This window comes from Aminobacter sp. GW821-FHT11F06 (assembly GCF_058808215.1).
Genome location: NZ_JBXARL010000003.1, coordinates 56,344 through 114,014, shown reverse-complemented (window position 1 = coordinate 114,014; position 57,671 = coordinate 56,344). Strand labels below are relative to the sequence as shown.

Annotated in this window: 48 protein-coding genes, 1 tRNA gene, 1 pseudogene and 1 riboswitch (2 of these 51 only partly in view); of the genes and pseudogenes, 29 read left to right on the top strand and 21 right to left on the bottom strand. The window is 62.2% G+C overall.

The window, feature by feature from the left end:
* The 4 genes from AC1RTB_RS08470 to AC1RTB_RS08455 form a co-directional block, all read left to right on the top strand.
* Positions 1-501: the end of an amidase gene (locus AC1RTB_RS08470; RefSeq protein ID WP_492877987.1), read on the top strand. 696 nt of this gene lie to the left of the window's left edge; the window shows 501 of its 1,197 coding nt (coding positions 697-1,197); its start codon lies off the left edge, out of view; it ends in the stop codon at positions 499-501.
* Positions 502-505: 4 nt separating this feature from the next.
* Complete coding sequence (locus tag AC1RTB_RS08465; protein ID WP_492877989.1) at positions 506-1,414, top strand: LysR family transcriptional regulator; 909 nt, start codon at positions 506-508, stop codon at positions 1,412-1,414.
* A gap of 75 nt (positions 1,415-1,489) precedes the next feature.
* Entirely contained in the window at positions 1,490-2,155 is a 666-nt protein-coding gene (locus tag AC1RTB_RS08460) for a DUF1007 family protein (protein ID WP_492877991.1), read from the top strand.
* Between the two features lie 4 nt (positions 2,156-2,159).
* Positions 2,160-3,260, top strand: coding sequence for a nickel/cobalt transporter (locus AC1RTB_RS08455; RefSeq protein WP_492877993.1), 1,101 nt, complete (start codon positions 2,160-2,162; stop codon positions 3,258-3,260).
* Positions 3,261-3,400: 140 nt separating this feature from the next.
* Here AC1RTB_RS08455 and AC1RTB_RS08450 read toward each other — a convergent pair whose 3' ends face one another.
* The gene (locus AC1RTB_RS08450; RefSeq protein ID WP_492877994.1) at positions 3,401-3,649 is read right to left on the bottom strand and encodes a hypothetical protein; all 249 of its coding nucleotides are present in this window, start codon (positions 3,647-3,649) and stop codon (positions 3,401-3,403) included.
* A 42-nt stretch (positions 3,650-3,691) separates the two neighbouring features.
* A complete protein-coding gene (locus tag AC1RTB_RS08445; protein ID WP_492877995.1) occupies positions 3,692-3,985 on the bottom strand; it encodes a hypothetical protein in 294 nt (97 codons plus the stop codon).
* A gap of 211 nt (positions 3,986-4,196) precedes the next feature.
* Here AC1RTB_RS08445 and AC1RTB_RS08440 point away from each other — a divergent pair, with 211 nt between their 5' ends.
* Together AC1RTB_RS08440 and AC1RTB_RS08435 are read left to right on the top strand one after the other, a co-directional pair.
* On the top strand, positions 4,197-4,913 hold the full coding sequence (locus AC1RTB_RS08440; RefSeq protein ID WP_492877997.1) for a response regulator: 717 nt from the start codon (positions 4,197-4,199) through the stop codon (positions 4,911-4,913).
* Entirely contained in the window at positions 4,910-6,343 is a 1,434-nt protein-coding gene (locus AC1RTB_RS08435; RefSeq protein WP_492877999.1) for an ATP-binding protein, read from the top strand. Before AC1RTB_RS08440 ends, AC1RTB_RS08435 begins: the two co-directional genes overlap by 4 nt.
* Before the next feature lie 2 nt (positions 6,344-6,345).
* On the opposite strand, the gene AC1RTB_RS08430 is transcribed toward AC1RTB_RS08435, so the two are convergent.
* A complete protein-coding gene (locus AC1RTB_RS08430) occupies positions 6,346-6,552 on the bottom strand; it encodes a hypothetical protein (protein ID WP_492878000.1) in 207 nt (68 codons plus the stop codon).
* Between the two features lie 140 nt (positions 6,553-6,692).
* Positions 6,693-7,376, bottom strand: a complete 684-nt coding sequence (locus AC1RTB_RS08425) for a GNAT family N-acetyltransferase (RefSeq protein WP_492878002.1) — start codon at positions 7,374-7,376, stop codon at positions 6,693-6,695.
* A gap of 83 nt (positions 7,377-7,459) precedes the next feature.
* Here AC1RTB_RS08425 and AC1RTB_RS08420 point away from each other — a divergent pair, with 83 nt between their 5' ends.
* A complete protein-coding gene (locus AC1RTB_RS08420) occupies positions 7,460-8,644 on the top strand; it encodes a pyridoxal phosphate-dependent aminotransferase (protein WP_492878004.1) in 1,185 nt (394 codons plus the stop codon).
* Between the two features lie 9 nt (positions 8,645-8,653).
* Here AC1RTB_RS08420 and AC1RTB_RS08415 read toward each other — a convergent pair whose 3' ends face one another.
* The 3 genes from AC1RTB_RS08415 to trhO form a co-directional block, all read right to left on the bottom strand.
* Entirely contained in the window at positions 8,654-9,409 is a 756-nt protein-coding gene (locus tag AC1RTB_RS08415) for an SDR family oxidoreductase (RefSeq protein WP_492878006.1), read from the bottom strand.
* 297 nt (positions 9,410-9,706) lie between these two features.
* A complete protein-coding gene (locus tag AC1RTB_RS08410) occupies positions 9,707-10,456 on the bottom strand; it encodes a tellurite resistance TerB family protein (RefSeq protein ID WP_492878008.1) in 750 nt (249 codons plus the stop codon).
* Positions 10,457-10,558: 102 nt separating this feature from the next.
* Positions 10,559-11,488: an oxygen-dependent tRNA uridine(34) hydroxylase TrhO gene (gene trhO, locus AC1RTB_RS08405; RefSeq protein WP_492878010.1), complete on the bottom strand. Its 930-nt coding sequence runs from the start codon at positions 11,486-11,488 to the stop codon at positions 10,559-10,561.
* A 174-nt stretch (positions 11,489-11,662) separates the two neighbouring features.
* Between trhO and AC1RTB_RS08400 the strand changes: the two genes are divergently transcribed.
* Both AC1RTB_RS08400 and AC1RTB_RS08395 read left to right on the top strand, forming a co-directional pair.
* Entirely contained in the window at positions 11,663-12,529 is an 867-nt protein-coding gene (locus AC1RTB_RS08400; protein ID WP_492878012.1) for an N-acetylmuramidase domain-containing protein, read from the top strand.
* A 113-nt stretch (positions 12,530-12,642) separates the two neighbouring features.
* Positions 12,643-13,284 carry a 2-dehydro-3-deoxy-phosphogluconate aldolase gene (locus AC1RTB_RS08395; protein ID WP_492878014.1) on the top strand — a complete coding sequence of 214 codons (642 nt, stop codon included), beginning with the start codon at positions 12,643-12,645 and terminating at the stop codon, positions 13,282-13,284.
* A gap of 84 nt (positions 13,285-13,368) precedes the next feature.
* Here the strand turns inward: AC1RTB_RS08395 and mepK are convergent, their stop codons facing one another.
* Complete coding sequence (mepK, locus tag AC1RTB_RS08390) at positions 13,369-15,114, bottom strand: peptidoglycan L,D-endopeptidase MepK (protein ID WP_492878016.1); 1,746 nt, start codon at positions 15,112-15,114, stop codon at positions 13,369-13,371.
* A 331-nt stretch (positions 15,115-15,445) separates the two neighbouring features.
* On the bottom strand, positions 15,446-16,954 hold the full coding sequence (locus AC1RTB_RS08385) for a sigma-54-dependent transcriptional regulator (RefSeq protein ID WP_492878018.1): 1,509 nt from the start codon (positions 16,952-16,954) through the stop codon (positions 15,446-15,448).
* A 142-nt stretch (positions 16,955-17,096) separates the two neighbouring features.
* Between AC1RTB_RS08385 and AC1RTB_RS08380 the strand changes: the two genes are divergently transcribed.
* From AC1RTB_RS08380 to AC1RTB_RS08325, 12 genes are all read left to right on the top strand, one after another.
* Positions 17,097-18,932, top strand: a complete 1,836-nt coding sequence (locus AC1RTB_RS08380; RefSeq protein WP_492878020.1) for a M3 family oligoendopeptidase — start codon at positions 17,097-17,099, stop codon at positions 18,930-18,932.
* Between the two features lie 30 nt (positions 18,933-18,962).
* Positions 18,963-20,117 (top strand): aminodeoxychorismate synthase component I, encoded by a 1,155-nt coding sequence (locus tag AC1RTB_RS08375; protein ID WP_492878021.1) that lies wholly within the window; start codon positions 18,963-18,965, stop codon positions 20,115-20,117.
* A complete protein-coding gene (locus AC1RTB_RS08370; protein WP_492878023.1) occupies positions 20,066-20,728 on the top strand; it encodes an aminotransferase class IV family protein in 663 nt (220 codons plus the stop codon). The genes AC1RTB_RS08375 and AC1RTB_RS08370 overlap by 52 nt, the downstream gene beginning before the upstream one ends.
* A 69-nt stretch (positions 20,729-20,797) precedes the next feature.
* The gene (locus AC1RTB_RS08365) at positions 20,798-21,088 is read left to right on the top strand and encodes a CopG family ribbon-helix-helix protein (protein ID WP_492878025.1); all 291 of its coding nucleotides are present in this window, start codon (positions 20,798-20,800) and stop codon (positions 21,086-21,088) included.
* Complete coding sequence (locus tag AC1RTB_RS08360; RefSeq protein ID WP_492878027.1) at positions 21,085-21,372, top strand: type II toxin-antitoxin system RelE/ParE family toxin; 288 nt, start codon at positions 21,085-21,087, stop codon at positions 21,370-21,372. Before AC1RTB_RS08365 ends, AC1RTB_RS08360 begins: the two co-directional genes overlap by 4 nt.
* Positions 21,369-22,286, top strand: coding sequence for a heme-dependent oxidative N-demethylase family protein (locus AC1RTB_RS08355; RefSeq protein ID WP_492878029.1), 918 nt, complete (start codon positions 21,369-21,371; stop codon positions 22,284-22,286). The genes AC1RTB_RS08360 and AC1RTB_RS08355 overlap by 4 nt, the downstream gene beginning before the upstream one ends.
* A gap of 139 nt (positions 22,287-22,425) precedes the next feature.
* Complete coding sequence (locus tag AC1RTB_RS08350) at positions 22,426-23,871, top strand: homospermidine synthase (RefSeq protein WP_492878030.1); 1,446 nt, start codon at positions 22,426-22,428, stop codon at positions 23,869-23,871.
* A 172-nt stretch (positions 23,872-24,043) separates the two neighbouring features.
* Positions 24,044-24,430, top strand: coding sequence for an outer membrane lipoprotein Omp10 (omp10, locus tag AC1RTB_RS08345; protein WP_492878032.1), 387 nt, complete (start codon positions 24,044-24,046; stop codon positions 24,428-24,430).
* Between the two features lie 310 nt (positions 24,431-24,740).
* Positions 24,741-26,681, top strand: a complete 1,941-nt coding sequence (locus tag AC1RTB_RS08340) for a 5'-nucleotidase C-terminal domain-containing protein (protein ID WP_492878034.1) — start codon at positions 24,741-24,743, stop codon at positions 26,679-26,681.
* Between the two features lie 226 nt (positions 26,682-26,907).
* Entirely contained in the window at positions 26,908-27,972 is a 1,065-nt protein-coding gene (hemH, locus tag AC1RTB_RS08335; protein ID WP_492878036.1) for a ferrochelatase, read from the top strand.
* A gap of 133 nt (positions 27,973-28,105) precedes the next feature.
* Entirely contained in the window at positions 28,106-29,056 is a 951-nt protein-coding gene (locus AC1RTB_RS08330; protein WP_492878038.1) for an SPFH domain-containing protein, read from the top strand.
* Positions 29,057-29,081: 25 nt separating this feature from the next.
* Entirely contained in the window at positions 29,082-29,546 is a 465-nt protein-coding gene (locus tag AC1RTB_RS08325) for an NfeD family protein (protein WP_492878040.1), read from the top strand.
* A 6-nt stretch (positions 29,547-29,552) separates the two neighbouring features.
* Here AC1RTB_RS08325 and AC1RTB_RS08320 read toward each other — a convergent pair whose 3' ends face one another.
* Positions 29,553-30,551, bottom strand: a complete 999-nt coding sequence (locus tag AC1RTB_RS08320; protein WP_492878041.1) for a KpsF/GutQ family sugar-phosphate isomerase — start codon at positions 30,549-30,551, stop codon at positions 29,553-29,555.
* 246 nt (positions 30,552-30,797) lie between these two features.
* Between AC1RTB_RS08320 and AC1RTB_RS08315 the strand changes: the two genes are divergently transcribed.
* Positions 30,798-32,399 carry an outer membrane beta-barrel protein gene (locus tag AC1RTB_RS08315; protein WP_492878043.1) on the top strand — a complete coding sequence of 534 codons (1,602 nt, stop codon included), beginning with the start codon at positions 30,798-30,800 and terminating at the stop codon, positions 32,397-32,399.
* Here AC1RTB_RS08315 and bluB read toward each other — a convergent pair.
* Together bluB and galU are read right to left on the bottom strand one after the other, a co-directional pair.
* Positions 32,396-33,112 carry a 5,6-dimethylbenzimidazole synthase gene (gene bluB, locus AC1RTB_RS08310; protein WP_492878045.1) on the bottom strand — a complete coding sequence of 239 codons (717 nt, stop codon included), beginning with the start codon at positions 33,110-33,112 and terminating at the stop codon, positions 32,396-32,398. The genes AC1RTB_RS08315 and bluB overlap by 4 nt on opposite strands.
* A 46-nt stretch (positions 33,113-33,158) precedes the next feature.
* A riboswitch (cobalamin riboswitch) is annotated at positions 33,159-33,343 on the bottom strand.
* A gap of 62 nt (positions 33,344-33,405) precedes the next feature.
* On the bottom strand, positions 33,406-34,293 hold the full coding sequence (gene galU, locus AC1RTB_RS08305) for a UTP--glucose-1-phosphate uridylyltransferase GalU (RefSeq protein ID WP_492878047.1): 888 nt from the start codon (positions 34,291-34,293) through the stop codon (positions 33,406-33,408).
* Between the two features lie 251 nt (positions 34,294-34,544).
* Between galU and AC1RTB_RS08300 the strand changes: the two genes are divergently transcribed.
* Both AC1RTB_RS08300 and AC1RTB_RS08295 read left to right on the top strand, forming a co-directional pair.
* Positions 34,545-35,771, top strand: coding sequence for a lytic murein transglycosylase (locus tag AC1RTB_RS08300; protein ID WP_492878049.1), 1,227 nt, complete (start codon positions 34,545-34,547; stop codon positions 35,769-35,771).
* 16 nt (positions 35,772-35,787) lie between these two features.
* On the top strand, positions 35,788-37,029 hold the full coding sequence (locus AC1RTB_RS08295) for an SGNH/GDSL hydrolase family protein (RefSeq protein ID WP_492878051.1): 1,242 nt from the start codon (positions 35,788-35,790) through the stop codon (positions 37,027-37,029).
* A 65-nt stretch (positions 37,030-37,094) separates the two neighbouring features.
* On the opposite strand, the gene AC1RTB_RS08290 is transcribed toward AC1RTB_RS08295, so the two are convergent.
* Together AC1RTB_RS08290 and gltB are read right to left on the bottom strand one after the other, a co-directional pair.
* Complete coding sequence (locus AC1RTB_RS08290) at positions 37,095-38,549, bottom strand: glutamate synthase subunit beta (protein ID WP_492878053.1); 1,455 nt, start codon at positions 38,547-38,549, stop codon at positions 37,095-37,097.
* A 116-nt stretch (positions 38,550-38,665) separates the two neighbouring features.
* Positions 38,666-43,396 carry a glutamate synthase large subunit gene (gene gltB, locus AC1RTB_RS08285; protein ID WP_492878054.1) on the bottom strand — a complete coding sequence of 1,577 codons (4,731 nt, stop codon included), beginning with the start codon at positions 43,394-43,396 and terminating at the stop codon, positions 38,666-38,668.
* A gap of 505 nt (positions 43,397-43,901) precedes the next feature.
* Between gltB and AC1RTB_RS08280 the strand changes: the two genes are divergently transcribed.
* Positions 43,902-44,954 carry a threonine aldolase family protein gene (locus AC1RTB_RS08280; RefSeq protein ID WP_492878056.1) on the top strand — a complete coding sequence of 351 codons (1,053 nt, stop codon included), beginning with the start codon at positions 43,902-43,904 and terminating at the stop codon, positions 44,952-44,954.
* A gap of 53 nt (positions 44,955-45,007) precedes the next feature.
* On the opposite strand, the gene AC1RTB_RS08275 is transcribed toward AC1RTB_RS08280, so the two are convergent.
* Positions 45,008-45,478 (bottom strand): Hsp20 family protein, encoded by a 471-nt coding sequence (locus tag AC1RTB_RS08275; RefSeq protein ID WP_492878058.1) that lies wholly within the window; start codon positions 45,476-45,478, stop codon positions 45,008-45,010.
* Positions 45,479-45,931: 453 nt separating this feature from the next.
* On the opposite strand from AC1RTB_RS08275, the gene AC1RTB_RS08270 reads away from it, so the two are divergent.
* Positions 45,932-46,891 (top strand): alpha/beta hydrolase, encoded by a 960-nt coding sequence (locus AC1RTB_RS08270; RefSeq protein WP_492878060.1) that lies wholly within the window; start codon positions 45,932-45,934, stop codon positions 46,889-46,891.
* Between the two features lies 1 nt (position 46,892).
* On the opposite strand, the gene hisN is transcribed toward AC1RTB_RS08270, so the two are convergent.
* Complete coding sequence (hisN, locus tag AC1RTB_RS08265; protein WP_492878062.1) at positions 46,893-47,663, bottom strand: histidinol-phosphatase; 771 nt, start codon at positions 47,661-47,663, stop codon at positions 46,893-46,895.
* 227 nt (positions 47,664-47,890) lie between these two features.
* Positions 47,891-48,781, bottom strand: coding sequence for an N-formylglutamate amidohydrolase (locus tag AC1RTB_RS08260; protein ID WP_492878064.1), 891 nt, complete (start codon positions 48,779-48,781; stop codon positions 47,891-47,893).
* 228 nt (positions 48,782-49,009) lie between these two features.
* Here AC1RTB_RS08260 and cpdR point away from each other — a divergent pair, with 228 nt between their 5' ends.
* Both cpdR and AC1RTB_RS08250 read left to right on the top strand, forming a co-directional pair.
* Complete coding sequence (gene cpdR, locus AC1RTB_RS08255; protein ID WP_018429348.1) at positions 49,010-49,372, top strand: cell cycle two-component system response regulator CpdR; 363 nt, start codon at positions 49,010-49,012, stop codon at positions 49,370-49,372.
* A 104-nt stretch (positions 49,373-49,476) separates the two neighbouring features.
* A tRNA-Val gene (locus AC1RTB_RS08250) sits at positions 49,477-49,551 on the top strand.
* 105 nt (positions 49,552-49,656) lie between these two features.
* Here AC1RTB_RS08250 and AC1RTB_RS08245 read toward each other — a convergent pair.
* The gene (locus AC1RTB_RS08245) at positions 49,657-51,327 is read right to left on the bottom strand and encodes a pilus assembly protein TadG-related protein (RefSeq protein WP_492878066.1); all 1,671 of its coding nucleotides are present in this window, start codon (positions 51,325-51,327) and stop codon (positions 49,657-49,659) included.
* 52 nt (positions 51,328-51,379) lie between these two features.
* Between AC1RTB_RS08245 and AC1RTB_RS08240 the strand changes: the two are divergent.
* A pseudogene (locus tag AC1RTB_RS08240) lies at positions 51,380-51,660 on the top strand (ABC transporter ATP-binding protein); the annotation flags it as partial.
* Positions 51,661-51,693: 33 nt separating this feature from the next.
* On the opposite strand, the gene AC1RTB_RS08235 reads toward AC1RTB_RS08240, so the two are convergent.
* The 3 genes from AC1RTB_RS08235 to AC1RTB_RS08225 form a co-directional block, all read right to left on the bottom strand.
* Positions 51,694-54,954: an autotransporter family protein gene (locus AC1RTB_RS08235; RefSeq protein WP_492878068.1), complete on the bottom strand. Its 3,261-nt coding sequence runs from the start codon at positions 54,952-54,954 to the stop codon at positions 51,694-51,696.
* A gap of 687 nt (positions 54,955-55,641) precedes the next feature.
* Positions 55,642-56,571, bottom strand: a complete 930-nt coding sequence (locus AC1RTB_RS08230; protein WP_492878070.1) for a SphA family protein — start codon at positions 56,569-56,571, stop codon at positions 55,642-55,644.
* Positions 56,572-56,799: 228 nt separating this feature from the next.
* Positions 56,800-57,671, bottom strand: the 3' portion of a protein-coding gene (locus tag AC1RTB_RS08225) for a DUF2950 family protein (RefSeq protein ID WP_492878072.1). It continues 73 nt past the right edge of the window; 872 of the gene's 945 nt are visible here — the last part of the coding sequence; its start codon lies off the right edge, out of view; it ends in the stop codon at positions 56,800-56,802.

The following is a 57,671-nucleotide window of genomic DNA, read 5'->3' as shown; positions in this document are numbered from 1 at the left end:
ACGATTGCCGATGCAGTGCCCCTCACCTTCTCGCCCGACGAACTCTACTGGTGCTTCCGCAAGATCCAGGCCTACGAGGCCTGGCAGCAGCATGGCGCGTGGATCTCGTCTGCAGATCGTGGCCTTACGCCCGGCGTCAGGGACCGCTTCGAATTCGGCGCGAGCATTGAGGCGACTGCCTATCAGGCAGAGATCTCAAGGCGCGACGCCTTCCGCAAGGAACTGGGTATTTTGCTGGGCGAGGACGGCTTTCTGGTCATGCCGACGGTGCCTGGACCGGCCCCGCTGGCGAGCGGTTCACATGACGAGCTTTTGGCCTATCGCGAGCGTGCGCTGATGCTGCTTTGCCTGTCGGGCCTGTCGGGTTTCCCGCAGATCACGCTGCCCATCGGCACTGTCGACGGCGCGCCCTTCGGCCTGTCGTTGCTCGGCCCCGCCGGCAGCGACCTCGCGCTGATTGCGCTCGCACGCAAGATACTCAAGACTGCATCAAAGGACTGACCGCATGGACACGCTGACCCGGATGCGCGCCTTCATCGACGTGGTCGAGGCCGAAGGCTTTTCGGCCGCCGCGCGCAAGATCGGCCGGTCGAAGGCGCTTTTGTCCAAATATGTACGCGAGCTCGAAGACGAGCTCGGCGCGCTGCTGCTCAACCGTACGACCAGGCAGTTCTCGCTGACGGAAGCCGGTCATACCTACTACCGCCGCGCCTCCGAGATCATCCGTGAGGTCGACAGCCTGGCCGATGCGGTACGTGAATCCTCTGGCGATGTGCGCGGCCGCGTCAAGCTGTCGGCACCACGCACCTTTGCCGACGCGCCGATCGGCCAGTCGCTGATCGATTTCGCCAAGGCGCACCCCGACATCGTGCTCGAAATCCATCTCGATGATCGTTTCGTTGATCTCGTCGAGGAGGGCTTCGACCTGGCGATCCGCATTTCACGACTGGAGAACTCGTCCTTGATCGCGCGCCGGCTGGCCCCGTTCGGGATCAGGGTCTGTGCCTCGCCGGAACTGATCGAAAAGCACGGCATACCAAAGCGCCCGGCGGACCTCGCCGGCTTGCCCTGCATCATCGACACCAATGGTCGCTATCTCTCGAACTGGCCGTTCGCCAGCGACACTGGCGACGCGATAACCGTCTCGGTGTCAGGGCCGATGGAAGTCAACAGCCCTATGGCCGCGCGTGCGGCGGCAGTTGCGGGGCTCGGCTTCGCCATGTTGCCCGACTTCATCGCCGCACCCGAGATCGAGGCCGGCCGACTGGTGCCGGTGCTCGACGATCGCCTGCTCAGCGGTGCCGGCATCTTCGCCGTCTACCCGCATCGCCGCTATCTGCCGGCGAAGATCCGCGTCTTCGTCGACTTCCTGGTGCAGTGGTTCAAGACGAACCCCAGCGACCATTCGACATAATCGTGGGACGCGTCCCACTTTTGCCCGGTTTCTGATAATTGTCGGCATCACCCAAAGCGCGGGACCGTCAGTGTTATGATTCTGAAAACGTCAACGACGATGCTGGCGACAGCTGCGGCGGTTTTGCTGGCCATGACCGTGCCGGCAAGCGTTCACCCGCACGTCTTTGCCGAGGCCCGGCTCGATGTCGTGCTCAATCCCGACAATACGGTGAAATCGCTCAGGCATCTGTGGCGTTTCGACGACCTGTTTTCGAGCACCGTCTTGATGGAATTCGACAAGAATTCCGACCTCAAGCTCGACGACACCGAGCTGGCCGAGGTGTCGAAGACAGTGTTCGAGTCGATTGGCGAATACAATTACTTCCAGGTCGTCACCGTCGACGGCAAGGACATAGCGATGAAGCCGCCGGCCAATCTGATTGCCAATTTCGAGGATCAGCAACTCATCATCCTGTTTGAGACCGAGCCGAAAGAGCCGCTGAAGCTCGCCGGCAAGATCGATTTCGGCGTCTACGATCCGACCTTCTACACAGCGATCGATTTCACCGACGACTCCAACCTGACCGTCGCCGACCTGCCCTCGATCTGTACGAAACAGGTCGTCCGCCCCGATCCGGATGAAGCTCTCGCGCAGAACCAGTCCAAGCTGACCGAGGCTTTCTTCAACGATCCATCGGGCACCGACATGAGCAAGATTTTTGCCACGCGCCTGGAATTGAACTGCCAAGCCAAGGGGTGATGCAGTGAAGAAGATAACGATCCGCCTGGTGTTCGCGCTTTTGGCGCTCAGCTACGTGCTCAGCCATTTTGCCCTCCAGGCCCATGCCCAGAGTTCCCTTGGCATCGGCACCAACGAGGCCGTGGTGCCTTCGACCGGTCTGTTTTCCGGTGCGCTCAACTGGATCAATGTGCATCAGCAGCAATTCTACCGCTCGCTGACCGGCTCGCTGAAGGCGATGCGCGATGGCCAGAGCGGTGGCGTCTGGCTGCTTGTCGGCCTGTCCTTCGCCTACGGCATTTTCCATGCCGCCGGGCCCGGCCACGGCAAGGCGGTGATCTCGTCCTACATGCTCGCCAACGAAGTGGCGTTGCGCCGTGGCGTCATGCTGTCTTTCGTCTCGGCTTTCCTTCAGGGCGCCACCGCCGTCGTCTTGATGACGCTGGTGTTCCTCGTTTTGCGCGGCACGTCGGTGTCGATGACCAAGGCGACCTGGTTCCTGGAGACGGTGAGCTATGCGCTGATCGCCGCCTTCGGCGCCTGGCTGCTGTGGAAGAAGCTCAGGCCGATGGCATTCGGCTTCGCTGGCGCGGCCCCGGTTCACAGCCTGTCGGCCGCCCATGCCCATTCGCATGATCACGACGACCATGACCATGACCACGCCAATTGCGGCCATGATCACTCACACGACCATCATGGCCACGCGCATCATCACGACCATGGCCACCACGCTCACGCCGCTGGCGAAGTCTGCTCGACCTGCGGCCATTCGCATGCGCCGGACCCCAAGATGCTCGAAGGCAAGCATTTCGACTGGCGCACCGCGTGGTCGGCGGTCGCAGCCGTCGGCATCCGCCCCTGCTCCGGCGCACTCATCGTGCTCAGCTTCGCTTTCCTCAACGGCTTATGGATGGGTGGCATCCTGTCGGTCTTCGCCATGGCGCTGGGAACGGCGATCACCGTCTCGACGCTGGCGGTACTTGCGGTGACGGCCAAGAACTGGGCCGTGGCGATTGCCGGCGACGGACGAGCCGGAAACCGCGTCCACAATGTCATCGAGATCGGCGGCGCGGCACTCGTCATGCTGCTTGGCCTGGCATTGCTGGCGGCAAGTCTGAGCGCTTAGGGTGCGTTCAATTACCCGGAAATGATTTGCAGGCACGCGCCTGCAACCGCACGCCTTGTCTCGGCGCAAAAGAAATCCGCCCTGGAGTTGCGGCTGCCAGGGCGGAATTCATCGAACCACGTCTTGCGTGGCGTCGAATATTACATCGTGGTCTTCTTGGGAGCAGCAGCCGTCGTGCTGTGCTTCTTGTGCTTCTTGGTGGTCTTCTTGTGGGTCGGCTTCTTATGAGCAACCTTCTTCACCGTCGGTGCTTTCGCGGTCGTCGCGCCGGCAGCAGCCGGAGCCGTGTAGCCAGCAGCACTTGCGGAGCTAACGCCGAGCACGGGAGCGGAGAAGGCCAGAGCAACGGCCAGGCCGAGAGCGGACAGGAGGGTCTTGTTGGTGTTCATAATCGGTTTCCTTTGCACAAGGGCCTGGTTTGAGTTGGCCGATCAGGGTTCGATCGGCTGCACTCCAAGCATCTTCAGTGCTGTCGCATAGGCGCGGATGCCCTGGGCCTGCTGTTTGCCGGCACAGAATTTCATCGCCTTTTTCTGAAGAGCTTTCGCTTCGGCGGCCCGTTTTGCCTCAGCGTGTTCGGTGATTTCGGACGCAAACTGCTGTTGCAGCCGGTCGCAACGTTCGGTTCTGCTGATCGTCCCCTTTGATTGCGGCTGGGTGCCGGTCGCGCCGAGCGACAAGGCTGCAAGCAGAACGATCGTCGAACTGGTTACAAGCTTTCGCATGTCGTTTCCGGAACCCGTGGTTAAGCAACACGGCTGTTATCGCGGATCGACTTGTCGGGTATTTTTCCGCTTTGCAGAGTTTTGTTTCTGGATTGTAACTGCCGAATTCGGTGCGCGGCGTTCCTCGTTCGCTGGTCAAATCAGCGCCAGGACCTTATTTTGCCAAGGTCCTGGCCGATCCCCACTCAGCGCAACAGCGGAAGCAAATGAATTGAAAGCCGACGCCCACATTCTGATCGTCGACGACGACAAGGAAATCCGCGACCTGCTTCAGGAATTTTTCCAAAAGCATGGCATGCGTGTATCGACGGCCCGCGACGACGATGAGATGCAGGCAGCACTTCGCCGCGCGCCTGTCGACCTGATCATCCTCGACGTCATGCTGCCGGGCAAAAGCGGTCTCGACATCTGCCGCGATCTGCGCACCCACTCCAAGATACCGATCATCATGCTGACGGCGGTGACCGAGACGATCGACCGCGTCGTCGGGTTGGAGATGGGCGCCGACGACTACGTGCCGAAGCCCTTCGACCCCCGCGAATTGCTTGCACGCGCCCGCGCCGTGCTGCGTCGGCCGAGCACCGCGGGTGCGGCCCATCGCCCGATGCCCCAGGTCTACAAATTCGCCGGCTGGACGCTCGATGCTTCACGGCGCAGGCTGCTCAGGCCCGACGACGTGCGGGTCGAACTGACCACCGCCGAATTCAACCTGCTCCACACATTGGTGAGAAGCGCGCAGCGTGTATTGAGTCGCGAGCAACTGGTGGAACTGTCCAACCAGAACGGCGACTATAGCTACGACCGCAGCGTCGACATCCTGGTCAGCCGCCTGCGGCGCAAGATGGAAGACGATCCGCGTTCACCCAAGCTGGTGCTGACAGTACGCGGCGGCGGCTATCAATTCGTACCCGAGGTAACAGCCGAATGAGATGGCTCCTGCCGCGGTCGCTGCCGGCCTGGGTCCTGCTGATCGTCATTGCCGGGCTGCTGGCCATCATGGTTTCGACGCTGTCCATCGTCTCGCGCGAGCGCGTCGCGTCAAACAATGTGCTTGACCTGCTCAGGCTCAACGACCGGGCGCTGTCGCTGACCAAGCTGATGTATGCCGAACAACCGGCCGATCGCACCCGCATAGCCGCCGGACTTTCGGTACCGCCGCATGTACTTAACACGTCGGATGAGCCTGCGATCACCTCGTCGATCCCGGCCGACGACGACATGGCCGAGCTCGAAGACATCATCGTTGGCCGGTTGTCGAAATACGGCGTCGAGGAAGCGCGGGTGCGGCGCGAGACGGCAAAGGCACGGCCCAGCCAGAATTCGACACAACCAGACGAGAGCATGGGCAGCGTCGAGAAGGAACTTGTCGACCTGTCCTCCGACTTCACCAACTCCGACACCTTGGTCGCATCGATCGAGTTCAAGGACGGCCAGTGGCTCAATTTCACCATGCAGGCCACACCGCTCAGTCCCATTCTCAACGCAGATAGCCTGCCACTCTACGGGTCGGTCGCAGCCCTTGTCGTTGTGCTGTCGATGTGGGCGCTGCGCCGGCTGACCGCGCCGTACCGGGCGCTCGAAAGTGCCGTCCGGCGTATCGGCGAGGATCTGAAAAGCCCGCCGCTACCAGAATGGGGCAGCAGCGAATACAAATCCGCTGCCCGCGCGGTGAACACCATGCAGTCGCGCCTGCGCGAATATGTCGAGGACCGCGAACTGCTTGCCGCAGCCCTCGCCCATGATCTGAGGACTCCGCTGACGCGCATCCGCCTGCGCCTCGAACTGCTGCGTAATTCTCCGTTGCGCACAGCGCTGATGAACAACCTGGCCGACATCGAGGCGATCTCGGCTTCGGTTCTCGACTTCGCCACTTTCGAAGCCAAGGGCGAGACATCCGAGCGGATTGATTTCTGGTCGCTTGTCGACTCGATCGCCGACGGCAATCCGCATGTCGTTTTCAACGGCGCCCGCGCCCATGCCCGAGGCCTGACCTGCTACGGCCAGGCCATCGCGCTGCGCCGATGCGTGATGAACCTCGTCGACAATGCCGTGAAATATGGCGGCAAGGCGCGCCTTGCCTTGTCGCGCGACGCGGGCCGCATCCTGCTGACCATCGACGATTCCGGACCGGGCATTCCCGAGGCCCAGATGGAGACGATCTTCCGGCCGTTTACCCGTCTTGAAGCTTCGCGCAACCGCCAGACCGGCGGTTTTGGGCTAGGTCTGACGATCGCCCGCAACATCGCCCGCCGCTTTGGCGGCGACGTGACGCTCCAGAACCGGGCCGACGGCAGCGGCTTGCGCGCGGAGTTGACGATCCCGCTGGCCGAAGCGGTACAACCGCTGCCGGCAAAATAGATTCAGTTGCCGTTCCGGCGCTGGCTGCGTCCTCGCAGCCAAAACACGCCGAAGAATCCGAGCACGAAGAGCACCCCAACGATGCCGGCGGCGACCGTCGAATAATTGCCGACTGCCAGCATGATCTTCGGCAGGAAGAACGCGGCAACGCCGAAAATGATCATGATGCAGGCAGCGGCGACGGCGGCTTGGCGGGTTTTGGTGTCCATCGGCGAGGCCTCAGATTTCTGATGTTGCGGGTTCAAGGCCCGGAGAAGCTGAACGTCATAGCGCTCGCCGGTCCATCAGCCAACGCACCGACGCCGGTTCCTTTGTCGCATGCGCGTTCCAACCGACGCCGGCAGGTATGTCAGGCACCGAATTCGGCGCGGAAATCCTCAAGCTTGCGTTTCTGCTGGCCTGCGGCGTCGAAATTCGCAGGATCGAGCCAGGCTTCGTAGGCTTGCTTCAGTGCCGGCCATTCCTTGTCGATGATCGAATACCATGCCGTGTCGCGGTTTTCGCCCTTGGCGACCATGTGCTGGCGGAAGATGCCCTCGAACTTGAAGCCGAAACGTTCAGCGGCACGCTTGGACGGCTCGTTGCCGTTGTTGCACTTCCATTCGTAGCGGCGATAGCCGAGCTCGAAGATGTAGCGCGCAAACAGGAACTGCGCCTCGGTCGCCGCCGGCTTGCGGGAGATGACATCGCTCCAGTAGATGTTGCCGATCTCGATGACGCCGTGGGCCGGATCGATGCGCATCAGCGTCTGGCGTCCGGCCATCTTGCCGCTCGCCTTGTCGATGACGACGAAAAACAGCGGATCCTCGCTCGCCGCCGACTTGTCGAGCCAGGGCTGGAACGCGGCGCGGGTCTGCGGCTTGGTGTCGAACAGCCAGCGGAAGCGGCCCTCGGCATCCTCGGCGGTCGCCATATCGAACAGCCGTTCACCGTGTTTTGCCGCATCGAGCGGTTCGAGGCAGACGTAACGTCCGTCGAGCACGATGCGCTCGGGGCGCGGGCGCGGCTTCCAGTCCTGCAGATTGTCGGTCAACGATCTCTCCAATTCGTTTGACATGGCCGCTTCGACCCTCGCAAAAATACAAAGTCACCGAAAGAACCAGACGGATTGCCGGAATGCTCCAAACGGTTGCCGCCTTCGACCGCCTCGGCGAAGAAAACGCATTTGCCGTTCTGGCCCGCGCCACGGCACTTCTCCATGAGGGGCGCGACATCGTCAATCTCGGCATCGGCCAGCCGGATTTCCGTACGCCCGAGCATATCGTCGAAGCGGCGATCAAGGCATTGCGCGACGGCCATCACGGCTACACACCCGCCAACGGCCTTTTGGCGACACGCGAGGCGGTGGTGCGGCGAACGCTGACGACGACAGGCGTCGAAGTGTCGCCCGAAAGCGTGATGATCATGCCGGGCGGCAAGCCGACGATGTTCGCCGCGATCCTGATGTTCGGCGAGCCGGGCACGGAGATCCTCTATCCCGACCCCGGCTTTCCGATCTATCGCTCGATGATCGAGTTCACTGGAGCAACCCCGGTGCCGGTGCCGATGCGCGAGACCAATGGCTTTGCCTTTTCGGCCGAGGAAACGCTTTCGCTGATCACGCCCAGGACGCGGCTTTTGATCCTCAATTCACCCGCCAACCCGACAGGTGGGGTAACGCCGCGCATGGAGATCGCCAAGCTGGTCAAGGGGCTGGAAGCCCATCCGCATGTCGCTGTTATGTCGGACGAAATCTACGACGTCATGACCTATGACGGCGAGCAACACACCTCGCTGCTGAGCTTTCCTGAAATCCGCGACAGGCTGATCGTGCTCAACGGATGGTCCAAGACCTGGGCGATGACCGGCTGGCGCATGGGCTGGTCGATCTGGCCGAATGGACCGGAAAGCGGCAATCTCTACGACAAGGTGCGCAAGCTCGCTGTCAATTGCTGGTCATGCGTCAACGCGCCGAGCCAGTTTGCCGGCATCGCCGCGATCGACGGCCCGCAAGACGACGTCGACAAGATGATGCGGGCCTTCGACAGGCGCCGCAAGATTGTCGTCGAAGGGCTGAATACGATTCCTGGCATTTCCTGCATCACGCCGAAGGGTGCCTTCTATGCCTTCCCCAACGTCGAAAAGACCGGCTGGAAAGCCAAGAAGCTCGCCTCGGCACTGCTGGAGGAAGCCGGAGTGGCCCTGATCGGCGGACCGGACTTCGGCATCCTTGGCGAAGGCTATATCAGGCTGTCTTACGCCAACTCCGAAGAAAACATCCTGCGCGCGCTGGAGCGCATCGAGGCGTTTTTGGCGAAGTGACCGGGCGCTTCACCCGCGCCCGACATACGGCATCTTGGTCGCCATCACGGTCATGAACAGCACGTTGGCGTCGAGCGGCAGGCTGGCCATGTAGACCACCGCCTCGGCGACACGGGCAACGTCCATCACCGCCTCCGCCGCGATCGAGCCGTCGGCCTGCTGCACGCCGATTGTCATGGGCACCGCCATCTCGGTCAGCGCGTTGCCGATGTCGATCTGGCCACAGGCGATGTCGAAGGGTCGGCCATCGAGCGCCAGCGTCTTGGTGAGGCCGGTGATGGCGTGTTTGGTGGCCGTATAGGGCACCGATCCGGGGCGCGGCGCATGGGCGGAGACGGAGCCGTTGTTGATGATGCGGCCACCCATCGGCTCCTGTCTGCGCATCGCGGCGAAGGCCGCACGTGAACACAGGAATGTGCCGGTGAGATTGACAGCGACGACCTCGTGCCAGGCTTCGACCGGGATCTCGTCGATGGTCGACGCCTTGTAGCCCATGCCGGCATTGTTGAAGAGCAGATCGACCCGGCCGAAGGCCTCGCTGATGGTCTCGAACATGTCGTCGACCTGCTCGGGCCTGGTGACGTCGCAAACGACGGCCAGCGCCTTGGCGTCGGTCTTGCCGGCGTCGCGGATCGCTTCATCCAGCACATGCTTGCTGCGGCCGCAAAAAACAGTGTTCCAGCCATCGTGGAGCAATGCGGTCGCCACCGCCTTGCCGATGCCCTTGCCGGCACCTGTGACCACAGCGACCCTGTTGCTTGCCATGATGAAGCCCTCCCCCGCACATGAGCAATCGCCGGCGGACGATCCTTCGTAGCGGCTTCAATTCTAGAGCGCCGCTCGAAGCAAAACCAGCTTGGTTTTGCTTGATAATGCATGAGGTGATGTCGAGAAAAGCCACACAAAAAGGGCGGTCATTGGCGACCGCCCAGTTTTAAATCGAACCGTGCTTGGGAGGAGGAGAGCCGATCCGAATGAGAAAAGGATGCGCCTGGTCGGTTAACAAATCCTTAACGCGAAAAACCGCCTTTTAGCGGCTTTCGGCACCCCGCCCCGCAACCGCTACCAGCGCGGATTGACCTGCGGATTGGCTGAGGCCTCGACCGGCACCTTGATGCTCGAAATGGTTGCCTCGACGTGGTCGACCAGCGCGTCCGGCAGCTGGAGCCGGCCGGCGAGCAGATCGAGATAACCGCGCTCGGCGCGGGTGTCGGGATCGATCGCGAGGCGCGAGGCGGTGTAGAGCTCGACCTTCTGCGCATCGGTCTGCGCGGCGGCGACGATCGCGTCGAGGTCCAGCGGCGCATCGAGTTCAGCCTGCAGAAACTGCGCAGCCTCCGAACCGATGCCCGACAGGCTGAGCCTGTCGCCGATCTTCTTGCGCTCGGCGTCGTCGATGTGGCCGTCGGCCTTGGCGGCCGCGATCATGGCGCGGATCAGCGTCAGCGCGAATTCGGTCTCGCCCTGCGGTGCCTGGGCTGGATGGAAAGAATTATCCGCCGGTGGCGGCAGCAGCTGCGGCTCGGCATTAGGGGCGGCGGCAGTGGCATCGGGCGCATTGCCGGCCTTGTAGTTCTGGTAGGCTTTATAGGCGAGGCCACCGATTGCGGCGAGACCGCCGACCTTGAGTGCGGTGCCCGCGACCTGGCGGCCGGTGCCGGTGCCAAGCAGCACGGCGACCAGTGCGCCTGCGGCGAGCGGATTGTCCTTGGCGAGTTGGGTCGCCTGCCCTGCCTTGTCGCGCACGGTGGAACCGGTGCCGGGGATCGTGGAGCCGAGGAGATCGTCGAGCAGCTTCTTGGGATCGAACATGGGTGCCTCCGGTTGGGAATGACGGGTCGCCGTGAGGTAGGCGGACGAAGGCGACATTACAATGACATCAGCCAATTTGGCGAGGCCGTCGGAGGCCGAAGGTTAACTGCCGATGTGAGGTGATGTGCCGCGTTTTTCGGCGAGCTCGACCTGCTTGTGGCGCTCGGCGTAGCGGGCGCGGTCCTCTTCGCTGCGGGCGTCATGGCAATGCGGGCACGAAACGCCCGATACAAATTTCGGCGACAACAGCTCTTCCGGCATCAGCGGATGCCGGCAGGCGCGGCACAGCTCGGCTTCGCCGACGGCCAGGCCATGGGAAACCGACACGCGCTCGTCGAAGACGAAGCACTCGCCTTGCCACAGGCTCTCTTCGGCCGGCACCTCTTCGAGATATTTGAGGATGCCGCCCTTGAGATGGAAGACATCGTCGATGCCGAGCGACTTCACATAGGCGGTGGCCTTTTCGCAGCGAATGCCGCCGGTGCAGAACATCGCCACCTTGCGACCTTCGAGCTCGCTGCGATGGTTTTCGACCCAGGCCGGGAACTCGCGGAAACTCTTGGTCTGCGGGTCAACCGCGCCGGAGAACGTGCCGATCGACACTTCATAGTCGTTGCGGGTGTCGACAACGATGGTGTCGGGATCGGAGATGAGCGCGTTCCACGCATCAGGCTCGACATAGGCGCCAACACTGGCGAGCGGGTCGATGCCCTCGACCCCCATGGTGACGATCTCGCTCTTGAGCCGCACCTTCATGCGGTGGAACGGCATTTCGTCGGCTGCGCTGTACTTGACCTCGAGCCCGGTGAACTCAGGCATGGCTTCGAGATGGGCGATCAGTTCGGCGATCGCCTCTTTTGTGCCAGCGACAGTACCGTTGATGCCTTCGCGGGCGAGCAGCAGAGTGCCCTTGATACCACGGGCGCAGCAGAAGGCGGCGATCGGCGCGCGCAAGGCTTCGAAACCCTCGAGTCGACAGAAGCGGTAGAGGGCGGCAACGCGGAAACGGGGCTCAGGCGTGGAAAGATTCATGGCGAGAGCCCCTAGCGCCTTGGCTCGCAATTTTCAATGCAATGCGGAAAGCCAAACGATTACAGATAGTTCCTGATTCGTCATGACGGCCATAACGGACCGGATGCAAATATATTTATCCACGCCTGCCAAAGTCGGGCGACAATCGCACCGACGAAAGGGAGTGCCAGGCGCATGTTCAGCAAGCAGACGGCAACGGAAATCGAAAAGGCGGCCAGGGAGTTCGGGCTCGAACCGGCGGCATTGCTTGCCATCGCCGAAATCGAGAGTGCTGGCCAGGTGTTTGCCAAGATCGATGGCCGAAACGAGCCGCTGATCCGCTTCGAGGGCCATTATTTCGACCGCAGGCTTTCCGGCGACAAGCAAGACAGGGCGCGGGCGGCTGGCCTTGCCTCGCCGACGGCAGGCGCGGTCGCCAACCCGCGCGCCCAGGCGGCACGCTGGCAGATGCTCGAACAGGCAGCTGAAATCGACCACCAGGCGGCCTTTGAGTCGACCTCGTGGGGCCTCGGCCAGGTGATGGGCGCGCATTGGCTATGGCTCGGCTTCGACAATGTCGACGGGCTGGTCAACGAGGCGCGTTCGGGCGCCGCCGGCCAGGCGCGATTGATGGCGCGTTACATCGAAAAGGCAGGCCTCACCGACGCGCTCAACGGGCATGACTGGGAGGCAGTCGGCCACGGCTACAACGGCCCCGGCTTCCGCAAGAACGCCTATCACCTCAAGCTGGCGGAGGCATACCAGCGCCAGATCGACGGCCCTGGCCCCGGCGACCGGCTGATGACGGTCGGCTCGCGCGGCGAGTTGGTGACCGAGCTTCAGGAAACGCTCGTCGCCCTGGGCTACTCGGTCGACACGGACGGCATCTTCGGTCCGGGCACGGCGGCTGCGGTCAAGAAGTTCCAGAGAGATCACGGCCTTGCCGCTGATGGCATTGCCGGCGAACTCACGCAGGCCGCCCTCAACAAGGCGATGCGACCGGCAGGCGGATTTTGGTCGAGGCTGAAAGCTTGGCTGGCGCGGCTTTTCGGCGGATCGTAGAGTGCCGCGCGGCAGGTCGGGCGGCGCCCGCAACACCATGTCGCTGCCGGTTTCGTGGACTTGAAATGCACGGTCTGTTAAATCGGTTGAAAATTGACAATGGAGCGAATGCCATGACCAGCAAAACCCAAAAACTGCTTGCTCTGCTGGATGGCCAGCCAGTCATACCGGTGCTGAAGATCGAGCGCGCCGCAGACGCCGTGCCGCTTGCACGCGCGCTGGCACGCGGCGGCCTCAAGGCAATCGAAATCACGTTGCGGACAGATGAAGCGCTGGAATCGATCCGCCGCGTCGCCGCCGAGGTCGAGGATTGCATCGTCGGTGCCGGCACCGTCCTGAACGCCCGCCAGTTCGACGAAGCTGTTGCCGCCGGCTCGAAATTCATCGTCAGCCCCGGCCTCACCCGCGAGCTGATTGCCCACGCAGCCAACAGCGAGGTGCCGCTGCTGCCGGGCACCATCACCCCGGGCGAGATCATGGCGGCGCGCGAGGCCGGCCTCGACTTCCTGAAATTCTTCCCCGCCGAACAGGCCGGCGGCGCGCCCTTCCTCAAGGCTTTGGCCTCGCCGATCGCCGACGTGAAGTTCTGCCCGACCGGCGGCATCTCGGCGAAGAACGCCAAGGACTATCTCAGCCTGCCCAACGTCGTGTGCGTTGGCGGCTCGTGGGTCGCGCCCGACGACATGGTCAAGGCGGGCGACTGGGCCGGCATCGAGGCACTCGCCGCCGAGGCGAACAAGCTGCGCAAGAATTGAGGCGCAGCCCTCACCAACGCCATCTAAAAACGAAAAAGCCGCGCGGGTTGCCCAGCGCGGCTTTTTTGTTGTTCGGTTTGTCGATCAGTTCGTCGCGAAACGAGCGACCGAGAGGAACTTGACGGCACTTCCCGAGAAGCGGTGAGCTTCGGTCGCCTGGCTGCCCTGCTGGAAGCCGGCTGTGTAGACCTCCTTCGGCGCGGTGCGCACCATATTGTAGGCAAAGCCCGGCGCCTTGGTGTTGGTCGTGACCGTGACGACCTGCGCGCCGCTGCGCAGCGCCCAGCGTGCGGCATCAGGGGCCGCGGCAACGACAACGGCCTTGGGTTCGGGCTTGGCTTCCTGAGCGAGAGGCCGTGCCGACTTGCGCGTGGTCTTGACGTTGCCGCCGATGGCCGCCGCAGGATCGGTACCGGCCGAGGCCGTGGCGATCGCGCTCTTGGGCGTGGCAACAGCCACAGCTTCCGGCTGATCAAAGACTGAACGTTGCTCCAGCCGAGGCGCCAAGGCGGCAACTTCGAGTTCGGCCTGCACGCCCTCGTCTTCTGTCGGAATGTCGTTGGCAGCAGCCAAGGCAGCTTCGACCGTCATGTCCTGCGGACGCGCCGAGGGCAGCGGAGCGTTGGAAACGCTGACGACGGCTGGCGCGTCATCGGTCGAGGCAAGCGCCATCAGCACGCTCTGGTCCTCAGGCTTGAGTTCGGCCGGCGGCGTGTGGTTCGGACGCCAGGTCGGCAGCGGCACATTGGCAGCGATCTGTTGCTCGACCGCAGTGGGCTGCGCGGCTTCGGCAAGCGGAGCGGATGCCGCACCGAACGGCACATTCTCTGCGGTCGCCGAGACGACCTCGGCTTGCGGCCGGGGAGCGACACCTGGCAGCGGCACGCTGCGTGCCGGAAGGGCCGCGATGATGGTCTCGGGCGCCTGCTCGGCAGGTGCCTGGTCGGCCACCTGCGGCAGCTCGGCGCGCTGGGCATTCTCAGGCGAAACGATCTGGATGCCTGGCTGCGACTTGGCGGCTGGTGCGGATGCTACGACCTGGGTCGGCGCCCTTTTGGGGGCAACCGCCGCAATCGTGCTCTCGCCGGTATCTTCTTCCTCGTCGGCACCGCCGCCGCCAAACAGTGCGGCAAACAGGCCGCCGCGCTTGGCAGGCGAAGCGCTGGCCATGACCAGATCGCCGCTGCTCTTGCGTGCCTGATAAGAAGCAAGCGCCTGCTCGAAGCCAGGCAGCGGCTTGCCGTCGCTCGGCACATGCAGCGTCTTGCCGGAAGGGAACACGGCGACAAGTTCCTGGCGGCTCATGCGCGGCCAATGGCGCACATTGCCGACATCCATATGGACGAAGGGCGAACCGGAACGCGGATAATAGCCGACGCCGCCGGCCTGGACGCGCAGGCCCGCATCACGCAGCTTCTTGAGCGGGACACCGGGAATGTAGAAGTCCATCGCCTTGCCGAGCATGTGCTGGCTTTTTTCGGCAACGCCGTTCGAACGGCTGCGCAGCAGCGAATTGGTCGCAGGCGAACGATAGGCGGAAACGACGCTGATATAGCCGCTAGCCCCGACTGAGCGGTAGGATTCCCAGACGACGTCGAACAGACGCGGGTCCATCTTGGTCGGCTCGTTGCGACGCCAATCGCGCAGGAACTGGTTGAGCTTCTTCAGCCCTGCAGCATCGTATCTGCCGTTGCGCTTGAACGTAATCTCAGCCTTCTCGCCCGTGTGGGTGTAGAAAAGCTTGAGGGTCCGCGTCTCGGCGGAGGCGGTGACCTGGGAAGCTGTCAGGAAACCAAAAGCCAGCACCGTGGCTGTAAGCCACTTTTGCAAAACGTTCGATTTCGAGTGACGCCCTTCGGTGTTCTCGATCCTGTTCAAATCAAAAGGCCCTGTTAGGCTGCCATCTGTCCCCGGATTTGAAGCCCGGACACGCTTACGGATTCGCGTCCGAATATCGATCCTAATGGTTAATCACTGATTATTGAAGGCGAAATGCGGTGACACCATGGCGATATCCAAGCAAAAAGGAAACGTGCATTTTCATGGTAAACCGCTGGTTTAAACCACGAAAACCGCACTGAACAGATGTGCCCGCGACTGTAGAATCCTGCGGCCCGCAAGCGACACACAAGCTTTAATTCGAAATTCGATGAAGAAAATATCAGGAAGCGAGTCGCTCGGCTCGCCCGGTCTCGGGATCAATTCCGTATTCCTTAAGCTTGCGGTACAGCGTCGAGCGGCCGATTCCCAGGCGCCGCGCGACTTCGCTCATCTGGCCATTATAATGCTCGATGGCGAGCCGGATCATCTCGAACTCGACATCGGCGAGCGCGCGGACATTGCCACGTTCGTCGAGCGCCCGCAGCATGCCCGGCCGGGTTCGTTCCGGGGCCGATGACAAGGCCGGAGCCGCAGGGGAAGACCTTTCGGCAGCCATGTCCGCAGCGGCAGGCGCCGCATCGCCGCCAAGGTCGACAACGCCTTCGACCTGGGCGCGGATCTGCGGGAACTCGTCTTCGGTGAGCACGTCGCCTTCAGACAGCACGCAAGCACGGAAGATGGCGTTTTCAAGCTGGCGGATATTGCCCGGCCAGTCATAGGCCTGAAGCAATGCCAGGGCATTTTCCGAGATCATCGGAATCCTGCCATGCGGGCTTGCCGGGGCGACGCGGGAAATGAAATGGCTGACGAGCAGCGGAATGTCGTCACGGCGCTCGCGCAGCGGCGGCACGAAGATCGGATAGACGTTGAGGCGGTAAAACAGGTCCTCGCGGAATTTGCCGTCCTTGACCTGCTGCAGAAGATTGCGGTGCGTCGCCGAAATCAGCCGGATGTCGACCTTGACCGTCGAGCGGCCGCCAACGGGATCGACCTCGCCTTCCTGCACGGCGCGCAACAGCTTGACCTGCACGTCGAGCGGCAGGTCGCCGATCTCGTCGAGGAACAAGGTTCCCTTGTTGGCTTCGACGAACTTGCCCGGATGCTTGTCGGTTGCGCCGGTGAACGAGCCCTTCTCATGGCCAAACAGGATACTTTCGACAAGATTGTCGGGGATGGCGCCGCAGTTGACTGTGACGAAGGGCTTCGAGCGCCGGTCGCCGGAGCCCTGGATGGCACGCGCCACGAGTTCCTTGCCGACGCCGGATTCGCCCTCGATCAGGATCGGGATGTTCGATGCCGACGCCTTCTGGCCGAGCCGGATGACGCGGTCCATCGCCGGGCTTCGGGTGATCATGTCGCGGAAGGTGAGCAAGCCGCTGCCGCGCCGGGCGGTGCGCCGCACCTCGCCCCCGACGGCTTCGACCTTGAGCGCGTTGGCGATGGCGGCCTGGAGCTTGTCCGGCGAGGCCGGCTTGACGACGAAATCGAAGGCGCCGTTGCGCATCGCCGAGACCACGGTCTCGATGCCGCCCTGCGCCGTCTGGACGATGACAGGAATGGCGATGCCGCGTTCGCGCATCGCCTTGAGCACGCCGATGCCGTCGAGGCCAGGCATGGACAGGTCGAGGATGATCACGCCGATGTCGCCGCCGCTCGGGCCGTCGAGCACGAGCAACGCCGCCTCGCCGCCATCCGCAACGAGAGAGGTGTGGCCGAATTTCGTCACCGCCGCGTCGACAAGGCGCCGTTGCACGGGATCGTCATCGACTATGAGAATCGAACCTGCCATGAATGTCCGGAATATGCCCGTAGCTGCTGTTTGGATGTGGATCATCCTGGCACAGGGTTCTAAATAAGGTTTCAAAAAAGCCGGTGAACGAATCCCTTATGATTTGAACGACCCGGTACAGGTAAGTGAAGAGGAAGACGCAATGCGTTGGAATTCCGGGCAAGAGATGTCAGCCACCGCCTCCGCCGGGAGCGCGGCAGGGCTTGGCGAACTGCCCGAATGGAATCTTGCAGACCTTTATTCAGGCATGGACGCGCCTGAGCTTGTCCGCGACCTCGAAAAGGCCTCGGTCGATGCGGTCGCCTTCGAGAACCGCTGGAAAGGCACGCTTGCGGTCGAAGCCGGGCGTGGTGCCGCAGGCAAGCTTGGCGAGGCGATGCGAACCTATGAGGCGCTGGAAGAACTTGTCGGGCGCGTGGTCTCTTATGCCGGGCTGGTCTATGCCGGCGACACCTCCGACCCCAAGCGCGCCAAGCTCTACGGCGACGTCCAGGAAAAGATGACCGATGCGAGCGCGCATCTTTTGTTCTTCGCGCTCGAACTCAACCTCGTCGACGACGCACTGATCCTCAACGCGCTCGATACCGATCCGGCCTTCGGCCACTACCGGCCCTGGGTGCTCGACCTGCGCAAGGACAAACCCTACCAGCTCGAAGACCGCATCGAGCAGCTGTTCCACGAGAAGTCGATCACCGGGCGCGGCGCCTGGAACCGGCTGTTCGACGAGACGATGTCCGATTTGCGCTTCGACATCGGCGGCGAGGAACTGACGCTCGAGCCGGCGCTGAACAAACTCCAGGACCCCGATGGTGAGGTCCGCAAGGCAGCGTCCGAGGCGCTGGCTGCGACCTTCCGCAAGAACCTGCGCGTCTTCACGCTGATCACCAACACCTTGTCCAAGGACAAGGAGATTTCCGACCGCTGGCGCGGCTTCGAAGACATCGCCGACTCCCGCCATCTCGCCAACCGCGTCGAGCGCGAAGTCGTCGACGCGCTCGCTGCCGCCGTTCGCGAGGCCTATCCGCGCCTGTCGCACCGCTATTACGCGATGAAGGCCAAGTGGCTGGGCGTCGACGTGATGAACCACTGGGATCGCAACGCGCCGCTGCCAGAGACCCCGCAGGCGGTCATTGGCTGGGACGAAGCCAAGGACACGGTGCTGACTGCCTACGGCAGTTTCTCGCCCGAGATGGCCGAGATCGCCCGCGACTTCTTCGACCGCCGCTGGATCGACGCGCCCGTGCGTCCCGGCAAGGCGCCGGGCGCCTTCGCGCATCCGACCGTGCCTTCCGCACACCCTTACGTCCTGCTCAACTACATGGGCAAGCCGCGCGACGTCATGACCCTTGCCCACGAGCTTGGCCACGGCGTGCACCAGGTGCTGGCCGCCGGCCAGGGCGCGCTGATGGCCTCGACGCCGCTGACGCTGGCCGAAACGGCAAGTGTGTTCGGCGAAATGCTGACCTTCCGCTCGCTGCTCGACCGCACCACCGACAAGCGCGAGCGCAAGGCGATGCTGGCCCAGAAGGTCGAGGACATGATCAACACTGTCGTGCGCCAGATCGCCTTCTACGAATTCGAGCGCAAGGTGCATTCCGAGCGCAAGAATGGCGAACTCACCTCCGACCAGCTCGGCCAGTTCTGGCTCGAAGTGCAGGCTGAGAGCCTGGGACCGGCGATCAAGCTGCGCGACGGCTACGAGGTGTTCTGGTCCTACATCCCGCACTTCATCCATTCGCCCTTCTACGTCTATGCCTACGCCTTCGGCGACTGCCTGGTGAACTCGCTTTACGCGGTCTACCAGAATGCCGAGAGCGGCTTTCAGGAGAAGTATTTCGAGATGCTGCGCGCCGGTGGCACCAAGCATCACTCGGAGCTTCTGAAGCCGTTCGGGCTCGACGCCACCGACCCGGCCTTCTGGCAGAAGGGTCTTGCCGTCATCGGCAACCTCATCGACGAACTGGAAGCGCTGGACTGAGCCCGGCACGTTCCCAGGCACGCTGAAATCATGGCTGATCTTGCTTCTCCATTCGTCCTGTTTAGGGACGACCCCGCCGGCCGCGAGGTGCTGTTCGAGGCACCGCGCGAGGTCATTGTCGCGCATGACGCGGCGGACTTTTTTCCTGCCTTGCAGGCCGCCCAGAAGGCGCACGAACAAGGCAAATGGCTCGCCGGCTATTTTTCCTATGAGGCCGGCTACCTGCTTGAGCCGAAGCTTCGTCCGCTTTTGCCCGAAGGGCGGCGCACGCCGCTGATCTGCCTCGGCGTGTTCGACCAGCCGTCTGACCGCGACCGTACGCCCTCGCGCGAGCCCGCCACCAACGGGCCGATCTTCGATGCCCGCGCGACGTGGTCGCAAGCCGATTACGCGCGCCGGTTCGAACGCCTGCACCAGCATCTGCGCCAGGGCGACTGCTACCAGGGGAACCTGACCTTCCCGGTGCATGCGCAATGGTCCGGCGCAGCGCTCGACGCTTTCGATGCGCTGATCGCACGCCAGCCGGTGAAGTATGGCGCGCTGGTCTCGCTCGGCGGCCCGGTGGTGCTGTCGCGCTCGCCAGAACTGTTCTTCGAGATCGACAGCGAAGGCTGGATCGAGACCCATCCGATGAAGGGCACAGCTCCGCGCGGCAAGACGCCTGAGGAGGATGCGCAGCTCAGGGACTTCCTGCGCAACGACGAGAAGAACCAGGCCGAAAACCGCATGATCGTCGACCTGCTGCGCAACGACATTTCGCTGATCAGCGAGGTCGGCACGCTCGACGTGCCAGAATTGTTCCGCATCGAGAGCTACCCGACCGTGCACCAGATGGTCAGCCGCGTGCGGGCCAAGCTTTTGCCGGGACTTTCCATCGAGCGGGTCTTTGCCGCGCTGTTTCCCTGCGGCTCGATCACCGGCGCGCCGAAAATCCGGGCGATGGAGATCCTGCGCGAGCTGGAAACTGTGCCGCGCGACGTCTATTGCGGCGCGATCGGCTGGATCGCACCTGGCGGCACAATGCGTTTCAGCGTGGCGATCAGGACCATCACGCTGCACGAGGGCGGCGAGGCCATCTACAATATCGGCGGCGGCGTCGTCTTCGATTCGACTGCGGAAGCGGAGTATGCGGAATGTCTTTTGAAAGCACGCTTCGCCACGGGCACGGTGCCAGCTTCGAGCTGATCGAAACCATGCGCTGGGAGCCAAAGACCGGCTTTCTGCGCGGCGCGCGGCATCTGACGCGGCTCAAGGCGTCGGCGGAAGCGCTTGGTTTTGCGTTCGACCAGGCATCTGTCGAGGACGCGTTGCGTCATACGGTTGGCGGCGACATGCTTTTGCGCGTTCGCCTCGCCCTTTCCTCCAATGGCAGCGCCAATGTGACCACGCAGCCATTCACGCCGCTTGCGCCTGGTACCATCTGGACTGTGCGGATCGCCGAAACGAGGCTCAATTCCTCAAATCCGCTGCTCCGCCACAAGACCACGCGCCGCGACGTCTATGATCGCGCCCGTGCCGAATTTTCGCGCGACGAGGCCGATGAGGTGCTCCTGCTCAACGAGGCAGGAGAGATCTGCGAAGGCACCATCACCAGCATCTTTGTCGATCACGGCGATGGCGGCCCGCTGAAAACCCCGCCGCTCGCCTGCGGCCTGCTCGCCGGCGTGCTGCGCGGCGAGAAGATCGAGGATGGCGAAGCGGTGGAGGCAGTGCTGAACGTCAACGATCTCCGTGACGCCGCAAAAATCTGGGTCGGCAACTCACTGCGCGGCTTGATTGCGGCGCGAATCACCTAAGCTGCTACAGCTTGACGCTCTCATTGATCGGCGCATACATTGTGCTCATATGTGTTCGCGGAGACGACAATGACGAGCAGCACATTTTCCGTACGGCTTCCTCCTGAGACCAGACAGGAATTGGAGGAATACGCCAAGTCTACACAGCGTTCGAGCGCCTTCATCGTCAAGGAAGCCGTCGAGGCCCACCTTGCCGAACGCCGCATCTATCTGGCTGCAATCCAGGAGGCGATCGACGAGGCCGACGAAAGCGGCGAATTCATTTCTTGGGAAGCGACATCGAAGTGGCTTCGTTCGTGGGGAACCCCGGATGAACTGCCGCCGCCTGAACCGGATATCTTCACTAAGAATGCCAAATGAAGATTCGGCTCACGAAGGCCGCAATCAGGGATCTACGCGAGGCGCAAACGCATATTGCTGCCGACAGCGAGGAAGCAGCATTTCAGCTCGTGCTGCGACTGGACCGGGCCATCACCCTCCTGGGGGAAAGGCCGACCATTGGCAGGCCAACGTCCGAGCAGGCCATACGCGAATGGTCGGTTCCCGGTTTGCCGTTCCTCATTCCCTATCGGATTGCAGGTGATGCGATCGAGATAATACGCGTGTTCCACACCAGCCGCATGCGTCCACCCCACTGGCTATGATCCCCACCCACACCCCCTATGACGGCAGCTCCAAGCCATTCGCCATCGGTCTCAAACAGGCCGAGCCGCGCGATTGGATCGAACTCGACGGCCATCTCGATGCCTATCTCAGGGAAAAGGACAGGCTGTATGGGGAAATCCCCGACAAGGTCTTCGTCGCCGAGTCGGAGACACACGCGGCACAGCGGGAAGTGCTCGAGCTTTTGGTCGCGAATCTGCTCGAAAACTATCCCGAGACCTATCGCATGGACGGTGGCCACTGCGTCATCACCGGCACCAATCGCGCAATCGACGTCGCCAATGCCAGCGACAACCCGCTGATCGCTGCCTCAAAACTTGTGCAGGAAGACCTGATCCTGATGCGGCGCGGCGAAGACGGCTGGCGGCTCGCGGCGGGTTCGCTGTGCTTTCCCTCGTCATGGAAGCTGACGGAAAAGTTCGGCCAGCCGATCGACAAGATACACGGCCCCGTGCCCGATTTCGGTCCCGGCACGCGCATGGCCGAACTGATCTCGCGCATGTTCGACAAGCTCGCCGTGCTGGTCGAACGCTTCAATTGGTCGATCCAGGCTGATGGCGCGCTCTATCACCCGTTGTCGGATCGGCAGCGCATCGCAAGGGCAGCCGAAGGGCAATCGAGCTTTCCCGGCAGCGACGTATCAGGCCATGCCTTCATCCGCGTCGAACGGCAGACCTTGAGAAAGCTGCCCGTCTCGGGCGACATCCTGTTCACCATCCGCATCTATCTCGACCCGCTGGCGGTGCTTGCGCGGAGCAATGATCGCCAGCATCTGGCCGCGTCCTTCGCTGAACAATTGATGAGCCTCGACCCGCACCAGCTCGACTACAAGGGCCTTGCCGCCGACCGCGACAGGCTCGTCAATTTCCTGCGTGCCATGGCGCACGCCGGCTAATTATAGCGGCATAACGTCCGCTTCCCACAGCATCTGGGGCGCCGGATTCGCTTTATTGCAACAAGCCTGTATGGTTTGGTGGTTGAAGCCGGGTCAATCGTGGCCCGGCTCTTTTAGTTGAGAAGGAGTGCCCCAGAAAATGGCGAATGAAAAATGGCCCGTTTATGGTGAGATTACCGGCCCTATCGTGATGATCGGCTTTGGCTCGATCGGTCGCGGCACGCTTCCCCTCATCGAACGCCATTTCAACTTCGACAAGTCGCGGATGGTGATCATCGATCCCAGCGACGAGAACCGTAAACTGGCGGACGAGCGAAACATCAAATTCATCCAGGAGGCGGTAACCAAGGACAATTACAAGGACTTGCTTACTCCGCTTCTGACCAATGGCGAAGGCCAGGGTTTCTGCGTCAACCTGTCGGTCGACACCGGCTCGGTCGACCTGATGCACCTCTGCCGCAAGCTCAACGTGCTTTATGTCGACACCGTCATCGAGCCCTGGCTCGGCTTCTACTTCGACAACAACGCCGGCAATGATGAGCGCACCAACTATGCGCTGCGCGAAACGCTTCTGGCCGAACGGCGCAAGCATCCCGGCGGCACGACTGCGGTTTCGACCTGCGGTGCCAATCCGGGCATGGTCTCGTGGTTCGTCAAGCAGGCGCTGGTCAACCTCTCCAAGGACCTCGGCATCGAATTCGAGGAACCGGCCCAGCACGACCGCGAAGGCTGGGCCGCGCTGATGAAGAAGGCCGGCGTCAAGGGCATCCACATCGCCGAGCGCGACACCCAGCGTACCAAGAACCCCAAGCCGATGAACGTGTTCTGGAACACCTGGTCGGTCGAAGGCTTTGTCTCCGAAGGCCTTCAGCCGGCGGAGCTTGGCTGGGGCACGCACGAAAACTGGAAACCCAAGAACGCCAAGAAGTTCAAGCATGGCAACAAGGGGGCGATCTATCTCGAACAGCCTGGCGCCAACACCCGTGTCCGCACCTGGTGCCCGACGCCGGGTCCGCAATACGGCTTCCTGGTGACGCACAATGAGGCGATCTCGATCTCCGACTTCTTCACCGTGCGCTCCAAGAAGGGCAAGGTGACCTATCGGCCGACCTGCCACTATGCCTATCATCCCTGCAACGACGCGGTGCTGTCGATGCACGAGATGTTCGGCGCAGCCGGCAAGCCGCAGCCGGTCCAGCACGTTCTCAACGAGGACGAGCTTGTCGATGGTGTCGACGAGCTCGGCGTGCTGCTCTACGGCCACGACAAGAACGCCTACTGGTTCGGCTCGCAGCTGTCGCTGGAACAGGCACGCAAGCTCGCGCCCTACCAGAACGCCACCGGCCTGCAGGTGACCTCGGCCGTGCTCGCCGGCATGGTCTGGGCGTTGGAGAACCCCGAGGCAGGCATCGTCGAGACCGACGAAACCGACTACAAGCGCTGCCTTGAAGTGCAGTTGCCTTATCTCGGACCGGTCAAGGGCTACTACACCGACTGGACGCCGCTCGAAGGCCGCCCTGGCCTGTTCGAAGAGGACCTCGACAAGGACGATCCCTGGCAGTTCCGTAACGTGCTGGTACGCTAAGGGGAATAAGGGAATAGGGCAGTAGGGCAATGGATACCTAAACCTACTGCCCTACTGCCCTACTGCCCTACTGCCCTACTGCCCTACTGCCCTACTGCCTTGCTCCCCTGCCCTTGCCTTCATCGCCAAATCGGGCGATTGAAGGCAGGCGGACTGAGGAGAGGATTTTTTGATGACAACTTCGCGCAAAATTGTCTCGGCCGGAGTATTTGCCCTGCTTGCGGCCGCCATTGCCGGCTGTTCGACGAGCGGCGGCGGCTCTTCGGGCGGCGGTGCAAGGCCCGCACCATCGGGTGTTGAAGGTGCATGGCTCGACGCCAAGGGCACCGGGCTTTCGACCTTCACGAGCGGCTCGTTCCAGACGGTCGCGACCGACACCGGCCAGAAGCTTTCGGACGGCACCTACATCCTGACCGGCGCCAACTCGGTGCAGATCAACGGCACCTCGCTGATCCGCCAGTCGCCGATCAGCTTCAACTGCCTTTTGATCTCGGCCAACCAGCTGAACTGCACCAGCGGCACCAACCAGCAGTTCACCCTGACCAGGCGTTCGGCCTGACCTACCGCATCGGCCCGGAAATCGGATCAGATTTTCGGCAAGTACGATGCGTAGATTCATAGATTTGGAGCGCCGTGCGTCCATTCTGACGCGCCGCGCTCTGGTTTGTGCCCGCCAAGGCGGGCACAACACCTCATTTTCAGGCTTCCGGCACGGGCACGTGCCGCACGGCAAGTAAGCCGGCTTTCAGCTTTCGATTCTCCCTTGCATCCGAAAGTTCTGGATGTGAACATGGCGCCAAGGAATGTGTAACATTCCGGTCAAGCGAAGACGCTAAACGTCTCGCGGGGGTCATTCGGGAGATTTCATCATGAAGAGATTGGCTGCCATTGCGGCTTTGTCGGCTTCGGCGTTCGGCTATTCCGCCGCCCCGTCATTCGCCGACTACACTTTGACCATCATGCACATCAATGACTGGCACAGCCGCATTGAGAGCAACAACAAGTTCGAATCGACCTGCTCGACCGAGGAAGAGGGCAAGGGCGAGTGCATCGGTGGCGCGGCACGCCTGGTGACGGCGATCGCCAACCAGCGCAAGAAGCTCGAAGGCCAGAACGTGCTGCTGCTCAATGGCGGCGACAACTTCCAGGGCTCGCTGTTTTACACCACCTACAAGGGCGCGGTTGAAGCCGAGTTCCTGAACCAGATGAAATTCGACGCCATGACCGTGGGCAACCACGAGTTCGACGACGGCGAGGACGCGCTGGTGCCATTCCTGGAGAAGATCCAGTTCCCTGTGCTTTCCGCCAACGTGCATCCCAACGCGCAATCCAAGGTCGGCGACCGCATCAAGCCGTCGCTCGTGCTTGAGGTCGGTGGCCAGAAGATCGGCATCGTTGGTGCCGTGACCAACGACACGCCCGAAGTCGCCTCGCCCGGCCCCAACATCGCCATCGAAGACGACGTCAAGAACATCACCGCCGAAGTCGAGAAGCTGAAGGCTGCAGGCGTCAACAAGATCATCGCGCTCACCCATGTCGGCTATCCCCGCGACAAGGAGATGATCGCCAAGATTCCGGGCATCGACGTTGTCGTCGGCGGCCACTCGCATTCGCTTTTGTCGAACACCGACGCCAAGGCCGAAGGGCCTTATCCGACGATGATCGACAATCCCGAAGGCTATAAGGTGCCGGTCACCCAGGCTGCCTCCTACTCGAAATATCTCGGCGAATTCACCGTGACCTTCGACGACAACGGCGTCGTCAAGGAAGCCAAGGGCGATCCGATCTATCTAGACAATTCGATCAAGCCCGACGAGGCGGTGCTTGCCCGCATCAAGGAACTCGGCGCGCCGATCGAAGAGCTGAAGAACAAGGAAGTGTCCGAGACCACCGCCCTCATCGACGGCAGCCGCGAAAGCTGCCGGGCGCGTGAATGCGAGATGGGCAATTTGATCTCCGACGCCATCCTCGACCGGGTCAAGGACCAGGGCGTGACCATCGTCTTCCAGAACGGCGGCGGCATTCGCGCCTCCATCGACCAGGGCGTCGTCACCATGGGCGAAGTGGTGACGGTGCTGCCGTTCCAGAACACGCTCGCCACCTTCCAGCTCTCGGGCAAGGACATCGTCGCCTCGCTTGAGGCCGGCGTCAGCGAGATCGAGGAAGGCAAGGGCAAGTTCCCGCAGGTTTCGGGCCTCAAATATTCCTTCGACAAGTCGGTCGCCGCCAATGCCGGCCGCGTCAAGTCGGTGGAAGTGATGGACGGCGGCGCCTGGAAGCCCATCGACGAAGCCAAGGTCTATACGGTCGCGACCAACAACTACGTCCGCCAGGGCGGCGACGGCTACAAGCTGTTCGCCTCGAACGCCACCAACGCCTATGACTATGGTCCGAGCCTCGAACAGGTCGTCGCCGACTATCTCGCCAAGAACCGGCCTTTCACGCCCAAGCTCGACGGCCGCATCACCGAGATCGCCGCAGCGGCGGCAGCAGCCCCTGCTCCGGCTGAACCGGCGAAGCCCGCCGAAGCAGCACCCGCAACGCCCGCCCTGCCCGGCGCGTCGACGGAAATCGCCAACACCCCGCCGACAGTCGAACCAGCCAAGCCTGCCGAGGCAGCACCAGTTGCACCGGCGCCGGCTGCTGGTGCCAAGTCGCACACGGTGGTTGCCGGCGACACTTTCTGGGATCTGGCCAAGACCTACCTCGGCGATCCGACCAAGTGGAAGGCGATCGCCGACGCCAATCCTGGCGCCAAGGCCAAGGACCTGCATATCGGCGGAACGCTTTCGATCCCGTCGGTAAACTGATAGGGCTCTTTTGCCCCAACAAGCCCGCCCGGCACGCCGGGCGGGCTTTGTTTTTTGGGTGCGGCCAGACGCGACATTGAACGGTTGCGCCTTTCAATTAGGTATCCCGCAAGAGCCTGTTCCACCCGATGGAATCGGAACAGGGCTCTAGCTTTTTTGTTTGAGCATGATCTTTGCCGAAAACCGGCATCCAGTTTTCGGGATCATGCTTCAACGGAGACACCGAATGAACCTGACCACGACGATCGACGAAAAATCAGCCAAGGCACTCGGCCCGTTCCCCAACGGTCATCCGGCGGTGCGCAAGGGCAAGGTCGGCGTTCTCCTGGTCAATCTCGGCACGCCTGACGGCACCGACCAGAAGTCGATGTGGCGCTATCTCCGCGAGTTCCTGTCGGACCCGCGCGTCATCGAGATGCCGCGCATCGTCTGGTACCCGATCCTCTACGGCATCGTGCTCAACACCCGTCCGAAGAAGTCAGGCGCAAACTACAAGAAGATATGGAACACCGAGCGCGACGAGTCGCCGCTGCGCACCTACACCCGCGCCCAGGGCGAAAAACTCGCCGAAGCGCTGCGCGACCTGCCCGACGTCATCGTTGACTGGGCGATGCGCTACGGCAATCCCTCGACCGAAAGCATCACCAGGAAGCTGGTCGAGCAGGGTTGCGACCGCATCGTTCTGTTTCCGCTCTACCCGCAATATTCGGCAACGACGACGGCAACCGCCAACGACCAGCTGTTCCGCGCGCTGATGAAGCTGCGCGCACAACCGAGCATCCGCAGCGTGCCGGCCTATTATGACGAGCCGGTCTATATCGAGGCACTGGCGCGCTCGATCGAGCAGCACCTAGCCAAGCTCGACTTCGAGCCGGAGGTGATCCTCGCCTCCTATCACGGCATCCCAAAGCCCTATTTCGAAAAGGGCGACCCCTATCACTGCCATTGCGTGAAGACGACGCGGCTTTTGCGCGAGCGCCTCGGCATGAGCGACAAGAAGCTGATGACCACCTTCCAGTCGCGCTTTGGCGCGCAGGAATGGCTGCAGCCCTACACCGACAAGACGGTGGAGCGGCTGGCCAAGGAAGGGGTGAAATCGATCGCGATCGTCAATCCGGGCTTTTCAGCCGACTGCATCGAAACGCTGGAGGAGATCGCCGTCGAAAACGCCGAGATCTTCCACCATGGCGGCGGCAAGAATTTCTCACATATCCCGTGCCTCAACGACAGTCCGGAGGGCATGGCGGTGATCGAGACGATCACCCGGCGCGAACTGTCCGGCTGGGCCTGACGATCATTGATCAAACGACGGCAACATTCCTCCTGCGGATGATTGTAACGCTGCTGAAAGCCCCTTAAGTCTTTCGGCATCGCAGCGGTGGCACAATTTCAGCCAACACGCTCAATCCTAGGGGGATAGCCGAATGGAATTCAGCGGTTTCGACTTTATCATTCCAGCGCTGGTCGTCCTGGTGCTGTTTGTGCTGTTCACCGGCATCAAGACCATTCCGCAAGGCTATAATTACACCGTCGAGCGCTTCGGCCGCTACACCAAGACGCTGACGCCTGGCCTTAACCTGATCATCCCCTTCATCGACCGCATCGGCGCCAAGCTGAACATGATGGAGCAGGTACTCGACGTTCCGACCCAGGAGATCATCACCCGCGACAACGCCATCGTCGCCGTCGACGGCATCGCCTTCTACCAGGTGCTCAATGCGCCGCAGGCCGCCTATCAGGTGTCGGGCCTGGAGAACGCCATCCTCAACCTGACCATGACCAACATCCGCACGGTGATGGGCTCGATGGACCTCGACGAGTTGCTGTCGAACCGCGACGCCATCAACGAGCGCCTGCTGCGCGTTGTCGACGAAGCAGCGCACCCCTGGGGCATCAAGCTCACCCGCGTCGAGATCAAGGACATCAACCCGCCGGCCAACCTCGTCGAGTCGATGGGCCGCCAGATGATGGCCGAGCGCAACAAGCGCGCGCAGATCCTGGCCGCCGAGGGCCTCAAGCAGTCGCAGATCCTCGAGGCCGAAGGCCGCAAGGAAGCCGCCTTCCGCGACGCCGAAGCGCGCGAGCGCTCCGCCGAAGCCGAAGCCCGCGCCACCCAGGTGGTGTCGGAAGCCATCGCCAAGGGCGACGTCCAGGCGATCAACTACTTCGTCGCCCAGAAATACACCGAGGCGCTGGCGAAGATCGGTTCCTCAGCCAACAACAAGATCGTTCTGATGCCATTCGAGGCATCGTCGCTGATCGGCTCGCTCGGCGGCATCGGCGCCATCGCCAAGGAAGTCTTCCGCAGCGAGGGCACCGACGGTGCCCAGCGCCAGTCATCGCGGCCGCCACGCATTACACCGGAGCAGAACTGAGCGCAGGTGCATTGAGGAACCGCACATGATCGCACGCATCGTTGCCGAACTCGGCCCGTGGAACTGGATGCTGCTCGGCTTCGTCCTGCTGACGCTGGAGATATTCGCGCCGGGCGTTTTCCTGCTGTGGATCGGCATTGCCGCACTCATCGTCGGCGCGATCTCGCTGCTTTTGTGGGACGCCGCGTTCTGGGGCTGGCAGGTACAGGTTCTGGTCTTCCTCGTGCTTGCGCTGGCCTCGGCCTATATCGGCAAGCAGATCGTTCGCGGGCATGGCGATGTCTCCGACCAGCCTTTGCTCAACCGGCGCGGCGCCCAGATGGTCGGGCGCACCGCGACGCTGACCGAGCCGATCAAGGAAGGCCGCGGGCGCATCAAGCTCGGCGACACAACCTGGCGTGTCTCCGGTCCGGACCTGCCTGTTGGCACGCAGGTGCGTGTCGTCAGCGCGACGGATGCCGATCTGGAACTGGTGGTGGAGCAGGTCTGACGCTGCCTAGGCAGCGCCGACCCTGAGCAGGTCGTGGAAGTGGATGATGCCGACCGGACGGTCGCCTTCGACCACGGGAATAGCGCTGATGTTGTGCTCGTTGAGCATGGCGGTCGCCGTGCCTGCCAGCATCTGCCGTGGCACAGTCTTGGGCCGCCGGGTCATGATGTCCTCGACATTGGTCTCGGCAAGATTGCGGTCGAGATTGCGCGCCAGATCGCCGTCGGTGATGATGCCTGCGAGCTTGCCATCCGCATCGACGATACAGACACAACCGAACCGCTTCTTGGACAGCATTTTGGCGGCTTCCGGCATCTTGGTGCCGAGCGGCACGATCGGCACTTCGTCGCCGGTGTGCATCAGGTCGCCGACTGGCATCAGGCTCGCGCCGAGCTGGCCGCCAGGGTGGAAGGTGCGGAAGTGATCGGCGGTGAAGCCACGCGCTTCAAGCAGGGCGACCGCCAGCGCGTCGCCTATCGCCAACTGGAGCAGCGTCGAAGTCGTCGGGGCAAGTCCATGCGGACAGGCTTCCGGTGCACGCGGCAATGACAAAACGACATCAGCCTGACGCGCCAAGGCGGAGGCATCGCCTGCGGTGATGGCAACCAGCGGGATCGAAAAGCGCCTGGAATAGGCAACAATGCCCTTGAGCTCGGCCGTCTCGCCTGACCAGGACAGCGCGACGATCGCATCTTCCTTGGTGATCATGCCGAGATCGCCATGGATGGCTTCGGAAGGATGGACGAAATAAGCCGGCGTGCCAGTGGAAGCGAGCGTCGCCGCGACCTTCGAGCCGATATGGCCGCTCTTGCCGACGCCGGTGACAATAACCCGGCCGCTGAGTTGCCCGAGGATCGAGACCGCCTGGGCAAATGGCTCCGCCAGCGCCCCTTCGAGCGCGGCAGCAAGCGCGGCCATGCCGGCCTGCTCAGTGGTGACGGTGCGGAGAGCGGAGGCGATCGACGCCTGCCGGTCCGGCTCTTTTTTCAGCGATCCAGCGTGCATGTCGCATGCGTTAGCGCGTCGAACGGTTCGTGTCCATGATTATCCAGCCCGAACGGCGTGTCCTGGGGCTTGCGGGAAACGCTCCGTTAACCATGGCCATTTACCAGTTGGTAAGTGCGGCGCCTGTGCGTCGGCGAAGCAGTGGACAAGATGGCGCAGATCAGGCCAGGGCAAAAAGGGCGGTGGAGCAGTGCAGGACTGCGCTCCTTGCTGGCAACAGCAAGTGTAGCGACGCTGCTTTGCGCCATGCCTTTGCATGCTCAGGAAGCCGGCCTGCGCGGCACAGTCGATGACGGGAACGCGGCAGGTTTGCTGGCCCGCAGGCCCCCTGCCCAGCCACAAGCGCCCGAAATCCAGAACCAGGTCGCGGACTACCAGCCCGTCAGCCCCGGCGCGCTACCCGACCCGACAGACCCAGCCAGCGCCGAAGACAGCCTGTTCAGCGAGCCGCCCAACGTTGGCGAGGCCGCAGGCGCTGCGAGATCGGCGGTCCGCCCGCCAACGACGGCGCGCCAGCGTACCGAACAGGCGCGCCAGCAACGCGCTGCTCCGACCCAAGCCCCCGCCCGCAGGCCTGCTGTGCCAGCGGCCGCGGACGACATCACCACCGGCACCGTGCGCCAAGGCACTGTCGACTCCGAAACCCGGGTGGAAAACCGCCCGGAATCCGAGCGGCTACTCGCCATCGAAGGCCGCAGGCCTTTGGCCGACACAAATCCGTTCCAGGCAACAGGCATCCGCGTCGGTAGCTTTGTGCTCAGGCCCAGCCTCGAGCAGGGACTGGCTGCAACCACGAACGCCGATTCGAGCCATGACGGAAAGTCGGCGGTGCTGTCGGACACCATCCTTCGGCTCAATGCCGTCTCCGACTGGGAAAGCCATTCGGCGAGCGTCGACGCTTACGGCATCGTGCGCAAATCCCTCTCCGGGCAGCAGGTCGACGACCTCGCCGGCGGCATCAACGGTCGATTGCAGCTCGACCTTGCCGACGATCTGCGCGCCATCGCGCGTCTTGGCTACGATTTCCGTCCGGAATCGGCCACCTCCCCGGTCGTCATCGTCGGCACCGCCGAGCGTCCGACCCTCCATATCCTCGACGGCGCGCTTGGGCTGGAGAAGGACGTCGGCAAATTCCGCTTCGGCGTCACCGGCGAGGCGACCAAGGAAACCTACAGCGACGCTCAGTTGTCGGGTGGAGGCACGCTGTCGCAGGAAGACAGGAACTCCACGCTCTATACCGGCAAGCTGCGCGCCGGCTACCAGATATCGCCAGCACTGACGCCGTTTGGCGAGGTCGAATACGGACGCCGTGTCTACGATCTCCGCTTCGACACCGCTGGCTTCGAACGCTCGTCGAACAGGATCGGCGCGCGCGCCGGCGTCGAGCTAGACATGGGCGAGAAATTCGGCGGCGAGCTTTCGGCCGGCTGGATCAGCGAAAACTTCGACGACGATCGCCTCAAGACCATCTCCGAACCGACTATTGCCGCCGACCTCAGATGGTCGCCGATCCGTGGCACCATTGTCGGCTTCAACGGCGCGACCTTCGTCGAGGGGTCGACCACTCCGGGCGAAAGCGGTTCGATTCTCTACGCCGGGCGCCTTAGCGTCGAGCGCGAAATCCGCGCGAACCTCACGGCCATGGCAGCAGTGGGCGCCGGCTGGCGCGATTATGCCGACTCTGAAGACCACGATATGACGCTGACCGCTGAAGCAGGCCTGACCTGGTGGGTCAACCGCTATGCCGGCCTCACCGGCCGGCTGCGTCATGAGACCTTCAACAGCACGCTGCCCAACCGCGACAGCAAGACCAACAGCGTGTTCCTCGGCGTGAAAATCCAGCGCTAGGGACTGGGCACAGCCAGTCCGGCGGTGATTGCCTTCAGCGCTTCCTCCCCTTGTCCCGAAAACACCTCACTCATGATGAGGTCGGCCAGCGGCAGGCGGCTGCCCCAGCCATGCCTTTCGAGATCGGGCCTTTGCGCGAATTCGGAAACCCGTCCGACGCAGAGATAAGCCACCGGCACGACATGTTCGGGGATGCCGAGCAGACTTTTCAGCGCCTCTCGGTCGAGGATGCTGACCCAGCCGACGCCGACGCCTTCCGCACGCGCCGCCAGCCAGAAATTCTGCACCGCGCAAACGGTGCTGTAGAGATCCATTTCCGGATTGTGCCAGCGTCCGAGCGGCGAATTCTCCGAACGGCTGCGGTCGCAGGTGACGACAAGATTGAGCGGGGTCTCGCAGATGCCTTCAAGCTTGAGCTTGCGGTAGAGTGCCTGTTTTTCCTCGGCGATCCGCGGCAGTTCCTGCTGGCGCGCAGCGAAGAACAGGTCGCGCACCTTCTGCCTGCGCTCGACGTCACGGATGACGATGAAATTCCATGGCTGCATGAAACCGACCGACGGTGCGTGATGGGCAGCCATCAAGAGCCGCGCCAGCACATCGTCTTCGAGCGGATCGGGCAGAAAATGGCTGCGCACGTCGCGGCGCGTGAAGATGGCGCGGTAGACCGCATCCTGGGCAGTTTGGTCGAAACAATCGGAATGGTCAGCCGGCATCGCGTGTCCCCTTGCGAGCAATCGTTTTCCGCCGCCTGACCATGCGGTGGACGATTTCTGCCGGGCCGGTCTTCTGGCTCGAGTTCAACCCGTTGTCGACACCTTCCCGTTCAAGATGAACAGTGGCTTTTGCCGATACGGTCCCTCTTACAGCGTTGGGCACGCCACGGATTTGCACCGTGTTCCCGATTCTCCCGCATCGCTGCGGGCACCTGGCAGAATATGTCTACAGGACGCGGACCTCGGTTGCTACGCCGCTGCGCGTCCAAATTTGGCGCGTCAGCGACATGGCATCAGCGGCCGGGCTTCATCTCGTGCAGCAGGCCTTCGATGACACCGGCCATGCTCTTGTTGAGATCGGAACGCGACAGAGCGAAGGCGACATTGGCCTCGACGAAGCCTTCCGGCGAGCCGCAGTCGAAGGTGCGGCCACGATAGTGGTAGCCGTAGAAAGGCTGCATCTTCTCGAGCTTCAGCATCGCGTCGGTCAGCTGGATTTCGTCGCCGGCGCCCCGCTCCTGGCTGGCCAGGATGTTGAAAATCTCCGGCTGCAGGATGTAGCGGCCATTGATGAAGAGGTTGGAAGGTGCCGTGCCCTGCTTGGGCTTTTCCACCATGCCTTCGATCTCGAAGCCGGTGTGGACGGCCTTGCCCTGTCCGACGATGCCATATTTGTGCGTCTCGGCGGGATCGCACTCCTGCACAGCGATGATGTTGTTGCCGGTCTCGGCGTAAAGCTCGACCATCTGGCGCATGCAGCTCTTTTCCGACTGCATGATCATGTCGGGCAAAAGCAGCGCGAAGGGCTCGTCGCCGACAAGTTCGCGCGCGCACCACACAGCATGGCCAAGGCCAAGCGGCACCTGCTGGCGGGTGAACGAGGTCTGGCCCGGCCCCGGCTGCAGCCGCTGCAGCCGTTCAAGCTGTTCGCTTTTGCCGCGCTGGGCCAGTGTATCGTAGAGTTCGAACTGGACGTCGAAATGATCTTCGATGACAGCCTTGTTGCGGCCGGTGACGAAGATGAAATGCTCGATGCCGGCTTCGCGTGCCTCATCGACCACGTATTGAATCACCGGACGATCGACAACAGTCAGCATTTCCTTCGGGATCGACTTGGTGGCAGGCAAAAAACGCGTGCCCAAACCGGCAACCGGAAAAACGGCCTTGCGAACTCTCTTCATTGCGTTGTCGTCCGATAGAAGATTACGGGTATCGAGACGTGACATTGTCACGCCCGAATTGAGGAATACTGAACGCGTTCACATATTCGGGGACAGGGGGCAAGACCATCGATCACGCGATCTTGATTGTCCCGCCCGTTGGAGAGACAATCCCCAAGGGCGTTTTTCGTTCCCCAGGGGGCGCATGGTAAACTGATTGCTAACCGGCTTCGGCGATGAATCGACTTTCTGATCTCTCCAAGGAGGAAAGAATGCCCCTTCGCATAACCGCCAAGAGTCTCGCAGGCGTTGCCGCGATCGCTGGTCTTTCGCTCGCGCTACTGTTGCCTGCTGGCCCGGCGGCGGCCGAACCCGGCTTCGAACGCTGGGTCGCGAGCTTCCGTTCGGTAGCCGCAGACAACGGAATCTCCCGTTCGACCTATGACCGTGCCTTTCGCGGCGTGACCGCCGCCGATCCCGAGGTGCTGGAAAAAGCCCGCTTCCAGCCGGAATTCACCGCACCCGTGTGGGACTATTTCGACAACCGCGTGCATGACCAGTCGATCTCGGTCGGCCGCGAGATGGCACGCAAGTGGAAGCCGTGGCTCGACCGCATCGAAGCCAGCTACGGCGTCGACCGCTATGTCCTGCTCGCCATCTGGTCGATGGAATCGAACTACGGCGAAATCCTCAAGAACGACAAGGTGATGCGCAACGTGGTGCGCTCGCTGGCGACGCTCGCCTATGGCGACCAGCGCCGGGCGAAGTTTGCCCGCACCCAGCTGATCGCGGCGCTCAAGATCCTGCAGCGCGGCGACATCGACGAGAGCCATCTCGTCGGCTCCTGGGCTGGCGCCATGGGGCACACCCAGTTCATCCCGACGAGCTACCAGGCCTATGCCGTCGACGCCGACGGCAATGGCAAGCGCGACATCTGGAACTCGGTGCCTGACGCGCTCGCCACCGCCGCCAACCTTCTGAAGAAGAACGGCTGGCAGGCCGGCAAGACCTGGGGTTACGAGGTCGTGCTGCCCCAGGGCCAGAAATTCCCCTCGGGCTCGATGACGCTCGACAAATGGGCGGCACTCGGCGTCGAACGCGCCAATGGCAAGGCCTTCAAGCGCGGTTCGGACGTCGCCACCCTCAAGGTGCCGGACGGGCGCGGTGGACCGGCGTTTTTGATGACCAAGAATTTTTCCGTCATCAAGCGCTACAACAACGCCGACAAATACGCGCTCGCCGTTGGCCTTCTTGCCGACGAGATCGCCGGCTACGGTGGTTTGGTGCAGGACTGGAAGCGGCCCTTCACCAAGCTCAGCTTCGAAGAGAAGCAGGAGTTGCAGAAGCGGCTGTCGGCGCACGGCTATTATGATGGCAAGAGCGACGGCAAGATCGGCGAAGGTTCGCGCTCGGCGATCAAGGCGTTCCAGGCACAGCTGGGCTTGACGCCGGACGGCCATCCGAGCATGGAAGTGCTCAAATCGCTGCGGCGCAATTAGCAACCGGAGGCTGCATTTGGCATCGGCACGACGTTCAAGGTTTTTGCTCTTGCGCCTGACGATGCCACTGGTCGCGGTGGCGGTCGCCTTGACCGCCATCTCATGCGTCATGCCGACTCCGGCGGCAGCCCAGGAGGGCATATTGCGGCGCTGGTCGCTGCGCGACCTGTTCATGCCGCGCCGCGAACCGCGCGTCGACCCTTACCTCTACGAGCAGCCGCAGGCGCCGCAGCGGACGATCCGCAAGGCGCCACGCAAGCCGAAGACGACTGTGGACGCAGTCAGCAAGCCGGCCGAGCCGGTCGTTCCCCTGGTCGAGAAATTGCCGGACGCCAAGGTCGTTCTGGTCATCGGCGACTTCCTCGGCGCGGGCATCGCCGAGGGCCTCAGTGCTGTCTTCGCCAACAACGCCAAGGTCCGCGTCATCGACAAGACCAATGGCTCCTCGGGCTTCGTGCGCGACGACTATTACAACTGGCCCGAGAAGGCCAAGGCGCTGATCGAGCAGGAAAAACCCGTCGCTGTCATCGTCATGATGGGCTCCAACGACCGCCAGCAGATGAAGGTCGGCGACAGCCGCGAGCCGCCGATGAACGCGGCCTGGACCAAGGAATACAAAGCCCGCACCGCAGCGCTGGCAAAGACAATCTCCGCCACCAAGGTGCCGTTCCTGTGGGTCGGCATGCCGGCTTTCAAATCGCCGAAGATGAGCACCGACATGCTCGCCTTCAACGACATCTACCGTGCCGCGACCGAGGCAGCGGGGAGCGAGTTCGTCGATGTCTGGGGCGGCTTTGTCGATGAAGGCGGCGCCTTTGTCACCAGCGGTCCTGATATCAACGGCCAGCCGGTGCGCCTGCGCTCCGATGACGGCATCAACGTCACCCGCGCCGGCAAGCGCAAGCTCGCATTCTATGCCGAAAAGCCGCTGAACAAGCTGCTTGGCATCACGCCGCAAGGCACCGAAGCGGTGGTGCCGGCGAGCCTGCCGCAGGCAACGCCCGGCGAGCTCAACGTTCCGGTCAATATCGACCGGACGGTGCCCGTCTCGCTGTCGGACCCCGAGCTCGACGGCGGCACCGAATTGCTGGGCGCGCAAACGGCAACCAAGGGCGACCCGCGCTCGCCCGGCGAAAAGCTTGTCGTGCAAGGCATTGCGCCGGCAGCGCCTGCCGGTCGCGCCGACGATTTCTCCTGGCCGCCCAAGCCACTGCCAGCCGGACAAGGCACAGAGACAACGACGGCGATCAAGCGGTAGCACCAGCATCTACCAATGGAAAAGGCGCCTCGCGGCGCCTTTTTGTTTGCCTGGATTGGGTCGGCTCAGCGCGGCAGGACGCTCGATCCCATCAATGCCACATCGATCGAGTGCGCGGCCTGGCGGCCCTCGCGGATCGCCCAGACCACCAGCGACTGGCCGCGGCGCACATCGCCGGCGACGTAGAACTTGTCGACGTTGGTCTTGTAGTCGTGGTCGTTGGCCGCGACATTGGTCGAGCGACGGTTGTCGGTGGTGATGTCGAGCTTGCCGTCGAGTTCCTTGACCAGGCCACCGGCGAGCGGGCCGGCAAAGCCGATGGCGATGAAAGCGAGATCGGCGCGGATGACGAACTCGGTGCCCGGAATCGGCTTGCGCTTGTCGTCGACTTCGCAGCACTTCACCCCGGTCAGCTGGCCTTCTTCGCCGATGAACTCGAGCGTCGCCACCTGGAACTCGCGCTGGGCGCCTTCGGCCTGCGACGACGATGTGCGCATCTTGGTCGCCCAATAGGGCCACACGGCAAGCTTGTTTTCCTTTTCCGGCGGCTGCGGGCGGATGTCGAGCTGGGTGACGCGCACAGCACCCTGGCGGAATGCGGTGCCGACGCAGTCGGACGCGGTGTCGCCGCCGCCGACAACGACGATGTGCAGGCCGCCGGCGACGATCGGTTCGGACGGCCAGGCAACCGACTGGATGTCTTCGCCGCCGACACGCTTGTTCTGCTGGACGAGGTAAGGCATCGCATCGTGCACGCCTTCGAGATCGTCGCCCGGAATGCCGGCGGGACGCGGCGTCTCGGAGCCGCCGCAATAGAGAACGGCATCATACTCGGCCAGAAGCTCGGTGACTGATTTGTCGACGCCGACATTGACGCCGCAATGGAAGGTCACGCCCTCGCCCGTCATCTGCTCGACGCGGCGGTCGATATAGTGCTTCTCCATCTTGAAGTCGGGGATGCCGAAGCGCAACAGCCCGCCTGGGCGGCTCTCGCGTTCATAGACATGCACGTCGTGGCCAGCACGGCCAAGCTGCTGGGCTGCCGCCATGCCGGCAGGGCCTGAGCCGATGACCGCCACCTTCTTGCCGGTCTTCTTCTCCGGCGGATAAGGCCTGATGTAGCCGGTCTCATAGGCCTTGTCGGCGATCGCCTGCTCGACGGTCTTGATGGCGACCGGAATGTCCTCGAGGTTCAGCGTGCACGCTTCCTCGCAAGGTGCGGGGCAGATGCGGCCGGTGAATTCGGGGAAATTGTTGGTCGAATGCAGGTTGCGGATCGCGTTGTCCCAGTCGCCATTGTAGACGAGGTCGTTCCAGTCCGGGATCTGGTTGTGCACCGGACAGCCCGTCGGCCCGTGGCAGAACGGAATGCCGCAATCCATGCAGCGCGCGGCCTGCTTTTCGACTTCCTTGTCCGACATCGGCAGCGTGAATTCGCGGAAATGCCGGATGCGGTCGGAAGCCGGCTGGTACTTGTGCACCTGCCTGTCGATTTCAAGAAAACCTGTAACCTTGCCCATAGTCTAACTTTCGTCAGTCTAGCCTCGCGGGAACCTCGCGGGCGTATCGTTCCACCACTTCCAATGAAGCATGCGATGGCGTGCGTCCAGTTGGGCGCTACGCCGGCAGGTAAAGTCTACTCCGCCGCGACGCCCATCCTCATGCGCTCCATCTCGATCAGCGCGCGGCGGTACTCCACCGGCATGACCTTGCGGAATTTCGGACGATAGCTCGCCCAGTCGTCGAGGATCTGTTTGGCGCGCGTCGAACCGGTGTAGTGCATGTGGTTCGAGATCAGCTGCACCAGGCGCTCCTCGTCGTGGCGCGTCATGTCGCCAGACACATCGACGCGGCCCATATGGGCAATGTCGCCGCCATGGTGGTGCAATTTTTCGAGCATGTCGTCCTCTTCGGGAACCGGCTCGAGCTCGACCATCGCCATGTTGCAGCGTTCGGCGAAGTTGCCGTCCTCGTCGAGCACATAGGCCACGCCACCCGACATGCCGGCCGCGAAGTTGCGCCCGGTCCTGCCAATGACAACGACGACGCCGCCGGTCATGTATTCGCAGCCATGGTCGCCAACGCCTTCGACAACGGTGACGGCACCCGAGTTGCGGACGGCGAAACGCTCGCCAGCCACGCCGCGGAAGTAGCACTCACCCTCGGTCGCACCGTAAAGCACGGTGTTGCCGACGATGATCGACTCCTCGGCGAGGATCTTGGAATCCTCTGGCGGACGAATGACGATACGGCCACCCGACAAGCCCTTGCCGACATAGTCGTTGCCGTCGCCGACAAGCTCGAAGGAAATGCCGCGCGCAAGGAACGCGCCGAAGGACTGGCCGGCCGTGCCGGTCAGCTTGACCGAAATGGTATCCTCGCGCAGGCCCTTGTGCTTGAAGCGCTTGGCAACCTCGCCCGACAGCATCGCGCCGGTCGAGCGGTCGACGTTGCGGATTGTCGCCTCGATCTTCACCGGCTGGCGGGATTCGAGTGCGGACTTTGCCTCGGCGATCAGCCTGCGGTCGAGCACGTCGTCGATCGGATGCTTCTGGCGCTCGGTCCAGTGAACCGCCTCGCGCGGCGCATCCGGCTTGAAGAACACCTTGGAGAAGTCGAGCCCACGTGCCTTCCAGTGGGTGATCAGCTCGCGCTTTTCCAGAAGATCGGCATCGCCGATGATCTGGTCGAGATGGGTGTAGCCCATCGCGGCAAGCAGTTCGCGAACCTCTTCGGCCACGTAGAAGAAGTAGTTGATGACGTTCTCGGGCGTGCCCTTGAAGCGCTTGCGCAGCACCGGATCCTGGGTGGCGACGCCAACCGGGCAGGTGTTGAGATGGCACTTGCGCATCATGATGCAGCCCACAGCGATCAGCGGTGCTGTCGAGAAGCCGAACTCGTCGGCACCCAGCAACGCGCCTATGACGACGTCGCGACCTGTGCGCAGGCCACCGTCGACCTGCAGCGCCACGCGGCTGCGCAGACCGTTCAGCACCAGCGTCTGGTGCGTTTCGGCAAGGCCCATTTCCCACGGGCTGCCGGCATGCTTGAGCGAGGTGAGCGGCGATGCGCCCGTGCCGCCGTCATAGCCGGAGATGGTGATGTGATCGGCGCGTGCCTTGGCGACACCCGCAGCAACCGTGCCGACACCGACTTCCGACACCAGCTTGACCGACACGTCGGCCGCCGGGTTGACGTTCTTCAGGTCGTAGATCAGCTGCGCCAGATCTTCGATCGAATAGATGTCATGGTGCGGCGGCGGCGAGATCAGGCCCACCCCTTGCGTCGAGTGGCGGGTCTTAGCGATGGTCGCGTCGACCTTGTGGCCCGGCAACTGGCCGCCCTCGCCCGGCTTGGCGCCCTGGGCCACCTTGATCTGCATCATGTCGGAGTTGACGAGATACTCCGTCGTCACGCCGAAGCGGCCGGAAGCCACCTGCTTGATCGCCGAACGTTCGGGGTTCGCTGAACCGTCGGGCAGCGGCAGGTAACGATCAGGCTCCTCGCCGCCTTCGCCGGTGTTCGACTTGCCGCCGATCCGGTTCATGGCGACGGCAAGCGTCGAATGTGCCTCGCGGCTGATCGAGCCGAAGGACATCGCACCGGTCGAGAACCGCTTGACGATCTCGGCAGCCGGCATGACGGCGTCGAGCGACACCGGCTTGCGACCTGCCTCCTCGGCCATCTTGATGCGGAACAGGCCACGAATGCTCTGGGCACGCGCGGTTTCGTTGTCGATCTGGGCCGAGAATTCCTTGAAGGTCGACCACGAGCCCGAACGAACGGCGTGCTGAAGCGAAGCAACCGCATCCGGTGACCAGATGTGAGCCTCGCCGCGCATGCGGTACATGTACTCGCCGCCGACTTCGAGCGCGTTGCGCAGCACGGGGTCCTCGCCGAATGCCGAAGCATGGCGGCTGACGGTCTCGGTCGCCACCTCTTCGAGCCCGACGCCTTCGATGTTGGTCGCCGTGCCGGTGAAGTACTTCTCGACGAAATCGGTCTTGAGGCCGATCGCATCGAAGATCTGGGCGCCGCAATAGGACTGGTAGGTCGAGATGCCCATCTTGGACATCACCTTGAGGATGCCCTTGCCGAGCGACTTGATGTAGCGCGAGACCACCTCGTAGGCGTCGACCTCTTCCGGCAGTTCGCCGCGCTTGTGCATGTCGAGCAGCGTGTCGAAGGCGAGATAGGGGTTGATCGCTTCAGCACCATAGCCGGCGAGGCAGCAGAAATGGTGCACCTCGCGCGGTTCGCCCGATTCCACGACCAGACCGACCGACGTACGCAGACCCTTGCGGATCAAATGGTGATGGACGGCAGCGGTGGCCAGCAGCACCGGGATGGCGATGCGGTCGGAGCCGATCTGGCGATCGGACAGGATGATGATGTTGTAGCCGCCGGCAACTGCAGCTTCGGCACGCTCGCACAGGCGCTCGATGGCGCCCGGCATGCCTGCCGCACCTTCCTGTACGCCATAGGTGATGTCGATGGTCTTGGTGTCGAAGCGGTCCTCGGTGTGGCCGATGGAGCGGATCTTTTCGAGATCGCCATTGGTCAGGATCGGCTGGCGCACTTCAAGCCGCTTGCGCCGCGACGAACCGACGAGATCGAAGATGTTCGGGCGCGGACCGATGAACGACACCAGGCTCATCACCAGCTCCTCGCGGATCGGGTCGATCGGCGGGTTGGTGACCTGGGCGAAGTTCTGCTTGAAGTAGGTGTAGAGCAGCTTCGACTTGTCCGACATCGCCGAGATCGGCGTGTCGGTGCCCATCGAGCCCACGGCTTCCTGGCCGGTCGTCGCCATCGGCGACATCAAAAGCTTGGTGTCTTCCTGGGTATAGCCGAAGGCCTGCTGGCGATCGAGCAGGGAGACGTCCTTGCGCAAGGCCCGCGGCTCGACCGGCTTGAGGTCTTCGAGGATCATCTGCGTGTTGGACAGCCACGTCTTGTAAGGGTGCTTGGTGGCAATCTCGGACTTGATCTCCTCGTCCGAAATGATGCGGCCCTTGACCAGGTCGATCAGCAGCATCTTGCCCGGTTGCAGGCGCCACTTCTTGACGATGCTCTTCTCGTCGACCGGCAGCACGCCGGCCTCCGAGGCCAGGATCACCCGGTCATCGTCGGTAACGATGTAGCGCGCCGGACGCAGGCCGTTGCGGTCGAGCGTGGCGCCAATCTGGCGACCGTCGGTGAACGCCACCGCCGCCGGACCGTCCCACGGCTCCATCAGAGCTGCATGATATTCGTAGAACGCCTTGCGGTCGCCATCCATGAGCTTGTTGCTGGCCCAGGCCTCCGGGATCAGCATCATCATGGCATGCGCCATGGTGTAGCCACCCTGGAACAGGAACTCGAGCGCGTTGTCGAAGCAGGCCGTGTCCGACTGGCCTTCATAAGAGATCGGCCACAGCTTGGAGATGTTGTTGCCAAACAGCTCGGAGTCGACCGAGGCCTGGCGCGCCGCCATCCAGTTGTTGTTGCCGCGCACCGTGTTGATCTCGCCATTATGCGCGACCATGCGGTAGGGGTGCGCCAGCTTCCACGAGGGGAAGGTGTTGGTCGAAAAACGCTGGTGAACCAGGATCAGCGCCGTTTCGAAGCGCGGATCGGCAAGGTCCTTGTAATAGGAGCCAACCTGGAAGGCCAGGAACATGCCCTTGTAGACGATGGTCCGCGCCGACAGCGACACGCAGTAGGCGCCGATGTCCTTGTTGTCGTTTTCGGCATAGATGCGGCCCGAGATGACCTTGCGCAGCAGATAAAGCCGCGCCTCATATTCCTCGTCGTCGTCGATTTCAGGCGTGCGACCGATGAACACCTGGCGATGAAACGGCTCGGACGCAACGATCTCCGGCGCCTTCGACAGCGAGGAATTGTCGACAGGAACGTCACGGAAGCCGATCAGCGGCAGTCCTTCGGACTGCGCCGACTCGCGAATGATTTCGTCGATATGATCGCGAAGGACCTGATCTTGCGGCATGAACCAGTGGCCGACGCCGTATTGGCCAGCCGCCGGCAGCTCGATGTCCTGCTTGGCCATTTCTTCGCGGAAGAACCTGTCGGGGATCTGCACCAGAACGCCGGCGCCATCGCCCATCAGCGGGTCAGCGCCCACTGCACCGCGGTGCGTCAGGTTGTTGAGCATGAACAGACCGTCCTTGACGATCTGGTGCGACTTGACGCCCTTCATCTGGGCAATGAAGCCGACACCGCAGGCATCATGCTCGTTGCGCGGATCGTAGAGGCCATGCGCTGCATAGCCGGTGGGGGTTCGGAGATGATCGGTTTTATTGTTGGCCGCTTTCGTCTGCGCGGCCGGCACAAAATCCGTCGTCACAGATGGCGTCAACTCCGTCATCGTCTCGTTCTCCGTTATAGCCCTGTCGGGCAATCCAAGTTGGGACGGCAGGGTGCCTGTCCCTGTTATGCCGATATTGCTATCGATATTCTCTGCGGCTCGATGCCGGCGACCGGCACCTAAACCGCGGGTCCGGGGGAACAGGACGGAAGGCTTTCCGCCTCAAGCTCCACCCGCGCTCGCAGCGGAAGCCGGACAGGGCGTCATCATACGCCAAATCCGGTTCGCTTTGGGCAGATAAATAAGACAGCACTGCTGTCCTAAATTTGATATGACAGAATTCTTGAATACGCACAAGACCGATTCACGAATTTTCCGCCTCCCAGAAGACAGAAAGTTTCGCAGGATCTGCATTCGGCGTAATTTTTGAACAATCGGTCAAATGCCCTTCCGGTTCTGCCTTAATCGAAATCCGGCCGTCGGACTTGCCGAAAATCGCCAAATCCGCTCTAGCTCTTGCCCATCCTGCCACGCAGCTCCCGCAGCCATATTACGGACGCACAAAATGTTCTTTGCATCAGACAATTGGGCCGGCGCTCATCCCAAGGTCGCCGAACGGCTTAATGCCAGCGCGGCAGGCTTCAGCCGCGCCTATGGCGACGGCGACCTCGACAAGGCGGTCTACAAGCGTTTCTCCGAGATTTTCGAGCGCGAAGTGGCGGTGTTCTTCGTCGCGACCGGCACGGCAGCCAACTCACTGGCGCTGGCCGCCTACAACAAGCCCGGCGGCATTTCGTTTGGCCATCGCGAGGCCCACATCATCGAGGACGAGTGCGGCGCGCCGGAATATTTCACCGGCGGCTCCAGGCTGCACCCGATCGACGGTGCGCTCGGGCGCATGGACATCAAGAATCTGGAGCGCGCGGTCGCGCGCTTCGCGCCGGAAATCGTTCACGCGGGCCGCCCCTCGGCGATCTCCATGACCCAGTCGACCGAAGTCGGTACAGTCTACAGCCTCGACGAGATCAAGGCCGTCTCGGCCGTCGCCAGCAAATATTCGCTGCCCTTGCACATGGACGGCGCGCGTTTTGCCAACGCGCTGGTGTCGCTCGACACCACGCCCGCTGAAATGACCTGGAAGCGCGGCGTCGACATCGTCTCGTTCGGCGGCACCAAGAATGGCTGCTGGTGCGCCGAAGCCATTGTCATGTTCGACCTCGACCGCGCCAAGGAAATGGCCTTCCTGCGCAAGCGCGCGGCACAGCTGTTTTCCAAGTCGCGTTTCATCTCCGCCCAGTTCGACGCTTATTTCGATGGCGGCCTGTGGCTGGATACCGCTCGCCATGCCAATGCGATGTCAGCCGAGCTCGCGGCAACCATCACAAGCTCTTCGGTCGCGCGCCTCGCCTGGCAGCCTGAGGCCAACGAGGTCTTTGCCGTGATCAAGACGGAAGTGGCGAAAAAGGCGCAAGGCGCTGGCGCCGCCTTCTACGACTGGCACGCGCCGGCCGGCTTCGACGGCCAGATCGGCGAGGACGAAACGCTCTACCGCTTCGTCACCAGCTTCGCCACGACAGAAGACGAGATCGGCCGTTTCGGCGACTTCATCGCCAGATAACAAAAAGGCGGCGCCCGAAGACGCCGCCTTTTCTCCTTGGGAGGAGTGTTTGGTTAGTTCACGGTATTGGCTTCGATCTGCTTGGCATTCGCCGGAGCAGCCGAAATCTCGATCTTGCGAGGCTTGTGCTCTTCGGGGATGTTGCGCTTCAGGTCGATGTGAAGCAGGCCGTTCTTGAGCGCAGCACCCACGACCTCGACATGGTCGGCAAGCTGGAAGCGTCGCTCGAAAGCGCGCGAAGCGATGCCGCGATACAGCAGCTCCGAACCTTCGCCGGTGGCTTCATTGCTGCGATCGCCCTTCACCGTCAGCACATTGCGATGGGCTTCGATCGAAATCTCGGTTTCCGAGAAGCCGGCAACCGCCATGCTGATGCGATAGGCATCTTCGCCGGTGCGCTCGATGTTGTAGGGCGGATAGGTCGTCTGCCCGCCTTCGGGCTGGCCAAGGCCGTCGAGCATGTTGAACAGCCGGTCAAAGCCGACGGTCGAGCGGTGGAGCGAGGAAAAATCAACGTGACGCATGGGTGTTCTCCAGTGAGCAACAAGGTTTGCGTGTGACCTGTGCCGAAACCCATCCTGGCGTCCCGGCGGTGATCAGCGGCCCCGATATTGGGCGCCGCAGGAGACATTTGGGTGCCGCCCAAAGCCATTTCAAGACATTCGTCAAAGAGCTTTTCACGCCCGCCGATGAACCGAAGATGAACCGGCCCTTCGGTATCCATTCAGGTCGCCTCGCCTAAAGTGCACCCAAGTTCACGAACAGGCAGCGCCACAGCGCGCTGCTGACGAGGCCGAACCGGGTTGTAACGTCCCTTCCTCCCGGAACGACAGAGGCCGGAGGCAACCCGCAAGCTGCCTCCGGCTTCATTCGTTTTGGCCTTGTGATGGAATTCCTTTGATTTTCGCCGCTGCCCTTTCTATCACCCTTGGAGATAGCCTGATCCCACGGCAGCGAGTTCCAAGCCGAAGCGCCTGATGACGGACCTGTTCCACGAAATCCCCGGCAATCCGGTTCCGGAGAGGGCCACGGGCGGCAACTTCACCGCACATGACGGCAAGCGGCTGCGCTATGCGCTGTTTCCGGCAACCAGCCAGCCCTTCAAGGGCACGGTGATCCTGCTGCCGGGCCGCAACGAGTGCATCGAGAAATATTTCGAGACCATCCGCGACCTTTCCGTGCGCGGCCATGCCGTCGCCATCTTCGACTGGCGCGGCCAGGGCGCATCCGAGCGGCTATTGCGCGACGGCCATCGCGGCTACGTCAAAAGCTTCGACCACTACGTCAAGGATCTGGAGGCCTTCTTCAAGCAGATCGTCCTGCCAGACTGCCGTGGCCCCTTCTTCATCCTTGCCCATTCGAGCGGCGCCCTGATCGCCATGCTCGCGGCCCCTTCGATGAGCAATCGTGTCCAGCGCATGGTGCTGGTGGCGCCGTTCCTGTCGGTCATTGGCGCGCCCATGTCGATGAAGGCGATCAAGCGCGTCACCACTGTGCTCTACTGGCTCGGCCTCGGCCGGCTTTATGTCGCCTGGGGGCCGCGCCCACGCGAGGGAACACCCTTTGCGCTCAACAAGCTGACCAGTGACGAGCGACGTTACCGCCGCAACATCCTGCTTTACGACACCTATCCCGAGCTGTCGGTCGGCGGCCCGACCATCGCCTGGCTGCGGGCCGCTGCCAAGGCGTCCGAAACAGTGCGCGATCCGGCCTTCATGGCGTCGCTCAAGGTGCCGATGCTGATCGTCACAGCAGGCGCCGACGAGGTTGTGTCGACGCGCGACGTCGAGCAATATGCCCGCCGCTGCCGGGTGGCCTCGCTATTGACCATCGACGGCGCGCGCCATGAGATCCTGCAGGAAGTCGACATCTACCGCGAGCAAGTGCTCGCGGCGTTCTCGGCCTTCGTGCCAGGCACGCCCGCGACGGTGGACTGATCTAGCCCCTGAGAACCGCCATCGCTGCCGCATGCAGTTCGGGCGTTGCAGCGGCAATGATGTCACCGCCATTCTCGGCCGGACCGCCCTCAAAGGTGGTGACGATGCCACCGGCCTGTTCGATGATCGGGATCAGCGCCACGATGTCATAGGGCTTGAGGCCCGGATCAACGACGATGTCGACCTGCCCCGCCGCGACCATGGCGAAGGCGTAGCAATCGGTGCCGTAGCGCGCGAGTTGCACCTTGCTTTCGAGATGATTGTAACGCTTGCGCATCTCGCCCTTGAACAGCGCCGGCGTGGTGGTGAACATCGTCGCTTCGGAAAGTGCTGTGGTCTTGCGCACGGCAAGCCTGCGCGGCCCGCCCGGCCCCTCGTAATGCGAGCCCTTGCCGTCGGCGTAGAACAACTCGCCGGTGAAAGGCTGCGACATCATGCCTGCAACCGCATCGCCATCGACAGTCAATCCCACAAGCGTGCCCCAGACCGGCAGGCCGGAAATGAAGGCGCGGGTGCCGTCGATCGGATCGATGACCCAGACATGGCTGTTGGAGATGTTTTCGCTGCCATGCTCTTCGCCGAGGATGCCGTGATCGGGGAATTCGGCGTTGATCAGCGCACGAATGGCGCGCTCGGCCTCCTGGTCAGCCTCGGTGACCGGGTCGAAGCCGCCGGCGAGCTTGTTTGCCACCGCACCTTGCCGGCGAAAACGCGGCAAGGTCTCGGCTGCGGCAACACTTGCGATCCGTCGCATGAACTCGGCGTCGACCATCTTTCACCCCAATCTCACCTGTTGCGTGGATGACACGTCGCCACCCCTGCCGGCAATAACCACATCACCATGATTTAAAAAGTCCCCAAGCGCGCCTTGACTTTTGTGCAGCGCACAATAATCTCGACTTCGGACAGGTTCTCCTGTCCATGCCCTCCTTGGGCGTTTCCTCCCTAGACTTGGACCGCTCTTAGGAGCGGTCTTTTTTTAGCCGTTTCCTGGCCCGGCTATTCCGCCGCCAGCGGCAGGTCGAGGAAATAATGATCCGGAACAGCCATCAAATCGGCGGAAAACCGGGCCAAATCGTCCGCCAGCGCATAAAAGCCCGCCGATTTCTTGAACGTGCGTTCGTCCATGTAGAGCCCGCGATTGATCTCTATCTGCAGCGCATGAAGCTTGCGCGCCGGCCGGCCATAATGCTCGGTGATGAAGCCGCCGGCATAAGGTTTATTGTGCGCCACGGTATAACCCATCGCCGCCAGCAGACCGATCGCACAGTCCGACAGAGCAGATGCAGCAGAAGTGCCGAAGCGGTCGCCGACAATGAAATCGGGCCGAACCCCACTGTCGCCGATGCGGATCGACGCCGGCATCGAATGGCAATCGACAAGCACGGCATAGCCGAAGCGCGCATGCGTTCGCGTGACAAGCCGCTTCAGCGCCTCATGATAGGGCTTGTAGACGCATTCGATGCGCCCGATGGCTTCGGCCAGCGGCAGCCGGCTGGCATAGATGTCGAGCCCCTCGCCCACCAGCTTCGGCACCGTACCGAGCCCGCCGGCAACGCGCGCCGAGCGGATATTGGCGAAAGCTGGCACCGGCTCGGCGAACATTCGGGGGTCGAGCTCCCAGGGCTCGCGGTTCACATCGAGATAGGCGCGCGGAAAATGTGCCGCCAGCATCGGCGCGCCAAGGGCGACAGCGGCACCAAACAGCTCATCGACATAACAATCCTCCGAGCGCCTGATGGAGGTGGCGTCGAGCCGGGTCATGGCCAGGAACCGGTCGGGATAGCAGCGCCCGCTATGCGGCGAATTGAACACGAACGGCACACGCTGCTCGGCACTCGTCCGGACTTCGAACGGCGGCAGCACCGAGAAATCTTCGGCTGGGGTCATCTTTGTTGATGGACCTGCGAAATGCACTTGCTCATCGCTCGAAAGTGCCACCTGCCGGCGATCGTGTCCAGCACTTCGAAATGTGGATAACCGCCGCTTATCGTGTGTTTGCGTCGTTCCGCCGACGCGGCATTCACTTGATGTTTACCGTCCGGCACTCATATACAAGATGGTTAACGAAGCCCCTGCTGGGGGGCGGCTTCGACCGCTGATTCGGACGGGAAACTGATGGCACGCATTCTTCTGGCAGAAGACGACGACGATATGCGCCGCTTCCTGGTCAAGGCGCTGGAGCGCGCCGGCTACCAGGTAAGCGACTTCGACAATGGCGCGAGCGCTTACGAGCGGCTGCGCGAAGAACCTTTTTCGCTGCTCCTGACCGACATCGTCATGCCGGAAATGGATGGCATCGAGCTGGCGCGCCGCGCCACCGAGATCGATCCCGACCTCAAGGTGATGTTCATCACCGGCTTTGCGGCGGTGGCGCTCAATCCTGATTCGAAGGCGCCACGCGACGCAAAAGTGCTGTCGAAGCCCTTCCATCTGCGCGATCTCGTCAACGAGGTCGAAAAGATGCTGCACGCCGCATAGGCGCTTCCCTTGCGTCGCAAGGGAATTGATGATCCGGCGCATTTTTCCGCCAAACACGCTATTGACGCGCCGGATCAAAAATGGTGTATCCGCCTCCATCGGATGGGCGTGTAGCTCAGCGGGAGAGCACTGCATTGACATTGCAGGGGTCACAGGTTCAATCCCTGTCACGCCCACCATCCGAACTCTCTGATATCACACGGTAAAAGACAGACGGCCCGGCGAATGCCAGGGCTCGCCACTGTTGCTCGACCGTCAACGCCTCGTGGACGGTCGATCCTCAGTCAGTTGGTGACGTACAGCGGCGAGATCGAGTTCGCGATGGTCTGGAACGCGGCCTTCAACTCGGTGGTGTTCTTGGTCGGGAAATAGTAGCTCGGGCGGGTCGCGCAGGTGCTGTAGAGATCGCGGTTGGCCGGAGTGTCGGCGCCCAGCACCACCGTATAGATGATGACGTCCTCAGCCTTCAGCTTATTGCACATGGTCCTCGTCGCTTCGTTGACTTTCTTCAGCGCGGTCGCTCGATTTGTCGAACCCATCCGCCCCTGCTCCAGGAACCCATAGGCGCCATAGTCGGACCAATTGATGGCAGTACCAGACGCGCCAAAGACGTTGTTTTCGCCGTCGGTGAACACCACCACCACCTTGGAGGTGTTTGGCGACTTGAAGGGATCACCTTGATTGAACGGCTGGCCGGGCGACAGCACGCGATAACCCCATGCTAGCCCTTCCGACACATTGGTTCCTGAGCCGTTCCAGAATGTCATCTTGTCGAGTTCGCCTTCGACTGCAGGCTTTTTTTCTGGTTCGCCCACAAGCCTAATGAGATTTTCTGTCAGCGGAACGACAGGCGTCGGACAAGCGTAGTTCGGACCGCTCGTCATGTTCGGCGTTTCTTTGATGACCGCTTTGTCGCGGACACCCTGATCGGAATATTTCGCGATCGATTTCTGTCGGACACGATCGCTGTCCTTACTGCCGCTTAGATCGTCGAGGTAACTATTGTTGTAGTTGGTCCCGCTATTGGCAGCCGGTTTCGCATCACCCGGCTCATCAGGCGCGAAATAGGGCACGAACGGGGTGTTGGGTTTCGCGATATCGGGTGCGGTGTCGTCCAGTGCGTAGTCACCGAGGCGCGCTTCTACACAGCCCTTCCATGCGCCTTTCGGCCCAGTCTTCCATTTTTCTTCCAGCGCCTTGAAGAGTTGCCAATGGCCAGTTCGCCACTGTCTGCCCTTCGCGTCGATTGTGTAATTGAAATTGGTGCCGTTGGAGCTGTTTTCGTCGTTCGGGACAGTCAACCTGGTGTCGATCCAGGACATGTCGAAGCCTTCAGCGCTTTTGATGTTCACTGCCGTGACGAACGGTACCAGCGCTGCGAGGATTTCGCGTTCGGGCCGGTCGGCCTTGACCTTCTGCAAGGCCTTGATGACCTCCTTTGAACCCTCGATCAGCGCCTTCATGTTGGTCGCGCCCATCGATCCGGTATTGTCCAGCACCAGCGCGACCTCGAGCCGGGCGGTCGATTCAAAAGCGTTGGCAACCGCCGAAACGCGCGCGCTTTCCCCGAATATGAAACCAAAGTTCAACACCACATCTGCGTTGGCCGTCCCTGTGGTCCTGATCTGGTTGACGCGCTGGTCGACCACGAGCTTGGCCGTCGCATTGGCAAGAGCCGGCCTGTTGGCGACGTTGGTTTTGAAGAACGCATCGAAAACGTCGGTGCGGGATCCCGACTGGTCGCTCAGGCGCGATGCCGCAAGCACCGCCGAGTCGAGCGCGTTTTGCAGGTCCGACTTGGCTTTCGTCAGATTGGCGACATCAAGGGCAAGGCCCACGGCAGCCAACAGCACCGGCAGCAATATGGCGAACATGATCGCGAAATTGCCGCTCGTCGATTGCCAAAAGCGCTTGAGCACTACAACCCCCTGTATTTGTTGCCGTAGCTTTTGCACGCAAACGACTTAAAATACAGTTTCGCCGCTACAACCACCGGCTGTCCGCAGACGGCGGCAGCGTATGTCGATTGCCGCACGCTCGCCGCCGAAGCCGAACTGCTGCTACTCGACGAGCCAACCTCTGCACTCGACGTGTCGGTGCAGGCGCAGGCGCTCAATCTGCTCAAGGATTTGCGGCAGCGGCTAGGGCTGACCTATTTGTCCTATACGCGCCTGTTGCTCGAAACCGTGCCCGACCTCGAAGCGCCGAAGCGTGACCGCGCGCGCCTGGACGGCTATATTCCGTGTCAGCTCAATCCGCCGAGCGGCTGCCCCTTTCGCCCGCGTTGTCTGCAGGCGATAGATCTGCCGGACGGAGCTGCGCTACCACTTCACCCTGAAGCCGGCGGTGCCGGCCAGCGCGTAGCTGTCGCCGAAGTTTTCCAGCGAGCTGTTGACCGAGACTTCGCCATAGATCGAATATTTGTCGTCGTTCCAGTTGTAGGAACCGCCGAGACCAAGCCCGCCCCACAGTCTGTCGGGCCGCGTTTCGAACTTGGTGCCGGAGACGTCGACCTGGGTGGCGTCGAGGAACTCGTAATAGAGGTTGGCGATGCCGTAGAGATGGCTGCGCCTGGTCTTGCCCTCTTCGTCCTTCCAGTTTTGGTCGTGGTCGGCCGAGATGCCAAGCCGGCCGCGCAGGGAGTCGCCGCTATCGAGCGAGACATCGGCGCCGAAGACATCGGTGAAACGGCTGAAATGGACGTTCGAATAGACAAGTTGGGCTTGCGGGGTCACGGTCCAGCTGTTGTTGAGGTCGATCTTCTTGCCGGTTTCGAGCGACAGCGCGTAACCAAAGCCGCCATTGCCGTCGACGAGGCTTGGCGTATCAAGCTCGAGCGCCTTTGAGGTCAGGTCGCTGTTGAACCAGGTCAGTTGCGCCTGGCCGTCGACATAAAAGCCGTTCTGGTCATACCAGGTCAGCGTGCCGCCGAAGCCACCACCTGTGGTGTCGATGCTGCCATCGCCGAAGAACGAGGTCACATCGCTCGACGCCTGGCCGAAATGCACGGTGATGCCGCCGATCAGCCTGGAGCCATTTTCGGCTTCATGCAGCAGCCCGTCGAGACCGGCCTGCAGCTTCCAGACATTGGTGTCGTAATCGGTGCCGGAGGTGGTGAAGGCTGGCTCGATTTTGCTGTGGCTGCCCTCGATGCGGCCCCAGATCGCCCGCTGGTCTTCGATCAACGCACGGGTGCCATCCGAGCCGGCATAATATTGCGCCTGTTCGCTGGAGACCGCGCAGCGGAAGTTCTGCGAGGCGTCCTTGCAGAACACCGTCTCGGGGGCCGGGGCTGGTTCGGTCCAGTAGCGGTTGCCCACGCGTTGCTGCAGCGTCGGCACGCCGTTCAGCGCCAGAAGATGCTGAGGATAGACCTCATAGAGCGGCACGCCTGGCTGAAAAAGGGGTTCCGGCGGCTCGGGCGGGGTCGGCCCGATTGGGGTAATCTGCGAACGCAGATACCAGTTGTTGTCGCCGGCATCAGTGCCGACGCCGCCATAGTGCAGCGTATAGGCATAGGCGCCGCCGACCACTGCCTGCTCGCCGGTTTCGGCGACAAAATCCCCGTTCAGCGTGAAGGCCGTCGGCACCGATGTCGCACCATTGATGGTGTCGACCACCAGGATACCGTTGGCGGTGGTGAGCGCGCCCGGTCCGGTGGTGTTTTTGATGATCAGTTCCGAGCTTCCCGTCGCCGTGCCGCCGTCGACGACCAGCCGGTCCGAAGGTGAGCCATCGGCACCGAGATAGGTGTTGAGCGCGATCGCGCCGCCTTCGCCGATATAGTTGACGACGGTCAGCGTCTTGTAGCTCGCAAGCAAGGTCGGGTCGCCCGTAGGCGGGGTGAAGTCGATCAGGCTCGGATCGTTGACGAGATTGCTCAGATTGGAACTGCCGGTCATCGTCCAGAGGCTGTCGCGCAAAGTCAGGTCAAATACCGAGCTATCATTGCGTGTGGTGGTTCCCGTGAACACCGAAGACGGCGCCATATCCAATGAGATGCGCGCGGTCGCTTCGGACTGCATGGCGCCGATCACGTCGAAACGACCGATGCCTGTTATGCTCGACGTTTCGCGGGCAAAAATGGTCTTGGCTGCCGCGTCCGTGACCCGCAGTTTTGCGCCGCCAGTGAAAGCAATCGTTCCCGCTTTATCCGCAAGAATGGCATGCGCACCGGCGCCCGCAGTACTGACATCGACAAGGCCGGAGGCGTTCACAATGCCATTGTAGGTAATGGCGCCTGCGGCTGCGCCGGAGGCATAAACGCCGTGCGCGGTTCCCCCCGATGTCCTGATGGTGGCGCCGCCATTCATGGCGATCGTGCCACCGATGCTGCGAACGCCGCCCGATGTATCTGCAGTGGTCGACACCGACAGGGGCCTGGCAAAGGTGGTCGTGCCCGAGATCGCGCTGTTGACGCCCCACGCGCCGACAGTTTCATTGCGAATGGTGGAAAGAATACTATTAAACGTTCGCTGCCAGGTGACTGAGCCTGACCCGCCGCTTGTCGTTATGGTCACCGGGCCTTCGAACAGGATCTGGCCGCTGACGCTGTCATTGTAGACGCCATGGGCGGCAACCCCTTGGGTACTGATCGTCACTGGACCGGAGAAGGTCAGGTTGGCGCCGTCGCCCTGAAGCCTGCTGTAGCTGGTGTTCCATACCCCATATGACGATTCCCGGGTCTGTGCAGAACTTCCGACGGCGCTGATGCCCCCGACAGTGGTGATGCTTGTCGTCCCACTGACTGTCAAACTGCCCTTGATGGCGCGCAAGCCGGCTGAGCCGGCCCCGTTTTGAGCATCTGCGTTGGAAGGGTTCACCCCGGTGACAATGCTAAGATCGCCGGCAAGGGTCATTGTGCCGTCGTCGAGCCGAATGCCGAATGCCTGGGCACCATGGGTATTGATCTGGGTATTGCCGGTGATGCCGATCTTTGCCGTGGGTGTATATCCGGTCCATAGACCGTAGCCTCGCCCCTGTTTGGCATCGAGGAAAAGATTGCCAGTCGCTGTAATGGTGCCTTCCGACGCGTAAAGCGCGGACGCCTCGTTGACGTTGTTGATGCCAACGTTGGTCAGGTTGACAAGATTGATGGTGATGGGCGCGGCGCCGCTGTTGATTGTCGCCGTCGCACCGATCCCCGCCCGGATGCCGCTGCCGGCGACGCTATCGACGGTAAAATCGATCCCGCTATTGATCTCGAGGTTTGCGCCGTTGCCAAGATTTGCGCCATAGGCATAGGTGCTTGCAGTTCCTCCTGGCCCCGCCTTGATCACAAGAGGCCCATTCACGGTCACGTCGCCGCCTGCGCCCAGCGCTATGCCGGTCATGCCGCTGGTGACGCTTGTCGTACCGTTGAGTGCCAGGGAACCCGACACGTTGATTCCATTTGCCGGCGAAGCGATTACAAAAACCCCGATGCGCGGATCGCCTGTCAGGTCGGAGTCCATCGTATCGATGCCCGCAAGGGCCTGAAATTCCGGCATGATGGCCAGGATGGGGTGCAGGGCCTGCTGGGATGCATTCGTTACGATGGTGAGCCCGCTCGCAGTGGCGGAGGCACCGGCTGCGATGCTCATCCCTATCCCGGTTTCTGTCGTGATCGTGACGCCATTAAAATTAAGCTGGCCCGGAGAGTTGGCCAAGGCGCCGATAGCGTTGGCTCCAGTCGTGGTGATTGTCGATTGGCTTAGGTTTACCACCCCGCCGACGCCTGTAGCGGAAACGCCGGTCTGGCCGGCACCGCTTGTCGTGACTGTACATCCCGTCTCGGTGACTGACGTGCCGTTGGCAGCAATACCACTGCCCGGTGCAGGACAAACAGCCCAAGCCGCAGAGGAGATCGCAACGGAAGAACCCAACCCCAATGCAACGGTGGCCAGTGTCCTCTTGGGATCCAAGGTTCTAGGTAGAGGCAACCAGGCAAACAATCGCCCATCCTTGGAGGGAATTTGCACCTCTGGCGAATAGTTGCTTTTCACCAATCGATCGACCCTCCGAGTCTCGGACACGCTAAAGTCTTGTCATGGTGCGGCCAGAAGTCGCACTTCACAAGCAAGTTGGCTTTTGGAAATCCGTATTGACGAACAGCTGTTGCTTTTGGGCAACAACCGCCAGGCTAGGTCGAGACCGCCAATGGCAGCGAACTCCAAGCTTTTTAACCCGGCTAACCCGGCGCATCCCGCCGATGAAGACAAGCTCTCGCGAACAATCACTGACGGCTGGCCATGCCAGCCGCCGAAGTGCCCTGCAAGGGGAGCGATATCCTAGAACGAGCCCGAAATCCCGAGATAAAGCCCGTTGCCCTTCATGCGGTTCTTGGTGCCGAACTCAGGCGACCAGCCGAACGAGATGTTGACCGGGTTCTCCTTGGCGCCGGCGGTGTATTTCAGCACCGGGCCGATCGAGTAGGAGCGGCCCTTGAAGCCGTCGAGGGCCTTGGCAATGCCGCCCTTGTCGTCGACGATCTGGTAGAGCACCGAACCGGACACGCCGACCGAGAAGCGTTCGGTGACCGTTTTCAGGATCGAGGCGTCGAGATGCGCCATGGTGCCGCTGGTGTAGTCGGTGGCGGTGTTCTCGGTGTTGAAGTCGATGCCGGCGACAAGCGAGACATCGATCCCGCGCGCCATGTCGAGATAGCTGTAGGAAAGTGTCGGCGAAAAGGTCCAGTAGTTCATGCCGATATTGTCGAGCGCGCCGACATCATAAGCACCGGTCGGCGCGTAGATGCGCAGGGCGGCCGAAAAGAAGTTCTTGCCCGAATGCCAGCCGAAGGTCGGCGCGAACATGATGTCGCCCAGCGCTGTCTGGGACTGGCTCTCGTGGATGCCCCCCAGGCTTGCGGAAACGTCCATGTTCTGGACCGGGATGGACAGGCTGACTGCAAACGAGGTGTCAGGCGCGATCTGCAGCTCCGGCACCCAGATGCCGGTGAAGGTGGTGCCGACGATGGTGGCTTCCAGGCCGAGCCTGGTCTTGCCGCCGATCGGAACGTTCAGGTCCTTGCCGGCTTCGCCGCTGTAATAGAGATTGGCGCTGTTCCAGTAGACGCCTGGCGGCGGCAGGAAGCCGGCCATCGGCGTCACAAAAACACCTGGAATATAACGCCCCATTGCCGCTTCCGTGGCAAAGGCAGCAGTAGGCAGCCCGCAGGCAAGCGCTGTCGCGGCAATCGCGAGTTTCATTGTCTTCATCGTCATCCCCTCGAATGGTCCTCGTCGACCATGGGGCGGACAAATGCATCACCAGACTGGACTGTGTGCGTTCCTACCCCATTCGCCAAGCAACCGGCCGCTTCTTGGCTGGCGGATACTGCCTTCAAAAGCCTTGAAAAGCCAACAGCCCAATCGGCCCCGAACTTAGATTAATTGCCAGCGTTGCATCAAAAACGCAGGCAATTTCAAAGGCAAGGCAGGGTCTGTTCAGTCCCCCGGCTCGTCGACCACGGTCCAGCTGTCGTCAGGGTTGAACGTGGTGATGGCCGCCGCAGCCTTTTCCGAATCACTTCCCAGGTCTTTTTCGTAGACAGTGCCGTACTGGTTCACGACGAAAGTCACGATGCCGCTTCGGTCGTAATGTGCGGGCGTCGCTATCAGTGCAAAGCCGGCGATCATATGGCCGTTGATGACATAGTCATACGCTCCGCCGGCAATGTTTGCGCCCTGGCTTTTCAGGATGCGGTAGCGATAGCCGAAATAGCCGTCTTCCGGAGCCTGCAGGGCATTGTCGTCGACGAACTCGCCCGCCGGGCTCTCGGGAATCCCATCTCCGGATTGCCAGTAGAGGCCATCATAGGTGCCGGGCGTGCTGACCAGGTTTTGCGCATATTCGAGCACGCCGTCTTGGTTCCAATCGGTCTTGCGATAGACCTCCTGCGCGTCGACATAACCCCGCATGGCGGCAATCGCTGTGAGTTCATTCTCGCCGATGCGGCGGTTGATGACCTCTTCGAGACCGGCAACCGTATCGAACGACCACTTGCCGTCGGCTTTCACGATCGGGAACGGGAATGGCCAGGCCTTGTCGCCCAGCACGAGCGTGTGGCGATCGGGGCTGGCCTCGTCGACAGTGAGGGACTGCGCTGCGGCGTCCCGGATTTCCGGGAAGCTCCCGTCGATCTCCTTGGACGCCGAAACTGCCGCCGGATCGAGCCCGAGCAGCTTGGCGACGGCCGCCTTGTCTCCCGCCGACAATCCGGACTTGAACGCGCCGACAAGGGCGTCCACGTCGTCGAATGCTGGCGGCTTGGCGCCGATGAACTTGTCGAAGTCGTGGTCGGTGGTCGCAGTTTCCT

Bases quoted from the DNA above. Each gene is read 5' to 3' on its own strand.
- AC1RTB_RS08450 (WP_492877994.1), bottom strand. From the start codon at position 3,649: ATGAACACCAACAAGACCCTCCTGTCCGCTCTCGGCCTGGCCGTTGCT.
- AC1RTB_RS08370 (WP_492878023.1), top strand. From the start codon at position 20,066: ATGTCTTTTGAAAGCACGCTTCGCCACGGGCACGGTGCCAGCTTCGAG.
- hemH (WP_492878036.1), top strand. From the start codon at position 26,908: ATGAACCTGACCACGACGATCGACGAAAAATCAGCCAAGGCACTCGGC.
- AC1RTB_RS08410 (WP_492878008.1), bottom strand. From the start codon at position 10,456: ATGTTCGATCCCAAGAAGCTGCTCGACGATCTCCTCGGCTCCACGATC.
- AC1RTB_RS08260 (WP_492878064.1), bottom strand. From the start codon at position 48,781: ATGACCCCAGCCGAAGATTTCTCGGTGCTGCCGCCGTTCGAAGTCCGG.
- AC1RTB_RS08325 (WP_492878040.1), top strand. From the start codon at position 29,082: ATGATCGCACGCATCGTTGCCGAACTCGGCCCGTGGAACTGGATGCTG.
- AC1RTB_RS08365 (WP_492878025.1), top strand. From the start codon at position 20,798: ATGACGAGCAGCACATTTTCCGTACGGCTTCCTCCTGAGACCAGACAG.
- AC1RTB_RS08355 (WP_492878029.1), top strand. From the start codon at position 21,369: ATGATCCCCACCCACACCCCCTATGACGGCAGCTCCAAGCCATTCGCC.
- AC1RTB_RS08300 (WP_492878049.1), top strand. From the start codon at position 34,545: ATGCCCCTTCGCATAACCGCCAAGAGTCTCGCAGGCGTTGCCGCGATC.
- AC1RTB_RS08445 (WP_492877995.1), bottom strand. From the start codon at position 3,985: ATGCGAAAGCTTGTAACCAGTTCGACGATCGTTCTGCTTGCAGCCTTG.
- AC1RTB_RS08340 (WP_492878034.1), top strand. From the start codon at position 24,741: ATGAAGAGATTGGCTGCCATTGCGGCTTTGTCGGCTTCGGCGTTCGGC.
- AC1RTB_RS08420 (WP_492878004.1), top strand. From the start codon at position 7,460: ATGCTCCAAACGGTTGCCGCCTTCGACCGCCTCGGCGAAGAAAACGCA.
- AC1RTB_RS08375 (WP_492878021.1), top strand. From the start codon at position 18,963: ATGGCTGATCTTGCTTCTCCATTCGTCCTGTTTAGGGACGACCCCGCC.
- AC1RTB_RS08320 (WP_492878041.1), bottom strand. From the start codon at position 30,551: ATGCACGCTGGATCGCTGAAAAAAGAGCCGGACCGGCAGGCGTCGATC.
- AC1RTB_RS08465 (WP_492877989.1), top strand. From the start codon at position 506: ATGGACACGCTGACCCGGATGCGCGCCTTCATCGACGTGGTCGAGGCC.
- AC1RTB_RS08385 (WP_492878018.1), bottom strand. From the start codon at position 16,954: ATGGCAGGTTCGATTCTCATAGTCGATGACGATCCCGTGCAACGGCGC.
- AC1RTB_RS08275 (WP_492878058.1), bottom strand. From the start codon at position 45,478: ATGCGTCACGTTGATTTTTCCTCGCTCCACCGCTCGACCGTCGGCTTT.
- trhO (WP_492878010.1), bottom strand. From the start codon at position 11,488: ATGAATCTTTCCACGCCTGAGCCCCGTTTCCGCGTTGCCGCCCTCTAC.
- AC1RTB_RS08235 (WP_492878068.1), bottom strand. From the start codon at position 54,954: ATGAGCATCGCAGCCGGTGCCTCCGCCACTGCGAGCGGGCTCACCATC.
- AC1RTB_RS08460 (WP_492877991.1), top strand. From the start codon at position 1,490: ATGATTCTGAAAACGTCAACGACGATGCTGGCGACAGCTGCGGCGGTT.
- hisN (WP_492878062.1), bottom strand. From the start codon at position 47,663: ATGGTCGACGCCGAGTTCATGCGACGGATCGCAAGTGTTGCCGCAGCC.
- bluB (WP_492878045.1), bottom strand. From the start codon at position 33,112: ATGCCGGCTGACCATTCCGATTGTTTCGACCAAACTGCCCAGGATGCG.
- AC1RTB_RS08350 (WP_492878030.1), top strand. From the start codon at position 22,426: ATGGCGAATGAAAAATGGCCCGTTTATGGTGAGATTACCGGCCCTATC.
- AC1RTB_RS08380 (WP_492878020.1), top strand. From the start codon at position 17,097: ATGCGTTGGAATTCCGGGCAAGAGATGTCAGCCACCGCCTCCGCCGGG.
- AC1RTB_RS08400 (WP_492878012.1), top strand. From the start codon at position 11,663: ATGTTCAGCAAGCAGACGGCAACGGAAATCGAAAAGGCGGCCAGGGAG.
- galU (WP_492878047.1), bottom strand. From the start codon at position 34,293: ATGAAGAGAGTTCGCAAGGCCGTTTTTCCGGTTGCCGGTTTGGGCACG.
- AC1RTB_RS08395 (WP_492878014.1), top strand. From the start codon at position 12,643: ATGACCAGCAAAACCCAAAAACTGCTTGCTCTGCTGGATGGCCAGCCA.
- AC1RTB_RS08290 (WP_492878053.1), bottom strand. From the start codon at position 38,549: ATGGGCAAGGTTACAGGTTTTCTTGAAATCGACAGGCAGGTGCACAAG.
- cpdR (WP_018429348.1), top strand. From the start codon at position 49,010: ATGGCACGCATTCTTCTGGCAGAAGACGACGACGATATGCGCCGCTTC.
- gltB (WP_492878054.1), bottom strand. From the start codon at position 43,396: ATGACGGAGTTGACGCCATCTGTGACGACGGATTTTGTGCCGGCCGCG.
- AC1RTB_RS08330 (WP_492878038.1), top strand. From the start codon at position 28,106: ATGGAATTCAGCGGTTTCGACTTTATCATTCCAGCGCTGGTCGTCCTG.
- AC1RTB_RS08315 (WP_492878043.1), top strand. From the start codon at position 30,798: ATGCCTTTGCATGCTCAGGAAGCCGGCCTGCGCGGCACAGTCGATGAC.
- omp10 (WP_492878032.1), top strand. From the start codon at position 24,044: ATGACAACTTCGCGCAAAATTGTCTCGGCCGGAGTATTTGCCCTGCTT.
- AC1RTB_RS08360 (WP_492878027.1), top strand. From the start codon at position 21,085: ATGAAGATTCGGCTCACGAAGGCCGCAATCAGGGATCTACGCGAGGCG.
- AC1RTB_RS08435 (WP_492877999.1), top strand. From the start codon at position 4,910: ATGAGATGGCTCCTGCCGCGGTCGCTGCCGGCCTGGGTCCTGCTGATC.
- AC1RTB_RS08230 (WP_492878070.1), bottom strand. From the start codon at position 56,571: ATGAAGACAATGAAACTCGCGATTGCCGCGACAGCGCTTGCCTGCGGG.
- AC1RTB_RS08270 (WP_492878060.1), top strand. From the start codon at position 45,932: ATGACGGACCTGTTCCACGAAATCCCCGGCAATCCGGTTCCGGAGAGG.
- AC1RTB_RS08430 (WP_492878000.1), bottom strand. From the start codon at position 6,552: ATGGACACCAAAACCCGCCAAGCCGCCGTCGCCGCTGCCTGCATCATG.
- AC1RTB_RS08415 (WP_492878006.1), bottom strand. From the start codon at position 9,409: ATGGCAAGCAACAGGGTCGCTGTGGTCACAGGTGCCGGCAAGGGCATC.
- AC1RTB_RS08280 (WP_492878056.1), top strand. From the start codon at position 43,902: ATGTTCTTTGCATCAGACAATTGGGCCGGCGCTCATCCCAAGGTCGCC.